At 68.5% G+C, this 53,990-nt stretch carries 58 protein-coding genes, 1 rRNA gene and 3 pseudogenes (1 of these 62 running past the window's edge); 44 read left to right on the top strand and 18 right to left on the bottom strand.

Annotation, left to right across the window (positions count from 1 at the left end):
• Positions 1 to 391, bottom strand: partial view of a 5-methyltetrahydropteroyltriglutamate--homocysteine S-methyltransferase gene (locus Q0599_RS25820; RefSeq protein WP_298835628.1) — the 5' portion only. 728 nt of this gene lie to the left of the window's left edge; 391 of the gene's 1,119 nt are visible here — the first part of the coding sequence; it begins with the start codon at positions 389 to 391; the stop codon falls past the left edge of the window.
• Between the two features lie 265 nt (positions 392 to 656).
• Between Q0599_RS25820 and Q0599_RS25815 the strand changes: the two genes are divergently transcribed.
• Genes Q0599_RS25815 through Q0599_RS25795 form a run of 5 tightly spaced genes read left to right on the top strand, consistent with a single transcriptional unit; the run spans position 657 to position 5,140 of the window.
• Positions 657 to 1,835: an ABC transporter substrate-binding protein gene (locus tag Q0599_RS25815; RefSeq protein WP_298835626.1), complete on the top strand. Its 1,179-nt coding sequence runs from the start codon at positions 657 to 659 to the stop codon at positions 1,833 to 1,835.
• 39 nt (positions 1,836 to 1,874) lie between these two features.
• Positions 1,875 to 2,735, top strand: coding sequence for a branched-chain amino acid ABC transporter permease (locus tag Q0599_RS25810; protein ID WP_298835624.1), 861 nt, complete (start codon positions 1,875 to 1,877; stop codon positions 2,733 to 2,735).
• On the top strand, positions 2,732 to 3,688 hold the full coding sequence (locus Q0599_RS25805; RefSeq protein ID WP_298835620.1) for a branched-chain amino acid ABC transporter permease: 957 nt from the start codon (positions 2,732 to 2,734) through the stop codon (positions 3,686 to 3,688). The genes Q0599_RS25810 and Q0599_RS25805 overlap by 4 nt, the downstream gene beginning before the upstream one ends.
• Positions 3,685 to 4,440, top strand: coding sequence for an ABC transporter ATP-binding protein (locus Q0599_RS25800; protein ID WP_298835618.1), 756 nt, complete (start codon positions 3,685 to 3,687; stop codon positions 4,438 to 4,440). The genes Q0599_RS25805 and Q0599_RS25800 overlap by 4 nt, the downstream gene beginning before the upstream one ends.
• On the top strand, positions 4,433 to 5,140 hold the full coding sequence (locus Q0599_RS25795) for an ABC transporter ATP-binding protein (protein WP_298835616.1): 708 nt from the start codon (positions 4,433 to 4,435) through the stop codon (positions 5,138 to 5,140). Before Q0599_RS25800 ends, Q0599_RS25795 begins: the two co-directional genes overlap by 8 nt.
• A gap of 7 nt (positions 5,141 to 5,147) precedes the next feature.
• On the opposite strand, the gene pobA is transcribed toward Q0599_RS25795, so the two are convergent.
• The 3 genes from pobA to Q0599_RS25780 form a co-directional block, all read right to left on the bottom strand.
• On the bottom strand, positions 5,148 to 6,320 hold the full coding sequence (gene pobA, locus Q0599_RS25790) for a 4-hydroxybenzoate 3-monooxygenase (RefSeq protein WP_298835614.1): 1,173 nt from the start codon (positions 6,318 to 6,320) through the stop codon (positions 5,148 to 5,150).
• 24 nt (positions 6,321 to 6,344) lie between these two features.
• A complete protein-coding gene (locus Q0599_RS25785) occupies positions 6,345 to 7,142 on the bottom strand; it encodes an IclR family transcriptional regulator C-terminal domain-containing protein (RefSeq protein WP_298835613.1) in 798 nt (265 codons plus the stop codon).
• 91 nt (positions 7,143 to 7,233) lie between these two features.
• Complete coding sequence (locus tag Q0599_RS25780) at positions 7,234 to 7,707, bottom strand: Lrp/AsnC family transcriptional regulator (RefSeq protein ID WP_298835729.1); 474 nt, start codon at positions 7,705 to 7,707, stop codon at positions 7,234 to 7,236.
• A gap of 125 nt (positions 7,708 to 7,832) precedes the next feature.
• Between Q0599_RS25780 and rocD the strand changes: the two genes are divergently transcribed.
• Positions 7,833 to 9,113, top strand: coding sequence for an ornithine--oxo-acid transaminase (gene rocD, locus Q0599_RS25775; RefSeq protein WP_298835611.1), 1,281 nt, complete (start codon positions 7,833 to 7,835; stop codon positions 9,111 to 9,113).
• A 170-nt stretch (positions 9,114 to 9,283) separates the two neighbouring features.
• Here rocD and Q0599_RS25770 read toward each other — a convergent pair whose 3' ends face one another.
• Genes Q0599_RS25770 through Q0599_RS25755 form a run of 4 tightly spaced genes read right to left on the bottom strand, consistent with a single transcriptional unit; the run spans position 9,284 to position 12,734 of the window.
• A complete protein-coding gene (locus tag Q0599_RS25770) occupies positions 9,284 to 10,219 on the bottom strand; it encodes a threonine/serine dehydratase (protein WP_298835609.1) in 936 nt (311 codons plus the stop codon).
• Complete coding sequence (gene pcaF, locus Q0599_RS25765) at positions 10,216 to 11,418, bottom strand: 3-oxoadipyl-CoA thiolase (RefSeq protein ID WP_298835607.1); 1,203 nt, start codon at positions 11,416 to 11,418, stop codon at positions 10,216 to 10,218. The genes Q0599_RS25770 and pcaF overlap by 4 nt, the downstream gene beginning before the upstream one ends.
• 18 nt (positions 11,419 to 11,436) lie before the next feature.
• Entirely contained in the window at positions 11,437 to 12,072 is a 636-nt protein-coding gene (locus Q0599_RS25760) for a 3-oxoacid CoA-transferase subunit B (RefSeq protein WP_298835605.1), read from the bottom strand.
• Positions 12,069 to 12,734 (bottom strand): 3-oxoacid CoA-transferase subunit A, encoded by a 666-nt coding sequence (locus tag Q0599_RS25755; RefSeq protein ID WP_298835603.1) that lies wholly within the window; start codon positions 12,732 to 12,734, stop codon positions 12,069 to 12,071. Before Q0599_RS25755 ends, Q0599_RS25760 begins: the two co-directional genes overlap by 4 nt.
• A gap of 168 nt (positions 12,735 to 12,902) precedes the next feature.
• On the opposite strand from Q0599_RS25755, the gene Q0599_RS25750 reads away from it, so the two are divergent.
• The 16 genes and pseudogenes from Q0599_RS25750 (at position 12,903) to Q0599_RS25680 (ending at position 26,152) form a co-directional block, all read left to right on the top strand.
• Positions 12,903 to 14,204 (top strand): HD domain-containing phosphohydrolase, encoded by a 1,302-nt coding sequence (locus Q0599_RS25750; RefSeq protein ID WP_298835601.1) that lies wholly within the window; start codon positions 12,903 to 12,905, stop codon positions 14,202 to 14,204.
• Positions 14,201 to 14,329: pseudogene (locus tag Q0599_RS26245) on the top strand (PAS domain-containing protein); the annotation flags it as partial. The gene Q0599_RS25750 and the pseudogene Q0599_RS26245, both read left to right, overlap by 4 nt.
• Before the next feature lie 199 nt (positions 14,330 to 14,528).
• On the top strand, positions 14,529 to 14,867 hold the full coding sequence (locus Q0599_RS25745) for an EAL domain-containing protein (protein WP_367180992.1): 339 nt from the start codon (positions 14,529 to 14,531) through the stop codon (positions 14,865 to 14,867).
• Positions 14,868 to 14,927: 60 nt separating this feature from the next.
• Positions 14,928 to 16,196 (top strand): class I SAM-dependent methyltransferase, encoded by a 1,269-nt coding sequence (locus Q0599_RS25740; RefSeq protein ID WP_298835599.1) that lies wholly within the window; start codon positions 14,928 to 14,930, stop codon positions 16,194 to 16,196.
• Positions 16,193 to 16,516, top strand: a complete 324-nt coding sequence (locus tag Q0599_RS25735) for a DUF1840 domain-containing protein (RefSeq protein ID WP_298835597.1) — start codon at positions 16,193 to 16,195, stop codon at positions 16,514 to 16,516. Before Q0599_RS25740 ends, Q0599_RS25735 begins: the two co-directional genes overlap by 4 nt.
• Before the next feature lie 15 nt (positions 16,517 to 16,531).
• The gene (locus tag Q0599_RS25730) at positions 16,532 to 17,158 is read left to right on the top strand and encodes a YbhB/YbcL family Raf kinase inhibitor-like protein (protein ID WP_298835595.1); all 627 of its coding nucleotides are present in this window, start codon (positions 16,532 to 16,534) and stop codon (positions 17,156 to 17,158) included.
• 8 nt (positions 17,159 to 17,166) lie between these two features.
• Complete coding sequence (locus tag Q0599_RS25725; RefSeq protein WP_298835593.1) at positions 17,167 to 17,859, top strand: histidine phosphatase family protein; 693 nt, start codon at positions 17,167 to 17,169, stop codon at positions 17,857 to 17,859.
• Entirely contained in the window at positions 17,856 to 18,974 is a 1,119-nt protein-coding gene (locus Q0599_RS25720; RefSeq protein WP_298835591.1) for a DSD1 family PLP-dependent enzyme, read from the top strand. The genes Q0599_RS25725 and Q0599_RS25720 overlap by 4 nt, the downstream gene beginning before the upstream one ends.
• Positions 18,975 to 19,059: 85 nt before the next feature.
• Positions 19,060 to 20,061 (top strand): annotated as a pseudogene (locus Q0599_RS25715) (sterol desaturase family protein); the annotation flags it as partial.
• Between the two features lie 200 nt (positions 20,062 to 20,261).
• On the top strand, positions 20,262 to 21,074 hold the full coding sequence (locus Q0599_RS25710) for an IclR family transcriptional regulator (protein ID WP_298835589.1): 813 nt from the start codon (positions 20,262 to 20,264) through the stop codon (positions 21,072 to 21,074).
• A gap of 2 nt (positions 21,075 to 21,076) precedes the next feature.
• Positions 21,077 to 21,850 carry an ABC transporter ATP-binding protein gene (locus Q0599_RS25705; RefSeq protein WP_298835587.1) on the top strand — a complete coding sequence of 258 codons (774 nt, stop codon included), beginning with the start codon at positions 21,077 to 21,079 and terminating at the stop codon, positions 21,848 to 21,850.
• A gap of 1 nt (position 21,851) precedes the next feature.
• Positions 21,852 to 22,556 carry an ABC transporter ATP-binding protein gene (locus Q0599_RS25700; RefSeq protein WP_298835585.1) on the top strand — a complete coding sequence of 235 codons (705 nt, stop codon included), beginning with the start codon at positions 21,852 to 21,854 and terminating at the stop codon, positions 22,554 to 22,556.
• Positions 22,557 to 22,603: 47 nt separating this feature from the next.
• Positions 22,604 to 23,806 (top strand): annotated as a pseudogene (locus Q0599_RS25695) (ABC transporter substrate-binding protein).
• A gap of 29 nt (positions 23,807 to 23,835) precedes the next feature.
• A complete protein-coding gene (locus Q0599_RS25690; protein WP_298835583.1) occupies positions 23,836 to 24,720 on the top strand; it encodes a branched-chain amino acid ABC transporter permease in 885 nt (294 codons plus the stop codon).
• Positions 24,720 to 25,664 (top strand): branched-chain amino acid ABC transporter permease, encoded by a 945-nt coding sequence (locus tag Q0599_RS25685; RefSeq protein WP_298835581.1) that lies wholly within the window; start codon positions 24,720 to 24,722, stop codon positions 25,662 to 25,664. The genes Q0599_RS25690 and Q0599_RS25685 overlap by 1 nt, the downstream gene beginning before the upstream one ends.
• Positions 25,665 to 25,747: 83 nt before the next feature.
• On the top strand, positions 25,748 to 26,152 hold the full coding sequence (locus tag Q0599_RS25680; protein WP_298835579.1) for a hypothetical protein: 405 nt from the start codon (positions 25,748 to 25,750) through the stop codon (positions 26,150 to 26,152).
• 12 nt (positions 26,153 to 26,164) lie between these two features.
• Here Q0599_RS25680 and ruvB read toward each other — a convergent pair whose 3' ends face one another.
• Positions 26,165 to 27,226 carry a Holliday junction branch migration DNA helicase RuvB gene (gene ruvB / locus Q0599_RS25675; RefSeq protein ID WP_298835577.1) on the bottom strand — a complete coding sequence of 354 codons (1,062 nt, stop codon included), beginning with the start codon at positions 27,224 to 27,226 and terminating at the stop codon, positions 26,165 to 26,167.
• Positions 27,227 to 27,266: 40 nt separating this feature from the next.
• Between ruvB and Q0599_RS25670 the strand changes: the two genes are divergently transcribed.
• Together Q0599_RS25670 and Q0599_RS25665 are read left to right on the top strand one after the other, a co-directional pair.
• On the top strand, positions 27,267 to 27,623 hold the full coding sequence (locus Q0599_RS25670; RefSeq protein WP_298835575.1) for a DUF2946 family protein: 357 nt from the start codon (positions 27,267 to 27,269) through the stop codon (positions 27,621 to 27,623).
• A 90-nt stretch (positions 27,624 to 27,713) separates the two neighbouring features.
• On the top strand, positions 27,714 to 28,166 hold the full coding sequence (locus Q0599_RS25665; RefSeq protein ID WP_298835573.1) for a copper chaperone PCu(A)C: 453 nt from the start codon (positions 27,714 to 27,716) through the stop codon (positions 28,164 to 28,166).
• A 6-nt stretch (positions 28,167 to 28,172) separates the two neighbouring features.
• On the opposite strand, the gene ruvA is transcribed toward Q0599_RS25665, so the two are convergent.
• The 3 genes from ruvA to Q0599_RS25650 are packed head-to-tail and all read right to left on the bottom strand — an operon-like array spanning position 28,173 to position 31,355.
• Positions 28,173 to 28,745: a Holliday junction branch migration protein RuvA gene (gene ruvA, locus Q0599_RS25660; RefSeq protein WP_298835571.1), complete on the bottom strand. Its 573-nt coding sequence runs from the start codon at positions 28,743 to 28,745 to the stop codon at positions 28,173 to 28,175.
• A gap of 26 nt (positions 28,746 to 28,771) precedes the next feature.
• Complete coding sequence (locus tag Q0599_RS25655; protein WP_298835569.1) at positions 28,772 to 29,425, bottom strand: response regulator transcription factor; 654 nt, start codon at positions 29,423 to 29,425, stop codon at positions 28,772 to 28,774.
• A 46-nt stretch (positions 29,426 to 29,471) separates the two neighbouring features.
• The gene (locus tag Q0599_RS25650; protein WP_298835567.1) at positions 29,472 to 31,355 is read right to left on the bottom strand and encodes an ATP-binding protein; all 1,884 of its coding nucleotides are present in this window, start codon (positions 31,353 to 31,355) and stop codon (positions 29,472 to 29,474) included.
• Between the two features lie 104 nt (positions 31,356 to 31,459).
• On the opposite strand from Q0599_RS25650, the gene Q0599_RS25645 reads away from it, so the two are divergent.
• Both Q0599_RS25645 and ybeY read left to right on the top strand, forming a co-directional pair.
• Positions 31,460 to 32,443, top strand: coding sequence for a PhoH family protein (locus tag Q0599_RS25645; RefSeq protein WP_298835566.1), 984 nt, complete (start codon positions 31,460 to 31,462; stop codon positions 32,441 to 32,443).
• Complete coding sequence (gene ybeY, locus Q0599_RS25640; protein WP_298835564.1) at positions 32,433 to 32,891, top strand: rRNA maturation RNase YbeY; 459 nt, start codon at positions 32,433 to 32,435, stop codon at positions 32,889 to 32,891. The genes Q0599_RS25645 and ybeY overlap by 11 nt, the downstream gene beginning before the upstream one ends.
• Here ybeY and Q0599_RS25635 read toward each other — a convergent pair.
• Genes Q0599_RS25635 through hemB form a run of 3 tightly spaced genes read right to left on the bottom strand, consistent with a single transcriptional unit; the run spans position 32,879 to position 35,900 of the window.
• Positions 32,879 to 33,781, bottom strand: coding sequence for a DMT family transporter (locus Q0599_RS25635; RefSeq protein WP_298835562.1), 903 nt, complete (start codon positions 33,779 to 33,781; stop codon positions 32,879 to 32,881). The two genes, ybeY and Q0599_RS25635, sit on opposite strands and share 13 nt — an antisense overlap.
• Positions 33,778 to 34,875, bottom strand: coding sequence for a magnesium transporter CorA family protein (locus Q0599_RS25630; protein WP_298835560.1), 1,098 nt, complete (start codon positions 34,873 to 34,875; stop codon positions 33,778 to 33,780). The genes Q0599_RS25635 and Q0599_RS25630 overlap by 4 nt, the downstream gene beginning before the upstream one ends.
• Positions 34,876 to 34,895: 20 nt before the next feature.
• Complete coding sequence (gene hemB / locus Q0599_RS25625; protein WP_298835558.1) at positions 34,896 to 35,900, bottom strand: porphobilinogen synthase; 1,005 nt, start codon at positions 35,898 to 35,900, stop codon at positions 34,896 to 34,898.
• 236 nt (positions 35,901 to 36,136) lie between these two features.
• On the opposite strand from hemB, the gene Q0599_RS25620 reads away from it, so the two are divergent.
• The 10 genes from Q0599_RS25620 to Q0599_RS25575 all read left to right on the top strand — a co-directional run bounded on the left by Q0599_RS25620 (position 36,137) and on the right by Q0599_RS25575 (position 43,795).
• Positions 36,137 to 36,565 (top strand): CopD family protein, encoded by a 429-nt coding sequence (locus Q0599_RS25620; RefSeq protein WP_298835556.1) that lies wholly within the window; start codon positions 36,137 to 36,139, stop codon positions 36,563 to 36,565.
• A gap of 20 nt (positions 36,566 to 36,585) precedes the next feature.
• Entirely contained in the window at positions 36,586 to 37,695 is a 1,110-nt protein-coding gene (locus Q0599_RS25615; RefSeq protein ID WP_298835554.1) for a VanZ family protein, read from the top strand.
• Positions 37,696 to 37,714: 19 nt separating this feature from the next.
• Complete coding sequence (locus Q0599_RS25610) at positions 37,715 to 38,041, top strand: (2Fe-2S) ferredoxin domain-containing protein (RefSeq protein WP_298835552.1); 327 nt, start codon at positions 37,715 to 37,717, stop codon at positions 38,039 to 38,041.
• On the top strand, positions 38,038 to 38,661 hold the full coding sequence (locus Q0599_RS25605; RefSeq protein WP_298835550.1) for an alpha/beta fold hydrolase: 624 nt from the start codon (positions 38,038 to 38,040) through the stop codon (positions 38,659 to 38,661). Before Q0599_RS25610 ends, Q0599_RS25605 begins: the two co-directional genes overlap by 4 nt.
• Before the next feature lie 70 nt (positions 38,662 to 38,731).
• A complete protein-coding gene (locus Q0599_RS25600; RefSeq protein WP_298835548.1) occupies positions 38,732 to 39,895 on the top strand; it encodes a D-alanyl-D-alanine carboxypeptidase family protein in 1,164 nt (387 codons plus the stop codon).
• A gap of 25 nt (positions 39,896 to 39,920) precedes the next feature.
• Entirely contained in the window at positions 39,921 to 40,808 is an 888-nt protein-coding gene (locus Q0599_RS25595) for a D-amino acid aminotransferase (protein ID WP_298835546.1), read from the top strand.
• Positions 40,809 to 40,855: 47 nt separating this feature from the next.
• Entirely contained in the window at positions 40,856 to 41,131 is a 276-nt protein-coding gene (locus tag Q0599_RS25590) for a DUF493 family protein (RefSeq protein ID WP_298835544.1), read from the top strand.
• 2 nt (positions 41,132 to 41,133) lie between these two features.
• Positions 41,134 to 41,799: a lipoyl(octanoyl) transferase LipB gene (gene lipB / locus Q0599_RS25585; protein WP_298835542.1), complete on the top strand. Its 666-nt coding sequence runs from the start codon at positions 41,134 to 41,136 to the stop codon at positions 41,797 to 41,799.
• A 15-nt stretch (positions 41,800 to 41,814) separates the two neighbouring features.
• Positions 41,815 to 42,798 carry a lipoyl synthase gene (gene lipA, locus Q0599_RS25580; RefSeq protein ID WP_298835540.1) on the top strand — a complete coding sequence of 328 codons (984 nt, stop codon included), beginning with the start codon at positions 41,815 to 41,817 and terminating at the stop codon, positions 42,796 to 42,798.
• 7 nt (positions 42,799 to 42,805) lie between these two features.
• Positions 42,806 to 43,795 carry a hypothetical protein gene (locus tag Q0599_RS25575; RefSeq protein WP_298835538.1) on the top strand — a complete coding sequence of 330 codons (990 nt, stop codon included), beginning with the start codon at positions 42,806 to 42,808 and terminating at the stop codon, positions 43,793 to 43,795.
• A gap of 22 nt (positions 43,796 to 43,817) precedes the next feature.
• Here Q0599_RS25575 and Q0599_RS25570 read toward each other — a convergent pair whose 3' ends face one another.
• Entirely contained in the window at positions 43,818 to 44,330 is a 513-nt protein-coding gene (locus tag Q0599_RS25570; RefSeq protein ID WP_298835536.1) for a TlpA disulfide reductase family protein, read from the bottom strand.
• A gap of 16 nt (positions 44,331 to 44,346) precedes the next feature.
• Here Q0599_RS25570 and Q0599_RS25565 point away from each other — a divergent pair, with 16 nt between their 5' ends.
• Together Q0599_RS25565 and Q0599_RS25560 are read left to right on the top strand one after the other, a co-directional pair.
• The gene (locus Q0599_RS25565; protein ID WP_298835534.1) at positions 44,347 to 45,036 is read left to right on the top strand and encodes a DUF4197 domain-containing protein; all 690 of its coding nucleotides are present in this window, start codon (positions 44,347 to 44,349) and stop codon (positions 45,034 to 45,036) included.
• The gene (locus Q0599_RS25560; protein ID WP_298835531.1) at positions 45,033 to 46,310 is read left to right on the top strand and encodes an ATP-grasp domain-containing protein; all 1,278 of its coding nucleotides are present in this window, start codon (positions 45,033 to 45,035) and stop codon (positions 46,308 to 46,310) included. The genes Q0599_RS25565 and Q0599_RS25560 overlap by 4 nt, the downstream gene beginning before the upstream one ends.
• A 10-nt stretch (positions 46,311 to 46,320) precedes the next feature.
• Here the strand turns inward: Q0599_RS25560 and Q0599_RS25555 are convergent, their stop codons facing one another.
• Both Q0599_RS25555 and Q0599_RS25550 read right to left on the bottom strand, forming a co-directional pair.
• Positions 46,321 to 47,346 carry a hypothetical protein gene (locus tag Q0599_RS25555; RefSeq protein WP_298835529.1) on the bottom strand — a complete coding sequence of 342 codons (1,026 nt, stop codon included), beginning with the start codon at positions 47,344 to 47,346 and terminating at the stop codon, positions 46,321 to 46,323.
• Between the two features lie 354 nt (positions 47,347 to 47,700).
• On the bottom strand, positions 47,701 to 48,966 hold the full coding sequence (locus tag Q0599_RS25550) for a CaiB/BaiF CoA-transferase family protein (RefSeq protein ID WP_298835527.1): 1,266 nt from the start codon (positions 48,964 to 48,966) through the stop codon (positions 47,701 to 47,703).
• A gap of 40 nt (positions 48,967 to 49,006) precedes the next feature.
• Between Q0599_RS25550 and Q0599_RS25545 the strand changes: the two genes are divergently transcribed.
• The 6 genes from Q0599_RS25545 to Q0599_RS25520 all read left to right on the top strand — a co-directional run.
• Positions 49,007 to 49,531 (top strand): hypothetical protein, encoded by a 525-nt coding sequence (locus tag Q0599_RS25545; protein ID WP_298835525.1) that lies wholly within the window; start codon positions 49,007 to 49,009, stop codon positions 49,529 to 49,531.
• A complete protein-coding gene (locus Q0599_RS25540) occupies positions 49,528 to 50,784 on the top strand; it encodes an MFS transporter (protein WP_298835523.1) in 1,257 nt (418 codons plus the stop codon). The genes Q0599_RS25545 and Q0599_RS25540 overlap by 4 nt, the downstream gene beginning before the upstream one ends.
• A 28-nt stretch (positions 50,785 to 50,812) precedes the next feature.
• The gene (locus Q0599_RS25535) at positions 50,813 to 51,262 is read left to right on the top strand and encodes a PTS sugar transporter subunit IIA (RefSeq protein WP_298835521.1); all 450 of its coding nucleotides are present in this window, start codon (positions 50,813 to 50,815) and stop codon (positions 51,260 to 51,262) included.
• A complete protein-coding gene (locus Q0599_RS25530) occupies positions 51,231 to 51,500 on the top strand; it encodes an HPr family phosphocarrier protein (RefSeq protein WP_298835519.1) in 270 nt (89 codons plus the stop codon). Before Q0599_RS25535 ends, Q0599_RS25530 begins: the two co-directional genes overlap by 32 nt.
• Positions 51,501 to 51,561: 61 nt before the next feature.
• Positions 51,562 to 53,343: a phosphoenolpyruvate--protein phosphotransferase gene (ptsP, locus tag Q0599_RS25525; RefSeq protein ID WP_298835517.1), complete on the top strand. Its 1,782-nt coding sequence runs from the start codon at positions 51,562 to 51,564 to the stop codon at positions 53,341 to 53,343.
• Positions 53,344 to 53,656: 313 nt separating this feature from the next.
• Positions 53,657 to 53,990 (top strand): 16S ribosomal RNA (locus tag Q0599_RS25520); the annotation flags it as partial.

Below are 53,990 nucleotides of genomic sequence, written 5' to 3'. Positions count from 1 at the left end.
CCTGGCGCTTCAGGTATTCGAAGTCGGCCTTCTGGATGTCCTTGACGTGGCGCACCTTGTCGATCACGCGGATCACCGGCGGCGCCAGCTCCTCGGTGCCGTCGGGCTTCTTCACCGTGACCGGAATGTCGGTCTTCACGCCCCCGAGCTGCTCGAGGAAGTCGATGTGGAAGTAGGTGCGCCGGAACTCACCGTCGGTGATCGACTGCAGGCCGACATCCTGCTGGAACCTGACGATTTCCGTGATCGCCCTGTCCTCCACCGCGCGCAGCTGCTCGGCGTTGATCTCCTTCTTGACGAAGAACTGCTCGCGGGCGTCGAGCAGGAACTTCGGACGCAGGAAGCTGCCGACATGGTCGGCGCGGAAGGGCGGCGTGGTGCGTACGGTCATGGCGATCTCCCGGGACTGGACGCGTCGATGATAGGTTCGCGCCGCGACCGGCGGCCACGCACGGCGGCATGCCTGCCATGCCCGATTGCGATAGCTGCTAGTCGGTGGCGCCCGTTGTGCGCGCACGGGCCCCGCAGCACCATCCCCCCGGCAAAATGCTGCCCCAGCGCGGAGTTGCCTCAGGGTTCTCCCGCGGTAGGTGAACCCCACGATATGTCTGGAACGGCCCGGCGCGAGAATCGGGCCCTTCTTCGGAGACCGTCTCATGCAAAAGCGCACCACCCTGCGCGGCATTGCCGCCGCGACCCTGACGTTGGGCCTCGGCCTGGCGGGCTCGCAGGCCCTCGCTGCCGACCCGATCAAGATCGGCCTGATCCTGCCCATGACCGGCCAGCAGGCCACCACCGGCCGGCAGATCGACGCGGCGGTGAAGCTCTACCTGGCTCAGAACGGCAACACGATCGCTGGGCGAAAGGTCGAGGTGATCGTCAAGGACGATGCCACCGTGCCCGACACGACGCGCCGACTCGCGCAGGAACTGGTGGTGCAGGAGAAGGTGGTCGCGCTGGCCGGCTTCGGGATCACGCCGGCGGCCATGGCCACGGCGCCGATCGCCACGCAGAGCAAGACACCGATGGTCGTGATGGCCGCGGCCACGTCGGCGATCACCGAGGCCTCGCCCTTCGTCGTGCGCACCAGCTTCACGCTGCCGCAGGCGGCCGTCGCGATGGCCGAGTGGGCGAACAAGAACAAGATCAAGAAGGTCGTCACGCTGGTCAGCGACTACGCGCCCGGCATCGACGCCGAGCGCTACTTCGCGGACCGCATGGTGCTCAACGGTGGCACCGTGGTCGACAAGCTGCGCACCCCGCTGCGCAGCCCGGACTTCGCGCCGGTGCTGCAGAAGGTGCGTGACGCGGCGCCCGAGGCGCTGTACGTGTTCCTGCCTTCGGGCCAGGGCGCGGCGTTCATGAAGCAGTTCGCCGAGCGCGGTCTGGACAAGGCCGGCATCCGGCTGATCGGGACCGGCGACATCACCGACGACGACCAGCTCAACGACATGGGCGACGTGGCGCTGGGCGTGGTGACTGCCCACCACTACTCAGCGAATCACAAGTCCGCCGCCAACCAGAAGTTCGTCGACGCCTTCAAGAAGGCCAACAACGGCATGCGCCCCAACTTCATGGCCGTGGGCGGCTACGATGGTATGCGCGTCATCATGGAGGCGCTGAAGGTCACCAAGGGCGCTGGCGGCGAGGCGCTGCTCAACGCGATGAAGGGGCAGGTCTTCGAGAGCCCTCGCGGCCAGGTTCTGATCGACGCGCAGACGCGCGACATCGTGCACGACATGTACTTCCGCAAGGTCGAGCGCGTCGGCGGCGAATTGCACAACGTCGAATTCGATGCGATCAAGGCGATGAAGGACCCGGGCAAGCAGAAGTGACCGCGACGCCCCGGGGCTGACGGCGGGGGCGGCCTTTCGATGCTGACTCTCCTTTTCGACGGCATCGCCTACGGCATGCTGCTCTTCGTGCTCGCGGTCGGGCTGGCCGTGACGCTCGGGTTGATGAACTTCGTCAACCTGGCGCACGGCGCCTTCGCGATGGCCGGTGGCTATGTCACGGTGCTGCTGATGGAGCGCGCCGGCGTGCCCTTCCTGGCCACGCTGCCGCTGGCCTTCCTTATCCCGGCGGCGATCGGCGCGGTGGCCGAGCGCACGCTGTACCGCCCGATGTACAAGCGGCCGCACCTCGACCACGTGCTGTTCTCCATCGGCATCGTCTTCATGACGGTGGCGGCGGTCGACTATGTCGTCGGCTCGCAGCAGCAGATCATCAAGCTCCCGGAGTTCCTGCAGGGCCGCTTCGAGGTCGCCGGGGTCGGCATCGGTCGCTACCGGCTCTTCATCATCGCCGTCTGCCTCGTGCTGACCGCGATCCTGCAGCTGATCCTCGCGCGCACCCGCTTTGGCAGCCGGCTGCGCGCCGCGGTGGACGACGCGCGCGTCGCTGCCGGCCTGGGCATCAACGTCAACCAGGTGTTCAGCATCACCTTCGCGGTGGGTTCGGGCCTGGCCGGCCTGGGCGGCGCGCTCGGCGCCGAGGTGCTGGGCCTGGACCCGAGCTTCCCGCTCAAGTTCATGATCTATTTTCTCATCGTCGTCTCGGTGGGCGGGACGACCACCATCACCGGTCCGCTGCTCGCCGCGCTGCTGCTGGGCATTGCCGATGTGATGGGCAAGTACTACGTGCCGCAGCTCGGCGCCTTCGTCGTCTACACCCTGATGGTGGCGATTTTGTTCTGGCGCCCGCAGGGACTGTTCGGACGGGCGGCGACGAAATGAGTTCCGCCCCTTCGCTTGCAGCGCTGCGACGGTGGAAGCCCTGGGAGCTGGCCATTCTTGTCGCGCTGCCCCTGACGTGGTTCGCCGTCGGCGAGCAGCATTCGCTGCTGGCCAACGAAATCGCCATCATCGCGCTGTTCGCCGTCTCGCTGGACCTGATCCTCGGCTATGCCGGCATCGTGTCGCTCGGTCACACCGCCTTCTTCGGCACCGGGGCCTATGCGGCGGCGTTGTTCGCCAAGCATGTGATGCCCGAGCCGCTGGTGGGCCTGGCGGTGGCGATCGCCATCACCGCGCTGCTCGGGGCGGCCAGCAGCGTGCTGGTCATGCGCGGCTCCGACCTGGCGCGCCTGATGATCACGCTGGGCGTTGCCGCCATCCTCTACGAGCTGGCGAACAAGCTCGATTTCACTGGCGGTGCCGACGGATTGCAGGGCGTGACCATCGGTGCGCTCGCCGGCCGCTTCGAGTTCGACCTCTACGGCCGCACCGCCTACGCCTACTCGCTGGTGGTGCTGCTGATCGGACTGCTGGTCGCACGGCGCATCGTCAAGTCGCCGTTCGGCTGGTCCCTGCAGGCGATCCGCGACAACCGGCTGCGCGCCGCGGCGATCGGTCTGAACGTCGACGCTCGCCTCGGCGTGATCTACACCATCTCGGCGGCGATGGCGGGAGCGGCTGGCGCGCTGCTGGCGCAGACCACCGGCTTCGCCTCGCTCGACGGCCTGGACTTCCACCGCAGCGCCGACGCCATGCTGATCGTGGTGATCGGCGGCGCCGGCTGGCTGTGGGGGGGGCTGTTCGGCGCGATCGCCTTCAAGCTGCTTCACGACCTCCTGTCGGCCTGGACGCCGCAGTACTGGACCTTCTGGCTGGGGCTGTTCCTCGTCGTGCTCGTCATGGTCGGCCGTGAGCGATTCTTCAAGCCATGGACGTGGTGGAAGAAGTCATGACCGTCGTCCTCGAAACCCGGAACCTGGTCAAGCGATTCGGCGCCTTCGCCGCCACCAACGACGTCTCGCTGAAGGTCGAGAAGGGCGCGCGCCAGGCGCTGATCGGCCCGAACGGCGCGGGCAAGACGACGCTGATCAACCTGCTCACCGGCGTGCTCGAGCCGACCTCGGGCAGCGTGATCCTCGAAGGCGAGGACATCACCTCGATCCCCTCGCACCAGCGCGTGCACCGCGGCATCGTGCGCACGTTCCAGATCAACCAGCTCTTCAACGAGCTGACCCCGCTGGAGTCTCTGGCACTGACAGTCTCGAATCAGCTCGGCATCGGGGGCCGCCTCTGGCAGGCGCTGGGCGGAGACGATCGCGTCGCGCAACGCTGCGACGAGCTGCTGAGGCAGTTCCACCTCGACGACGTGCAGGACCAGAAGGTCGCGCTGCTGGCCTACGGCAAGCGGCGGCAGCTGGAGATCGCCACGGCGCTGGCCTGCCGGCCCCGCGTGCTCTTGCTCGACGAGCCGGTGGCCGGCGTGCCCGAGGGGGAGCGCCAGGAGATCTTCGACATCGTCAACGCGCTGCCCGCCGAGGTGACGGTGCTGCTGATCGAGCACGACATGGACCTCGTCTTCAATTTTGCGCGCACGGTGTCGGTGCTGGTCAACGGCTCGCTGTTCGCCGAGGGCGACGTGCAAAGCATCGCCAGCGACCCGCGCGTCAAGTCGGTCTACCTCGGCGAGGGCACGCCCCATGGCTGAGCTGCTGCGCGTCGAGGGCCTGAAGTCCGGCTACGGCGAGGCCGTGGTGGTGCAGGGGGTGGACCTCGTGCTGGAGAAGGGCGCCTCGCTCGCCCTGCTCGGCCGCAACGGAACGGGCAAGACGACGCTGCTGAACACGCTGGTCGGCGCGACGCGCCACCATGCCGGTCGCATCGTGCTCGACGGGCGGGACATCACCCCCTTGCCCTCGTTCAAGCGCGCCGCCGCCGGCATTGGCTGGGTGCCGCAGGAGCGCAACATCTTCAAGTCGCTGAGCGTCGACGAGAATCTCACCGCGGTGGCGCGACCGGGGCCGTGGACGGTGGCGCGTGCCTACGAGATGTTCCCGCGCCTGGCCGAGCGGCGCGGCAACCTCGGCAACCAGCTCTCCGGCGGCGAGCAGCAGATGCTCGCGGTGGCGCGGGCTCTGGTGCTCAACCCCAAGCTGTTGCTGCTCGACGAGCCGCTGGAAGGCCTCGCGCCCATCATCGTCGAGGAGCTGCTGCGATCGATCGCGCGCGTGGTGCGCGACGAAGGCATGTCGGCGATCATCGTCGAGCAGAACCCGAAAATGATCCTGCCGATCACCCGTCACGCGGTGGTACTGGATCGAGGCGCCGTGGTGCACGAAGGCCAGAGCGACGCGCTCCTCTTGGATCCCGGGACCCTGGACAAGTGGCTGGCCGTGGCCAGCCACTGAGCGCAAGCTACAGGGGGAGGCCGACGTAGTTCTCGGCCATCGTCGTCGAGGCGGCCACCGAGTTCACCAGGTAGTCCAGCTCCGCGGCCTGCATCTTCTGGCCGAAGGCGCCGGTGTCCGGGAACTTGTGCATCAGGCTGGTGAACCACCAGGAGAAGCGCTCGGCGCGCCAGATGCGACGCAGGCAGCGCTGCGAGTAGCTGTCGATGCCGGCGCTGGACTTGACGTTGTAGAACTCGGCCAGTGCCGCGCCGAGGTAGCCGACATCGGTGGCGGCGAGGTTCAGGCCCTTGGCGCCGGTGGGCGGCACGATGTGCGCGGCGTCGCCGGCGAGGAAGAGGCGGCCGAAGCGCATCGGCTCGGCGACGAAGCTGCGCAGCGGCGCGATGCTCTTCTCGATCGACGGGCCCGTCACCAGCGACTCGGCCGCCTCGGGGTCGAGGCGACGGCGCAGTTCGTCCCAGAAGGCGTCGTCCGACCAGTCCTCCACCCTGTCGTCCAGCGAGCACTGCACGTAGTGGCGGCTGCGCGTCAGCGAGCGCATGCTGCACAGCGCGAAGCCACGTTCGTGATTGGAGTAGATCAGCTCGTGCGCGACCGGCGGCGTGTCCGACAGGACCCCCAGCCAGCCGAACGGATAGACCCGCTCGAAGCTCTGGATTGCCGAGGACGGCACGCTGGCGCGGCTGACGCCGTGGTAGCCGTCGCAACCGGCGATGAACTCGCACTCGATCTCGTGCGTGGCGCCGTCCTTCCGGTAGCGCACCTTCGGCCTGCTGCCGTCGAAGTCGTGCAGGCTGACGTCCGCGGCCTCGTAGACGGTGGTCAGGCCCTTCGCAGCACGGTCGTCCATCAGGTCGCGCGTCACCTCGGTCTGGCCGTAGACCATCACCTGCTTGCCGCCCGTGAGCCCCTTCATGTCGATGCGGTGGCGGGCGCCGCCGAAGGCGAGCTCGAAGCCGCCGTGCACCAGGCCCTCGCGGTGCATGCGCGCACCGACGCCCACGCTGTCCAGCAGGTCGACGCAGACCTGCTCGAGCACGCCGGCGCGGATGCGGCCGAGCACATAGTCCGGGCTCTTTGCCTCGAGGATCACGGCATCGATGCCGGCCTTGGCCAGCAGCGCGCCGAGCAGCAGGCCGGAGGGGCCGGCGCCGATGATGGCGACCTGGGTCTTCATGGTCAGTCTCCTGGTGCGGGTGGGTCAGAGTTGCCGGCGCAGCGTCGCCTGGGTCTGGCGCAGCGCGGGCAGGCATTCGTCGACGAGTTGTTCGGCGGAGCGGCGTGCCGCATGTGCGCTCACGTTGATCGCGGCGAGCACCTGGCCGTCGCTGCTTTCCAGCGGCACGGAGATCGTGCGCAGGCCGATCTCCAGTTCCTGGTCGACCAGCGCGTAGCCCTGGGCGCGCACGCGCGCCAGCTCGGCGCCCAGGCGCTGTGGATCGGTAACGGTGTACGGCGTGCGCGGCGCGAAGGAGCGGCTGGCCAGCCAGGCATCTCGGTGCGCAGTGGACAGCGCGGCGAGCAGCACGCGGCCGTTGGCGGTGCACCAGGCCGGCACGCGCGTGCCCGGCTGAAGTGTGCTCGACACCAGGTGGCCCGCCGTCAGTGCAGCGATGCAGATCACATCGTCGCCGTCGAGCACACCAGCCGAGGAGGCCTCCTTCAGCGCGGAGACGAGCCGGTGCAGTTCGGGCTGCACCACGCGCGGCAGGCGGCCGGAATGCATATAGCTCTGCGCCAAGCGCAGCACCTTGGCGGAGAGCGACCAGCGCCCGCGCTCGCTGCGCACATAGCCCAGGTGCTCCAGCGTGATCAGGTAGCGGCGAGCGGCGGCGCGCGTCAGGCCGCAGCGCTCGGCCACCTCGGTGACGGACAGCAGCGGGCGTTCCTGGTCGAAGGCGCAGATCACCGCCAGGCCCTTCTCCAGCCCGGCGACCAGGTCGCGGCGCTGCGGCGCATGGTGCGCGGTCGAGTCGTCGAGGGGGAGCGGGGCCAGCATGCGAAGGGTCTCGTGAGCCAGGTCAATTTACCGGCAAAGCCTTCGCGAATGTTCAAAAAGCAAACTTGCGCGCGCTCATCGCGCAAATGTTTCAGTCGCCGACGGGCATCGGTGACGGGGCCTTGATCTCTTCCAGGCAGATCATCGAGCGCACGTCATCCACGCCCGGCACCTGCATGAGCCCGTCGGTGAGGAACTGCGACAGGCTCTTCAGGTCGCGCGCCACCACCTTGAGCAAGTAATCACTGTCGCCGGAGACCGTATGGCATTCAAGGATCTGCGGAAAGCTGCGGATGCTGGCCTCGATCTCGCGCACGCGGCCGAACTGCTGGCCGGCGATGTTCAGGCTGACATAGGCCATCACACCCAAGCCGACAGCCTCGGGCTGCACCTGCGCGGCGTAGCGGCGGATCACGCCCCGCTCCTCCAGCGCGCGCACGCGGCGGAAACATTGCGGGGCGGAGAGATGCACGCGTGCCGCCAGATCCACGTTGGTGGCGCGCCCCTCGGCCTGCAGCGTCGCCAGGATCTTGCGGTCTATGGCGTCAAGATCGAGTTCATTCATGGAGTGTGACTTGATCAGTGCACGAAGCTTGCATTCTTTGGTGCAACCGTGCAAGCAGTCGAAAGCACATTTCCTGCCTTGCGGCCTACAGTGCGTCTACCGACAGACTGCAGGACCGATCCGCCATGAGCACCACCGCCCGCGCCGCCGCACTGCGCACGCGCAGCGCTTTTCCCGACCCCATCGAACTCGAAACGCGCCACGGCGCCCGCAACTACCACCCACTGCCGGTCGTGCTGACGCGTGGCGAGGGCGTCTGGCTGTTCGATACCGAAGGCCGCCGCTACCTGGACATGATGTCGGCCTACTCGGCGGTGAGCTTCGGCCATGGGCACCCGGCGCTGCTCGCGGCGCTCAACGAACAGGCGCAGCGTCTTGCGGTGACCTCGCGCGCCTTCCACACCGACCGGCTCGGCGCCTTCCTGCAGGCGCTGACACAAGCCACCGGCATGGACCGCGCGCTGCCGATGAATTCCGGCGCCGAGGCGGTGGAGACCGCGATCAAGGCCGCACGCAAGTGGGCCTACAAGGTCAAGGGCGTGCCCGAGGGGCGCGCGCGCATCCTCGTGGCCGAGGGCAATTTCGCCGGCCGCACCACCACCATCGTCGGCTTCTCCAGCGAGGCGCAATATCGCGACGGATTCGGCCCCTTCGCACCGGGATTCGCGCGCGTGCCATACGGCGACGCGGCGGCGCTGGAAGCGGCGATCACGCCCGACACCGCGGCTTTCATCGTCGAGCCGATCCAGGGCGAGGCCGGCATCGTCGTGCCGCCGGCCGGCTACCTGAGCGCCGTGCGCGAGATCTGCACGCGGCACGGCGTGCTGATGATCTGTGACGAGGTGCAGACCGGCCTGGGCCGCACCGGCACGATGCTCGCCTGCGACCACGAAGGCGTGAAGCCCGACGGACTCACACTGGGCAAGGCGCTGGGCGGAGGGCTGTTGCCGGTGAGCGCCTTCCTCGCACGTGAGGACGTGATGGCGCAGTTCGGCCCCGGCGACCACGGCAGCACCTTTGGCGGCAACCCGTTGGCCGCCGCGGTGGGCCTGGCGGCGCTGCAGACGCTGGCGCACGAGCGCCTCGCCGAGCGCGCGCGGGAGCAGGGTGAGCATCTGACGGTCGCACTGCAGGCGCTGCGCCATCCGGCGATCCTCGACATCCGGGGCAGAGGCCTGCTCGTCGGCGTGCAGATCGACCCGGCCTTCGCCAGCGCCCGTGCTGTCTGCGAGGCGCTGATGGACGAAGGCGTGCTGACCAAGGACACCCACCACACCGTGGTGCGCCTTGCGCCGCCGCTGGTCATCGAGCGCGCGCAGGTCGAGGAGGCGGTGGCCGCGCTCGGCCGCGTGCTGTCACGCGTGGCACCACGCACGAAGCCGCGCGCCGCTTTGGCGCCGGTCTGACCGAGGCGGGCGCTGTCGAAGCGCCGATGGGTCCCCTTGAACCCCATCGTTTGGCAGTGCGGAAGGCAGCCAGCGATGCCGTCAACGAGGCATCGGCCGGCATGGCGGCGCCCCCCCACCAGCACCGCCGATGGCCAGCGCTGCCGTCGCGGCATCGGTTGCGCGAGCGATCAGGTCAGCGTTGCCGGATCCACGTTCGCGCCGCACAGCACGAGGCAGACGCGCTGCCCCTCGCGCGGTCGCCAGGCGCCGCCACGCAGCGCGGCGAGCGGCAAGGCCGCGGCCGGCTCCACCGCGAGCTTGAACGACTGCCAGAGCCAGCGCTGTGCGTCGAGGATGGCGTCATCGCTCAGCAGCAGTGACTCCATGGCATGGCGCTGCGCCACCGCCCAAGCGAGCGAACCGATGCGCTTTGCGCCAAGCGCGTCGGCGGCGAGGCCGCTGATCTCGACATCGACGGGTGCGCCGGCGGCCAGTGCGGCGTGCAACGTCGGCGCACCTTCGGGTTCCAGCGCGACGATGCGCGTGCGACCGCCGAACCAGGAGGCGATGCCTCCCGCCAGCCCACCGCCGCCGACGCTGACGAGCAACGCATCGGGCAGACCCGCCTGCTGCTCGATCTCGCGCGCCAGCGTGCCGGCACCTGCCAGTACTTCGGGCTGGTCGTAGGCATGCGTCATCAGCGCGCCGCTTTCGCGTTGGCGTTGCTCGCAGGCGGCCAGAGCGTCGGCATAGACCGATCCGGTGACCACCACGCGCGCGCCCAGCCCTTCCAAGCGCTTGCGCTTGGCCGGCGAGATCACGGTGGGCACGAAGATCTCTGCCGGCGCACCCAGCGCCCGTGCCGCGGTGGCGGTGGCGATGCCGGCGTTGCCGCCCGAGGCGGCGATCACGCCGGCAGTCGGGAGGGGGTTGGCGAGGAGGCGATTGAACATGCCGCGCGCCTTGAAGCTTCCCGAAACCTGCAGCTGCTCGAGCTTGAGCCAGACCTCGAAGGGCGGACCGGTCAGGCCCAGCGCCACGCTGGGCAGCGTCCACAGCGGCGTGCGACGCACGTGCGGCGCGATTCGCGCCGCCGCAGCTTCGATCTCGGCCGTGGCGATCACACCCGCTCGACGATCAGTGCGATGCCCTGGCCGACGCCGATACACATGGTGCACAGCGCGTAGCGGCCCTGGATGCGGTGCAGCTGGTTGACCGCAGTGGTGACGAGGCGGGCACCGCTGGCGCCCAGCGGATGGCCGAGTGCGATCGCGCCGCCGTTCGGGTTGACGCGCGGATCGTCGTCGGCGAGACCGAGATCGCGCAGCACCGCCAGGCCCTGCGCGGCGAAGGCCTCGTTCAGTTCGATGACGTCCATCTGCGCCAGTGTCAGGCCGGTCTGCGCCAGCAGCTTGCGCGTGGCCGGTGCAGGGCCGAAGCCCATGATGCGCGGCGGCACGCCGGCGGTGGCCATGCCGACGACGCGGGCACGCGGCGACAGGCCGTGGCGCGAGGCGCCCGCCTCGCCGGCGAGCAGCAACGCGCAGGCACCGTCGTTCACGCCCGAGGCATTGCCCGCCGTCACGGTGCCGTCGGGACGCACCACCCCCTTGAGCTTGGCCAGCGACTCCAGGCTGGTCTCGCGCGGATGCTCGTCCTTGCCGACGACGATCGGGTCGCCCTTCTTCTGTGTGACCGTCACCGGCGTGATCTCGGCGTCGAAGAAGCCGGCCTTCTGCGCCGCCACCGCCTTCAGCTGCGAGGCCAGCGCCATGCGGTCCTGCGCCTCTCGCTCGATCCCGAAGTCGGCGGCCACGTTCTCGGCCGTCTCCGGCATCGAGTCGACGCCGTGCATCTGCTTCATCAGCCTGTTGACGAAGCGCCACCCGATGGTGGTGTCGTAGACCGCGTTGGCACGGCTGAAGGCGCTTTCCGCCTTCGGCATCACGAAGGGTGCGCGGCTCATGCTCTCCACGCCGCCGGCGATCATCAGTTCGGCCTCGCCGCTCTTGATGGCGCGCGCGGCGGTCCCCACCGCGTCCATGCCCGAGCCGCACAAGCGGTTGATGGTCGCGCCCGGCAGTTCGACCGGCATGCCGGCGAGCAGGCTGGCCATGTGCGCGACATTGCGGTTGTCCTCGCCGGCCTGGTTGGCGCAACCGAAGATCACGTCGGTCACCGCCTGCCAGTCGAGGTTCGGGTGGCGCGCCATCAGCGCCCTCAGCGGCACGGCGGCAAGGTCGTCGGTTCGCACCGACGAGAGGGCGCCGCCGTAGCGGCCGATGGGCGTGCGCAGGGCGTCGCAGATGAAGGCGTGGGTCATGGTGTCTCCGGTTCGGATTCAGGCATTCAGCGGCACGCCGGTGAGACGCTGCAGTTCGGCGTGGGTCAGTCCGTCGATGATCTCGATCACCGTCAGCCCCTGCGGCGTCACGTCGATCACGGCGAGGTCGGTGTAGATTCGGCTCACGCAGGCGATGCCGGTGAGCGGGTAGCTGCACTGCGCGACGATCTTGCTCTGCCCGGACTTGGTGAGGTGTTCCATCATCACCCAGGTCTTCTTCGCGCCGATGGCCAGGTCCATCGCGCCGCCAACCGCGGGGATCGCGTCGGGCGCGCCGGTGTGCCAGTTGGCCAGGTCGCCCCTCACCGACACCTGGAACGCGCCGAGCACGCACAGATCGAGGTGGCCGCCGCGCATCATCGCGAAGGAGTCGGCATGGTGGAAGAAGGCGCCGCCGGGCCGCAGCGTCACCGGCTGCTTGCCGGCGTTGATCAGGTCGGGATCTTCCTCCCCGGGCGCCGGTGCCGGGCCCATGCCGAGCACGCCGTTCTCGCTGTGCAGGATCACCTCCCGATCGGGCGGAAGGTGGTTGGCCACCCGCGTGGGCAGTCCGATGCCCAGGTTCACATAGGCGCCTTCGGGGATGTCGCGCGCCACGCGCTCGGCCAGTTGGTCGCGGTTCCGACGTTTCATCGCGGCACCTTCACGATCCGCTGCACGAAGATCCCCGGTGTGACGATGTGCTCGGGGTCGAGCCCGCCCAGGGGCACGACCTCGTGCACTGCGGCGATGGTCAGCGTGGCGGCGGTGGCCATGATCGGTCCGAAATTGCGCGCCGTCTTGCGGTAGACGAGGTTGCCCCAGCGGTCGCCTCGCTCGGCCTGGATCAGCGCGACGTCGGCGTGCAGCGGCGACTCGAGCACGTGCATGCGGCCGCCGATCTCGCGCGTCTCCTTGCCGCGCGCGAGATCCGTGCCGTAGCCGGTCGGCGTGAAGAAGCCGCCGATGCCGGCACCCGCGGCGCGGATGCGCTCGGCCAAGTTGCCCTGCGGCACCAGTTCCAGCTCGATCCTGCCGGCGCGGTAGAGCGCGTCGAACACCTGCGAGTCGGCCTGGCGCGGGAAGGAGCAGACGATCTTGCGCACCCGCCCGGCCTTGAGCAGCGCGGCCAGCCCGGTCTCGCCGTTGCCCGCGTTGTTGTTGACGATGGTGAGCTCGCGCGCGCCCTGGGCGATCAGCGCCTCGATCAGCGCGGCCGGCTGACCGGCACCGCCGAAGCCGCCGATCATCACCGTCGCGCCGTCCGGCACGTCCGCGAGGGCGGCGACGGGGTCGCTGACGCACTTGTCGATCATGAACTGGATGCGGTGGCTAGGAGCAGAAAGTTCGCCAGTAGAACTCAAGTTCTACTATGGAACAGTATAGGGCCATCCGGCGCGAATGTGCAAGCGGCCGCTCAAGTCGGTCGGCTCGGCTGCCGAAACCCTGGCAAGTCCCGCTGGGGCTGCTGTACCGGTCTCACCATGTCCACTGCCACCGCCCACGAAACCATCGACGTCGCGTCCCTGCGTGTAGGCATGTTCGTTCACCTGGACCTCGGCTGGCTGGCTCACCCCGTTCCACTGAGCAGCTTTCGCATCGTCTCCGAGGAGCAGATCGGGACGCTCCGTGCGCTCGGGCTGAAGCGGGTGCGCTGGAGCAGCCAGCACAGCGACCTCGCACGCGAGGACGAGCGCGCGGCGGAACCGGTCGCGGCGACCAAGTCCGGCCTGGCAGCGCGGCCGGTCTCGGCCGCGACCCGCGAGGATTCGCCGGAGGCGAAGGCCAGCCACGAACTGAAGCGAAGGCTCGCCGCACAACGTGCCGCGTTGCAGCTGTGCGAACGCCAGTTCGCCGAGGCGACGCGCGAGCTCAAGCAGGCCTTTGACCTCGTGCCCATCCGGCCGGCGGACGCAGGCGTGCAGGTTGGAGCGCTGGCCAGGGCATTGGCCGAGAAGATGCTCGGCGAAGACGAACTGTGCATCCGGCTGCTGTCCGAGGCGGCGGGCGAGAAGACGTCGGCCCATGCGTTGAACGTCACGCTGATCTCGATGTTGATGGGTCGTACCTTCGGCCTCGCCGATGCCGACATGCACGACCTCGCCGTCGGCGCGCTGATGCACGACGTCGGCAAGCTCGAACTGCCCGACCGAGTGCGACACCGCGAAGATCATTTCAGCGCTGCCGAGCTGCGCCTGTACGAGGAGCACGTCGCCTTCGGCATCGCTCAGGCGCGCAATATGGGCCTGAGCCCCGGCGCGAAGCTGGTCATCGCACAGCACCACGAGCACGCCGACGGCAGCGGCTTTCCGCTCAACCTCAACACCGACCGCATGAGTGCGCTGTCGCGCATCGTCGCCTTGGTCAATCGGTACGACAACCTGTGCAATCCGCACATCGTCGCCAGGGCGTTGACGCCGCACGAGTCGCTGTCGATGCTGTTCGCGCAGAGCAAGGCCAAGTTCGACACCGCGATCCTCGGCGCCTTCATCAAGATGATGGGTGTCTACCCGCCGGGTTCGGCGGTGCAGCTCACCGACGACCGCTACGCGCTGGTGGTGGCGGTGAACTCCAGCCGCCCGCTGAAGCCGCGCGTGATGGTGCACGAGCCCAAGGTGCCGCGCGACGAGGCGCTGATCCTCGACCTGGAGAAGACCGAGGGACTGGGCATCCGCCGCAGCCTGCGCCCGCAGCAATTGCCGCCCACCACGCTCGCCTACCTGTCGCCCCGCCCGCGCGTCGCCTACTTCTTCGAACCGGCCCGCGGCGCCGACGATCCGGCGTGAGCGCGGCGCCTGATTGGCAGGCGCTGATCGAGGCGTTGCCGAACGCCGTGTGGGTGGTCGAGGCCGAATCGCAGCGCGTGATCGCCGCCAACGCGGTTGCCGCGAGACTGCTGGGCTGCGACCCACCGCAGCTGGTCAGCCACACCGCGCTGGCGCTGGCTGCCACCCCCGAGGACCTGTGCTTCTGGGAAGAAGCCTCCGCCGGCGCACGCGCGCCGCTCGCTTCAGTCAGTCTGGTGCGCCGCTTCGATAGCACGACCGTACCGGTGACGCGCCACATCTCGCCATCGACGACTTCGGCACGGCTACTCCAGCCTCGGCTACCTGCAGCGGCTGCCGATCGGCCGGCTGAAGATCGACCGCAGCTTCATCACCGACCTGCTGGGCGACGCCAGAGACGCGTGCATCGTCAATGCCGTCGTCAACCTCGGCCGGGCGCTGGGCCTGCAGGTGATTGCCGAGTGCGTGGAGACCGAGGCGCAGCGCCAGTTCCTGCTGCGTTCCGGCTGCCACGACTTCCAGGAATTTCTGTTCGCGCCCGCCCTGGTGGCCACTGACTTCGGAGCGCTGCTCCCGCCTCCCGCGGACCATCGCGCGGTGGCGCTGCACAGGCACCGCGCGGGCGAGGGCCACGACTTCCCCGCCGCCGCCTCGGGGGATTGAGCCGACGCACTGTCGCGAACAGGCTCCCGCCGCTAGAGTCCCGGCGCAAGGAGGTCTCGCATGGGTGCTCTCGACGCCGTCCTGGAACGCCGGCTCGCCGGCCTGTCGCTACCCCTCGCCCTGCAACTGCCCGGCGGTCAGCGCTTCGGCCCCGAGTCGGCCGTGGTGACGCTGAGGCTGCAGCAGTGGTCCACGCTGGCGCATCTCGCCAGTGGTCATATCGGCCGCATCGGCGAGGATTACGTCGAAGGTCGGCTCGACTTCGACGGTACGCTGCGCGACCTGATGGCAATCGCGGCGCAGATCGTGGGCACCGACCCGCGCGAGTTGGCCACACCCCTGCCGGCGCTGAGTTGGTGGCGCCAGCTGTGGCGCCAGGTGCGCTCGCGCCAGCGCCACCACCCGGAGACCGACGCGAAGCAGGTGCAGTTCCACTACGACGTGTCGGACGACTTCTATGCGCTCTGGCTGGACCCGCGGCGGGTCTACTCCTGCGCCTACTACCGCGAGCGCGCGATGACGCTGGCGCAGGCGCAGGAGGCCAAGCTCGACCACATCTGCCGCAAGCTGATGCTGCGCGAGGGTGAACGCTTCCTGGACATCGGCGCGGGCTGGGGCGGCCTGCTTCTCTGGGCCGCCGAGCAGTACGGGGTGCGTGCCGAGGGCATCACGCTGTCGCGTCACCAGCATGCGCACGTCAACGCGCTGATCGAGCAGCGCGGCCTTCGTGGGCGGGTGACGATGCAGTTGCAAGACTATCGCGATCTGCCAGAGGACGAGCCTTTCGACAAGATCGCTTCAGTGGGCATGTTCGAGCATGTCGGCCTGGCGCAGCTGCCAGCCTACTTCGCGAAGATCCAGCGCCTGCTGCGGCCCGGCGGTCTGCTGATGAACCATGGCATCACCGCCGGCGGCACGCGCAACGACCAGCTCGGCGCCGGCATGGGAGACTTCATCGACCGCTACATCTTCCCCGGTGGCGAATTGCTGCACGTCTCGCAGGTGATGCGCACGTTGGCCGAGCAGGGCCTCGAGCCGCTGGACGTGGAGAACCTGCGTCCGCATTACGCGCGCACGCTGTGGGCCTGGAGCGACGGCCTGGAGGCGCAGATGGAGGCGGCACGCCGCATCGCGGGCGAGCGTGTCGCGCGTGCCTTTCGCATGTACCTCGCCGGCAGCGCGATGAGCTTCGAGCAGGGCTGGATCGCGCTCTACCAGATGCTCGCGTCGAGGCCCGACGGCAACGTGGCGGGCGGTGCGCTGAGGGGGGCACAATCGGCTTATCCGTTCAACCGCGGCTACATGTACGCATCCGCACGCGAGCCATGATCTACAAGTTCAAGTCCAAGGCTGCCGGCGATCTCATCATGATGGGCCCCTCGGGCGACCAGGTGCTGCGCATCATCGGCAAGGAGCCGGCGACCCAGGGCATCATCGAACCGGCGGCGATGCCCGCGGCGATGGCCGCGATCGAGCGCGCCGTGGCCGACGAAGAAGCCGCTCGGGCTCGGGCCGAGCGCGAGGCCGAGGCCGAAGGTCGCACCTTGCCGCCGCGCGAGGGCGTATCGCTGCGCCAGCGCGCCTGGCCGATGATCGAGATGATGAAGCGCGCGCACACTGCCGGGAAGGACATTGTCTGGGGTGTCTGATCTGAGGAGGAACTCATGAAGCTCTGCAGCGACAGCTGGGTCGACGGCGACCGCATCCCCGCGCGCTACGCCGCGGGCCAGCTCGCCGACGGCGGTGTCGGCTTCTCCGACAACCTCAACCCGCACCTGTCGTGGAGCGAGGTGCCGGCGGGGACGAAGTCTTTCGCGCTGATCTGCCACGATTTCGACGTGCCCAGCAAGGGCGACGACGTCAACAAGCCCGACCGCGAGGTGCCCGAGGATCTGCCACGCGTCGACTTCTTTCACTGGGTGATGGTCGACCTGCCGCCGACGCTGCAGGCGATTGCCGAGGGCGAGTTCAGCCGCGGCTTCACGGCGCGCGGCAAGAGCGGCCCGGCCACGCTGCATGGCGCGCGCCACGGCCTGAACGACTACACCGGCTGGTTCGCCGGCGACGCCGAGATGGGCGGCAACTACTTCGGCTACGACGGCCCGTTCCCGCCCTTCAACGATTCGCTGGTGCATCACTACGTGTTCACGCTGTATGCGCTGGACGTGGCGCGCGCGCCGATCGAGGGCACGTTCACCGGCCCTCAGGTGCGCCAGGCCATCTATCCGCATGTTCTTGCCGAGGCCACCTACTCCGGCACCTACACGCTCAATCGCCGCCTCGCGACGTGAGCCAGGCCATGCCCGACCCGCTGGATGGGGAGATCACCCGCATCGTCGCCATCCGGCACGGCGAGACGGCCTGGAACGTCGACACCCGCATCCAGGGCCAGCTCGACGTGCCGCTCAACGACAAGGGGCAGTGGCAGGCGCAGCGCCTGGCTGCGGCGCTGGCCGATGAAGGCGTGACCCGCATCTACGCCAGCGACCTGCAGCGCGCCTGGCAGACCGCGCAGCCGCTGGCCGCGGTCACCGGCGTCGCGCCCCAGCCCGAGCCGGGACTGCGCGAGCGCGCCTTCGGCGTCTTCGAGGGCCTGACCTGGGCCGAGATCGAGCGCGACCATCCGGTGCAGAGCGAGCGCTGGCGCCGCCGCGAGCCGGGGTTCGGGCCCGAGGGCGGCGAGACCCTGTCCGCGTTCTACGACCGCTGCGTGGCCTGCGTCACCGCGCTGGCCGAGCGGCATCCGGGCGAGGTGCTCGCCCTCGTCGCGCATGGCGGCGTGCTCGACTGCCTCTACCGCGCCGCCACCCGCGTCGACCTGCGCGCGCCGCGTTCCTGGCAACTCGGCAACGCGAGCATCAACCGCCTGCTGCATACCCCGCAGGGCCTGACGCTGGTCGGCTGGGCCGACACCGGGCATCTCGATGCGCAGGTGCACGACGAATTCAGCGATGCCGGGGTCAATCGCGCCGCGCTGGGGAAGGCGGCATGAGCGTCGGCGCCGCGGCCCGGACGGGTGATCCTGTCGCGGCGATCGCCACACCGGCGCTGGTGATCGATCTTGACGCGCTGGAGCGCAACGTCCAGCGCATGGCCGGCTATGCGCGCGAGCACGGCATGCGGCTTCGGCCGCACGCCAAGACGCACAAGAGCGCGGCGATCGCGCAGCTGCAGATGGCCGCCGGCGCGGTGGGCGTGTGCGTGCAGAAGCTCTCCGAGGCGCAGGCACTGGCCGCGGCAGGTGTGGCCGACATCTACATCAGCAACGAGGTCATCGACGCGGCCAAGCTCGCCGAGCTCGCCGCGCTGGCCGGTCGCGCGAGGCTCTCGCTCGCCGTCGATTCGGCGCTCGGCATCGACCGCCTGGCGGCGGCGCTGAAGGCCGCGGGCACGATGGCCGACGTGTTCGTCGAGGTCGACGTCGGCCACGGCCGCTGCGGCGTCGCGCCGGCGGCCGCGGTGGCGCTGGCGCACCAGGTGGTCTCGCACGGCCTGCGCTTCGCCGGTCTGCAGGCGTATCACGGCCGGGCGCAGCATCTGCGCACGCCGGCCGAGCGCGAGACGGCGATCCGTCACGCGGTCGGCCAGGCCAGGGCGGCGCAGGCGGGTGTCACCTCCGCCGGCATCGCCTGCCCGCTGGTCACCGGCGCAGGCACCGGCACCTTCGTGCTAGAGGCAGCCAGCGGCCTGTACGGCGAACTGCAGGTGGGCAGCTACGTCTTCATGGACCGCGACTACGCCGACAACCACGCTGCGCCGCACGCGCCGGCCTTCGAGCATGCGCTGTTCGTCAAGGCCCAGGTGATGAGCGCCGGCACCTCGCATGCGGTGGTCGACGCCGGCCACAAGTCGCATGCGATCGACTCGGGGCCGCCGCGCGTGCGCGGTCTCGATCTCGAGTTCATCAACGGCGGTGACGAGCACGGCATCCTGCGCCGCCGCGGCAGCGACGCGCTGCCCGCGCTGGGCGAGACCGTCTGGCTGATCCCGGGCCATTGCGACCCAACGGTCAACCTGCACGACCACTACGTCGTCGTGCGCGGCGGGCTGGAGTCGGGTCGCGTCGAGGCGATCTGGCCGGTGGACGCGCGCGGCTGCATCCGCTGAGATGAAGCCCCCCGGCACACTTCGCCCGACGCCTCCCGAAGGGGCGCTGCGTGGCTTCGGAACGGCCGGGCGCCACTGACCTGCGATGGCGCTGACCGGGCCGCAGGTCATCGTGCTGGCCACGCCGGTGTTCCTGGCGCTGATCGGCATCGAGGTCCTCGTCGGCCGGGCACGCGGGCGCGACACCTACCGGCTGAGCGACGCACTGAACAGCATCGGCCTGGGGATCATGAGCCAGCTCACCGGGCTGTTCGTCACCGCGCTGACGGTGGGCATCTACGGCGCGGTGCACGCCCATCTCGCGATCGCTTCGCTGCCTGCCGATTCGCCCTGGGTCTGGCTGGGTGCGCTGGTCGCCTACGACTTCTTCTACTACTGGCACCATCGCGCCGGCCATCGCATCGCGCTGTTCTGGGCGCCGCATGCGGTGCACCATCAGAGCGAGGACTACAACCTGTCCACGGCGCTGCGCCAGACCAGCGGCGGTTGGCTGGCCGGCTGGATCTTCTACCTGCCGATGGCGCTGGCGGGCGTGCCGCCGCTGGTGTTCGCGGTCGTCGCGCTGATCGACCTGCTCTACCAGTACTGGGTGCACACGCAGCAGATCGGCCGCCTGGGCTGGTTCGACCGCTGGTTCTGCGCGCCGAGCAACCACCGCGTGCACCACGCGGTGAACGACTGCTACCTCGACCGCAACTACGGCGGCATCCTGATCGTCTGGGACCGTCTGTTCGGCACCTACGCCGAAGAGGACGACCGCGAGCCGTGCATTTATGGCACGCGCTCGCCGTTGCGCAGCTGGAACCCGCTGTGGGCCAACCTGCAGGTCTATGCGGAGCTGGCGAAGGACTCCTGGCACGCCGCCTCCTGGGCCGACAAGCTTCGCGTGTGGTTCGCGCCGCCAGGCTGGCGGCCGGCCGACGTCGAGGCGCGCTGGCCCAAGCCGGCGTTCGACATCGCCGCAGTGACTCGCTACGACCCGCCGATCGCACCGGCCGCGGCCCGTCAGGCCGGCGTGCTCTTCGCTGCATTGCTCGCTGCCACGGCCTGGCTGCTGTGGCATTCCCATCGTCTCGGCCCGCTGTCGCTGGCGGGTGGCTCGGCGGCCGTGGTGGCGGCGTTGTGGTGGGTGGGCCGGATCTGCACGCCGCGCGTCGCCAACACCGCGGGCAATCCCTCAGAGCGATAACCCGCGAAGAGGGCGACACGGCGCGGCGCGCTCCCTGCACTGGGGTCGTTCGATTGGCTGAAAGTCGTTCAGCCCATTGAACAACGCCATTGCCCCCCATGCGCCTGCGCAGCCACGATTCCGTCTCCCCAGCCCGCGCCGCCCCGGCGCTGGTGCCGGCGGTGTCGCGCGCGCTGGCCTTGCTCGATCGGCTGGCGCAGCGGCGAGAGCCGATGAGCCTGGCGCGGCTGGCCAGCGAGCTTGAACTGCCGAAAAGCAGCGTTCACGGGCTGTGCAGCACGCTGCTGCGCTTCGGCTACCTGCAACGGCAGGACGACGGAGCTTTCCGCATCGGACCTGGCGTGATGCCGCTGGCCGAGGCCTTCGTGGCGGGCACCGGCATCACGCAGGAGTTCAATGCGCTGTGGATGGACGCCGAGCCGGAGGAAACCATCATCCTGTCCGTGCTCAACGGGCGCGACGTGGTCTACATCGCCGCGCGCAACGGCCGGCGGCCGCTGGGGCTGGCCTTCAACGTCGGCATGCGCCTGCCCGCCCACTTGGCGGCCACCGGCAAGGCCATGCTCGCCTTCCAGCCGCCAGAGACGGTCCGCCAGCGCCTCGGCATTGCCGAGCTCGCGCCGATGAACCGGCGCGGGCCGGCGAGCGTGGACGAATTGCTCGGCGAACTCGAACTCACCCGCCGGCGAGGCTACAGCATCGATGACGAGGGCGTGCGCGCCGGCGTCTACTGCATCGGCGCGCCGGTGTTCGACGCTGCTGCGCATCCGGTAGCCGGCATCGGCGTGTGCCTGAACAAGACCACGCTCGGCGACGAGGCCGTCGCGGCCCACCGCGAGACCGTGCTGCGTGCCGCGAGCACGCTGACGCAGCGTCTCGGCGGCCGGCAGCCGCAGGGGCAAGAGAGTTGAGCATGGCCGACGACATCATCCTCGAGACGCACGACCTGACGAAGGAGTTCAAGGGCTTCGTGGCCGTCAACCAGGTCAACCTCAAGGTCAAGCGCGGCAGCATCCACGCGCTGATCGGGCCGAACGGGGCGGGCAAGACCACCTGCTTCAATCTGCTGACCAAGTTTCTCGTGCCGACGACGGGGCGCATCGTCTTCGACGGCACCGACATCACGCGCGAGAGCTCGGCGCACATCGCGCGCCGCGGCGTGATCCGCTCGTTCCAGATCTCGGCAGTGTTCCCGCACCTGACGGTGCTGGAGAACGTGCGCGTGGCCCTGCAGCGAAAGCTCGGCACCTCGCTCCACTTCTGGCGCGCCGAGCGAACGCTCGACTTGCTCAACGGCCGCGCGATGGAACTGCTCGAAGCGGTGGACCTCGGCAAGTACGCCGGCCTGACCGCCGTCGAGCTGAGCTACGGCCGCAAGCGCGCGCTGGAAATCGCCACCACGCTGGCGATGGAGCCCAAGCTGATGCTGCTCGACGAGCCGACGCAGGGCATGGGCCTCGAAGACGTCGACCGCATCAAGCAGCTGATCCGCAAGGTCGCCGCCGACCGCACCGTGCTGATGGTCGAGCACAACATGAGCGTGGTGGCGAGCCTGGCCGACACCATCACCGTGCTGGCCCGCGGTGCCACGCTGGCCGAAGGGCCCTACGAGCAGCTGGCCAAGAACCCGGCGGTGATCGAGGCCTACATGGGCAGCGCCAACGTGGAACTGAAGGGAGCCCACTGACATGGCCACCCGGTTCCTCGAAGTGAAAGACCTGCACGCCTGGTACGGCGAGTCGCACGTGCTGAACGGCGTGAATTTCCACGTCGACGAGGGCGAGGTGGTGACGCTGCTCGGCCGCAACGGCGCCGGGCGCACCAGCACGCTGCGCGCGATCATGGGCCTGACCGGCAGCCGCAAGGGCTCGATCAAGGTGCACGGCGCCGAGGCGATCGCCCTGGCCACGCACCGCATCGCGCGGCTGGGCATCGGCTACTGCCCCGAGGAGCGTGGCATCTTCTCCAGCCTCTCGGCGCAGGAGAACCTGCTGCTGCCGCCCAGGCTCGCCGAAGGCGGCATGAGCGTCGAGCAGATCTACACGATGTTCCCCAACCTGCAGGAGCGGGCCTCCAGCCAGGGCACGCGCCTGTCCGGCGGCGAGCAGCAGATGCTGGCGGTGGCGCGCATCCTGCGCACCGGCGCGCGCCTGATGCTGCTCGACGAGATCTCCGAGGGCCTGGCCCCGGTGATCGTGCAGAAGCTCGCCGAGATGGTCGTCGCGCTGCGCCAGCAGGGCTACACCATCGTGATGGTCGAGCAGAACTTCCGCTTCGCTGCACCGCTGGCCGACCGCTTCCTGGTCATGGAGCACGGCCAGGTGATCCAGGAGTTCACCCAGTCCGAACTGCCGGCGCGCCTGGAGCGCCTCCACGAGTACCTCGGCGTCTGACGCCAAGAGGTCGATTCCCCGCCCGCTCAACCCACGGAGAGAACACCATGAAGCTCAAGAAGATCGCTGCCGCCTGCGCCCTCTCGTTCGCGGCCCTGTCGGGCGCCCAGGCACAGGTCTCGGGCGACGTGATCAAGGTCGGCCTCATCACCGACATGTCCAGCGTCTATGCCGACATCGACGGCCAGGGCGGCGTGGAGGCCATCAAGATGGCCATCGCCGACATGGGCGGCGCGGTCGCCGGCAAGAAGATCGAGGTGCTGTTTGCCGACCACCAGAACAAGGCCGACATCGCCGCGGCCAAGGCGCGCGAATGGTTCGACACCCAGGGCCTGGACATGCTGATTGGTGGCACCAACTCCGGCACCGCGCTGGCCATGTCCAAGGTGGCGGCGGAGAAGAACAAGCCCTTCCTGGTCGTCGGCGCGGCCACCTCGGCGCTGACCAACGACCAGTGCACGCCGTACACGGTGCACTGGGCCTACGACACCGTCGCGCTGTCCAAGGGCACCGGCAACGCGGTCGTCAAGGCCGGCGGCAAGAGCTGGTTCTTCCTGACGGCGGACTACGCCTTCGGCGCGGCGCTGCAGAACGACACCAGCAAGGTCGTCACCGCGGCCGGCGGCACCATCGTCGGCCAGGTCAAGCACCCGCTGAACGCGAGCGATTTCTCCTCCTTGCTGCCGCAGGCGCAGTCGAGCAAGGCGCAGATCCTCGGCATGGCCAACGCCGGCGGCGACACGGTCAACACCATCAAGGCGGCCAACGAGTTCGGCGTCACCAAGACGATGAAGCTGGCCGGCCTGCTGATCTTCATCAACGACATCCACTCGCTCGGCCTGAAGACCACGCAGGGCATGTACCTGACCGACAGCTGGTACTGGAACCGCGATCCCGAGGCGCGCGCCTGGAGCCGCAAGTTCTTCGACAAGATGAAGCGCATGCCTTCGTCGATCCAGGCGGGCGACTACTCGGCCACGCTGCAGTACCTCAACGCGGTGACGGCCACCGGCAGCGACGACGGCGACAAGGTGCTGGCGCAGATGCGCAAGACCAAGATCAACGACGTCTTCGCCAAGGGCGGTTAGATCCGCGAGGACGGCCGCATGGTGCACGACATGTACCTGATGCAGGTGAAGTCGCCGGACAAGTCGACCGAGCCCTGGGACTACTACAACGTCGCCGAGACGATCAAGGGCGAGGCCGCCTGGACGACCAAGGCCGAGTCCAAGTGCGCGCTGTGGAAGTGATCGGCTGATCTGACGACGCTCCGCACGTCATGGAGATCTTCGGCATCCCGCTGCAGGCCTTTCTCGGCCAGCTGCTGCTCGGGCTGGTCAACGGCTCGTTCTATGCGCTGCTCAGCCTCGGACTGGCGGTGATCTTCGGGCCGCTGGGCATCGTCAACTTCGCCCACGGCGCGCTCTACATGATGGGCGCCTACGTGGCCTGGATCGGGCTCGAGCACTTCGGCATGAACTACTGGCTCGCGCTGGTGGTCTCGCCGATCGTCGTCGGTGCGCTCGGACTGGTGATCGAGCGCACGTTGCTCAAGCAGCTCTACAAGACCGACCCGATCTACGGCCTGCTGCTGACCTTCGGCCTGTCGCTGATCGCCGAGGGCATCTTCCGCGACCAGTTCGGCGTGTCGGGCCAGCAGTACGCCGTGCCCGAACTGCTGCAGGGCGCCACCAACCTCGGCTTCATGATCCTGCCGAACTACCGCGCCTGGGTGGTGCTGGCCTCGCTGCTCGTCTGCTTCGGCACCTGGTTCCTGATCGAGCGTACGCGGCTGGGCTCGTACCTCCGTGCCGGCACCGAGAACCCGGCGCTGGTGCAGGCCTTCGGCGTCAACGTGCCGCTGATGGTGATGCTCACCTACGCGGCCGGCGCCGGGCTGGCGGCGATCGCCGGCGTGCTCGCCGCGCCGGTCATCCAGATCACGCCGCTGATGGGCAGCAACCTGATCATCGTCGTCTTCGCAGTGGTGGTGATCGGCGGCATGGGCTCGATTCTCGGCTCCATCCTCACCGGCCTGGCGCTGGGCATCATCGAGGGCCTGACCAAGGTGTTCTATCCCGAGGCTTCGAACATCGTGGTGTTCGTGATCATGGCGATCGTGCTGATCATCCGGCCGGCCGGCCTGTTCGGGAAGGAGAAGTGATGACGACCGAACGCCTCGGCCGCATCGCCTGGGGGGTCGGTCTGGCGATCCTGATCGCCGCGCCCTTCGTCGGCCTGTACCCGATCTTCATGATGAAGGCGCTGTGCTTCGCGATCTTCGCCTGCGCCTTCAACCTGCTGCTCGGCTACACCGGGCTGCTGTACTTCGGCCACGCCGCCTACCTGGGGGCCGCGGCCTACGGCACCGGCTGGCTGATCAAGAGTGCCGGCTGGACCCCCGAACTGGGCGTGATCGGCGGCACGCTGTTCGGCGCGGCGATCGGGCTGGTGGTGGGGCTGATCGCCATCCGCCGCCAGGGCATCTACTTCGCGATGATCACGCTGGCGATGGCGCAGATGGTCTACTTCGTCTGGCTGCAGGCGCCCTTCACCGGCGGCGAGGACGGCTTGCAGGGCGTGCCGCGCGGCAAGCTGTTCGGCCTGATCGACCTGGCCAACGACACGGTGCTGTACTTCGTCGTGCTGGCGGTGTTCGTCGCGGTGTTCCTGTTCATCGTGCGCATCGTGCATTCGCCCTACGGCCAGGTGCTCAAGGCGATCCGCGAGAACGAGCCGCGCGCCGTTTCGCTCGGCTACGACGTCGACAAGTACAAGCTGCTCGCCTTCGTGCTGTCCACCGGCCTGGCCGGGCTGGCGGGCTCGTTGAAGACCGTGGTGCTCGGCTTCGCGACGCTGTCCGACGCGCACTGGTCGCTGTCCGGCGAGGTGGTGCTGATGACGCTGCTTGGCGGCATGGGCACATTCGCCGGACCGGTGATCGGCGCCTTCACCATCATCGGGCTGCAGAATTTCCTGGCCGACCGTGTCGGCTCCTGGGTGACGGTGATCATCGGCGCGATTTTCGTGGTCTGCGTGGTCGCCTTCCGGCGCGGCTTCGTCGGCGAACTGCTGGCCTGGCAGAAGAAGCGCAGCGGCCCGCGCTGAGCGCCCTGGGGCCCGACCGGCGGCCTTGACGCCACTCAAGCGCGGCGTACAGTGATTGCACACCCTTCAAGGAGGTGACGATCATGGCCCTCAAGCGCATGACCAAGGCGGATCATCCCCAGTCGCTCGGCGCCTTCAAGCCGGTCGGCCACGTGGTCCTGGCGATGCCCGACGACACCCGCGCCGCACGCACCGTGCAGGCGCTGCAGGCACAGGGTTTCGAGCGCGACGACATCCTCGAATACACCGCGGCCGAGGAGAACGACGAGATGGACCGCATGCTGCAGTACACCAGCGACTTCGCCGGCTTCGGCTACGAGGTCACGCTGATGCGCCGCTACAAGGAACTCGCCGGGCAGGGCGCCAGCTGGCTGATCGTCTTCGCGCCCGAGGACGAGCAGGCCGAGCGGGTGGCCGCCGCCGCGCGCGAGCACGGCGCGCTGCTGGCCGAGAAATACCACCGGCTGGTGATCGAAGACCTGATCTGAGCCTGCGTTCGATCACTCGCCGAACAGGTCGGCCGCGGCGGCTTGGTTCTTCGGCGGCGTGACACCCAGGTGCCGGTAGGCCGCCAGCGTGGCGATGCGGCCGCGCGGCGTGCGCTGCAGGAAGCCCTGCTGGATCAGGTAGGGCTCGATCACGTCCTCGATGGTGTCGCGCTCCTCGCCGATCGCCGCGGCGATGTTGTCCAGGCCGACCGGCCCGCCGTCGAAGCGGTGGATCACGGCTTCCAGCAGCTTGCGGTCCATCAGGTCGAAGCCGAGCGGATCGACGTCGAGCATCTGCAGCGCCATCTCGGCTTGCGCCTTGACGATGCGGCCGTCGCCCTTGACCTCGACGTAGTCACGCACGCGGCGCAGCAGCCGGTTGGCGATGCGCGGCGTGCCGCGCGAACGGCGCGCGATCTCGAAGGCGCCCTCCGCGTCGGTGGCGACGTTGAGCAGCCCTGCCGAGCGGTGCACGATGCGCGCCAGTTCCTCGGCGGTGTAGAACTCCAGCCGCGCGACGATGCCGAAGCGGTCGCGCAGCGGGTTGGTCAGCATGCCGGCGCGCGTGGTCGCGCCGACCAGCGTGAACGGCTGCAGGTCGAGCTTGATCGAGCGCGCCGCCGGGCCTTCGCCGATCATGATGTCGATCTGGTAGTCCTCCAGCGCGGGGTAGAGGATCTCCTCGACGACCGGGCTGAGCCGGTGGATCTCGTCGATGAAGAGCACGTCGTTGCGCTCGAGGTTGGTCAGGATCGCGGCCAGGTCCTTGGGCTTCTCAAGCACCGGGCCGGAGGTCTGGCGCAGGTTGACGCCGAGTTCGTTGGCGATGATGTGCGACAGCGTGGTCTTGCCCAGGCCGGGCGGGCCGAACAGCAGCACGTGGTCCATCGCCTCGGCGCGTTTCCTGGCCGCGCCGATGAAGATCTCCAGCTGCTCGCGCACCTTGGCCTGGCCGACGTAATCCGCCAGGCCCTTGGGGCGCAGCGCACGCTCGATCGCTTCCTCGTTGGGCGAGGCGGGCGCCGCGCTGACCACCCGCCTCGCGGGGGCGAAATCGTCGGTCTGGATGCTCATGCGCAATTATGGGCACGGCCCTGGTGGTTAAGATGCCGGCGTGCACCGCATCCGCCGCTGCTTCCATCATGCCGCTTGGGTCGCGCTCGTCGCGATGCTCGGGCTCGCGCTCGCGCCGACGCTGTCGCATGCGCTGGCGGCCAGCGCTCCGGCGACGCCCTGGACGGAGGTGTGCTCGGTCGAGGGCGGCAAGGCAGCCGGCGCAACCCTCGCGCATTGCCCGCTTTGCGCGCCGGCCGGCCAGGTTGCCGTGCCGCCTGTCCCTGCCGCGACCTGCCGGTGCGTGGCGCCGGGCCCCGATCCCCTGCCGCTGGCGCGGAATGCGACGCCGGCTGCCACCACCACCGCCTGGGCCGCGCCACCCTCGCGCGCGCCGCCGCTCGCTGCACGGCTCTGAGCGACAGCGGCCGGCCGAATGCCGGTCCTCCTCGATTGATTCTGCGCGGCGGCGACCGCCGTGCCGCGCCTGCGCTTCCTGAACACGACCATGGACAAGACTCTTCTCAAGCTCACGTTCACTGCCTGCCTGCTCGCCAGCGCGACCGCCTACGCACAGACCACCGTCAAGGACGCCTGGGTGCGTGGCATGGTGGCGCCCCAGCGCGCCACCGGGGCGTTCATGAAGATCACCTCGCCACAGGGCGCGAAGCTGGTAGCCGTGAGCACGCCGGTGGCCCGGGTTGCAGAGGTGCACGAGATGGTGATGCAGGGCGACGTGATGGCGATGCGCGCGATCGAGTCGCTCGAACTGCCGCCCGGCAAGACTGTCGAGTTCAAGCCCGGGGGCCATCACCTGATGCTGATGGGCATTGAGCAGCCGCTCAAGGCGGGCGAGACCGTTCCGGTGACGCTGACTTTCGAGGCCCGGGACGGCAAGCGCGAGACGTTGCAGCTGAACCTGCCGGTCAGGGCGCTGGCCACGCCAGCGCCCAAGCACTGACGGCGCTCAGCGCGCGAGGGCCTTGAGCGCGAGCTTGATGCCTTCGCTGACGCCCACGTCGGCGGGCAGCGCCTTCAGCGCGGCGGCGGCTTCACGATCGCTGTAGCCCAGGGCGACGAGCGCCTGCAGGATATCGCCCTGCGCATCGCCCTTCACGGCCGCGGGCGCGGCGAGCGCATCGCCGAGCTTGCCCTTGAGCTCCAGCAGCAGCCGCTCGGCGGTCTTCTTGCCGATGCCCGGCACCTTCACCAGCCGGCCGCTCTCCTGCAGGCTCACCGCCTGCGCGAGTTCGGCCACGCTCAGGCCGGAGAGGATGGACAGCGCGGTGCGCGGCCCCACGCCGGAAATCTTCACCAGCAGGCGGAAAGTGCTGCGCTCCTCGTGCGTGAGGAAGCCGAACAGCACCTGGGCGTCCTCGCGCACCACGAAGTGCGTCAATAGCACGACACGCTCGCCGAGCCCGGGCAGGTTGTAGAAGGTGCTCATCGGCACGTCGACTTCATAGCCGACGCCGTTGACGTCGATGAGCAGTTGCGGCGGCGTCTTCTCCGCCAGCGTTCCGGTGAGGCGTCCGATCATGGGCGGGGATTATCCCGCCCGTGCCGTCATCTGCCGCGGCCGAACAGGCCGAGACGCTGCGCTTCCAGCGCCGCTTCCGCGCGCGAGCTCACGTTGAGCTTGCGGTAGATCTGCTTGACGTAGTCGGCGATGGTGTGGCGCGACAGGTTCAGCTGCACGCCGATTTCCGGCAGCGTGAAGCCCTTGGCCACGCGCAGCAGCACTTCGTTCTCACGGTCGGTGAGCTGCACGTGCGGAATGGTGTCCTTCTGCGGCTTGGCCTGCGCGGCGAAGTAGGCGATGACGCGGCGCGCGATCGACGGCGACAGCGGCGGCTCGCCCTGGCTCATGCGGCTGAGCTGCTCGGCGATCAGCTCGCGCGCCTGCTCCTTCAGCACGTAGCCGAAGGCGCCGGCCTGCAGCGCCGGAAACAGGTGCTCGTCGTCGTCGTGGATGGTCACCACCACCGACTGCGCCTCGGGCTGCTGCTCGCGCAGCGCCGCCACCACGTCCACCCCCGAACCGTCGGGCAGGCCGAGGTCGATCAGCGCGAGGTCGAACTTGACCGCGCTGACCATGCCCAGCGCGTCGTGCACGCGGGCGGATTCGGAGATCTGCGCGTCCGGGAAGACCTGGTGGATCAGCACCTTCAGCCAGGCACGGATCTCGGGCAGGTCCTCGAGAAGCAGGATGTTCTTCATGGTGAGCCCTCACTCGGGGCGCAAGAGCCCCTGAGCAAAGATGCTATCAGTGGGAGGGGGCAGCCGGGACTTCCGGACCCAGCGGCAGCGTGAGCCTTATCACGGTGCCGTAGCCCGGGCCGGACTCCACGAGGCACTGGCCCTGCATCTGCTTGGCGCGGTGCTTCATGCTCGACATGCCGTGGCCGCGGTCGAGCTTGCCGTCGAGCTCCATCGGGATGCCCTTGCCGTTGTCCTGGATGTTGATGCCGAACTGTCCGTCGGCAATCGCGCAGCGCACCTTCACGTGGGACGCACCGCTGTGCTTGATGATGTTGCTCACCGCCTCGCGCAGGATGCGCGTGGTCTGCACGTAGCCGCGTGCCGGCAACACCTGCTCGGTGTCCTCGGCGAGGCTCTTCCAGTCGATCTCGATGTTCGCCTGGCCGAGCCGCATCACCGTCTCGGCGCGCCAGTCGGCCAGCGCGTCCGACAGTCGTACCGGCTTGCCGGTCAGCCCGCGCACGGACAGGCGCATCTCCTCCAGCGCCTCGCGGGCCAGCGTGGAGATGCGCTCGCTCTCGCTGGTGTGCACGATGGTCAGCAGCTTGGCACCCAGGTCGTCGTGCAGGTCGGCGGCGATGCGCTTGCGTTCCTTCGCGGTGACCTGCTCGATGCGCATCTCGGCCAGCTGCGCGTGGCTGCGCTCGATCTCCCCGGTGATCTCGCGAACCCGCACGTCGAGGGCGTGCCGGGCGACCTCCGGAGTCGCCTGCACCCCGGCGCGCCGCACCAGCAGGCGCAGCCCGAAGGCGATGAGGATCAGCGGCACAAGCACCTGCATGCGCGGCGCCGGCGGCAGCGGAAGCCAGCCGCGCTGCACCGCCAATTCGTAAAGCAGCACCGCCGAGGTGGCGGCCAGCGTCACCGCCATCGGCCAGAACTCGCCGCTGCGGTCGCGCCAGCTCAGGCGCAGGTGCAGCAACATCGTGCCCAGCGTCTCCAGTGCGAGCACCAGGTACCAAGCGCTGGTCATCGCGAACAACCGGGTTGGCCCGGCGAGCAGCAGGCTCATGGGCAGCACCACGCATTGCGCCAGCAGGGCCGCCTCGATCATGCGTGAGCGCACGCCCGCATAGCTGAGCAGGAACTGCACCGCCAGCGCGAGAACCGGCGCGAACGACAGGCAGACGAGGAACTCGACGGTGGCGTTGTCCAGCGGTACGCTGCGCCACCAAGCGCGTGCGGAGAGCAGCGCCATGCCGACGGCCATCAGCCCGAAGTAGCCCAGCGGCGCATCGCGGCGGTTCACCCACGCCAGCGCCACCATCACGATGCCCAGCATGGCCAGCGAGAGGTTGACGATCTTCACCATCGTCACGTTCGAGAGCAGCGCGCTGGCGTGCAGCTCCGCCATGTCGTCGTAGGCGCCGATGCGCAGCGCCGACATGCCCCCGGCGCGCTCGCGCGAGGCGACGTTCTGCAGCGCGTGGCCTCGTACATGCAGGTCCAGCACATTGCCCTGCGACAGCACCAGTCCGCCGGGGACCGAGGCGAGCTGCGGGTAGTGGCAGTCGCGCGCGGCCGGATCGGACGCGCGGCCGCTGCTGTGGATGCGCTGTCCGTTCAGGTACACGTCGAGGTGGCTGCAGGCGCGCTCGATGAACAGGCCGAGCAGGTCGGTGCGGTCCAGCGACAGGCCCGGATCGAAGTGGACGCGATACCAGACCGCGCCGTCATGGCGCGGGTGCGTTTCCGACCAGTCGTCGGGCAGCGCGACGGTGATCGCCGACGGGTCGCCTTCCGGAAAGCGATCGGCGTTGCTCGCCACCGCAAGGGCCTGGGTGATCAACTGGTTCGGCGGCGGGGCCGCACGGGCGACCGCGGCAAAGGCCAGCACCACGACGAAGACGAAGTGCGCGGCGGTGCGGAGCGGGTCAGCGGGCAACATCGCCGGCGATTGTGCAGGATGGTCGCACCGAGCGAGCGATCGGACGGCACGCCGGAGCCCGGCTTGGGGCGACAATCCCGCCTTTGTCGACCTCACACCACGCCGTGATCCTGCGCCACGCCTTCATCCCCTCCGACAATGCGCGGCTGGCGCACCTGTGCGGCAGCCTCGACGAGCACCTGCGCAGCATCGAGGCGGCGCTTGACGTGACCATCTCGCGGCGCAACGAGTCATTCCGTGTCGAGGGTGGCAAGCGCCAGGCCGAACGCGCCGTGGCGCTGCTGCAGTCACTCTACGACCGGGCCAGACGCGTCATCCCCGCCGAGCAGGTGCAGCTCGCCATCGTCGAGGCGATGGCCGACCTGAACGCGCCGCCGCTGCGCGCTGCCGGAACGGCCGATGCGGCGCCGGCCGAGGATGCCGAGATCGTGCTGCACACGCGGCGCAGCGACCTCGCCGGACGCACACCCAACCAGGTGACCTACCTGCGCAACATCCTCGCGCACGACATCACCTTCGGCATCGGGCCGGCCGGCACCGGCAAGACCTTCCTCGCGGTGGCCTGCGCGGTCGACGCGCTGGAGCGCAGCCAGGTGCAGCGCGTCATCCTCACGCGCCCGGCAGTCGAGGCCGGCGAGCGCCTCGGCTTCCTGCCGGGCGACCTGGCGCAGAAGGTCGACCCCTACCTTCGCCCGCTGTACGACGCGCTGTACGACCTGATGGGCTTCGACCGCGTCACGAAGGCCTTCGAGAAGGGCACGCTGGAGATCGCGCCGCTGGCCTTCATGCGGGGGCGCACGCTGAACCATGCCTTCGTCATCCTCGACGAGGCGCAGAACACCACACCCGAGCAGATGAAGATGTTCCTCACGCGCATAGGCTTCGGGGCCAAGGCGGTGGTCACCGGGGACGTCAGCCAGATCGACCTGCCCAAGGGCATGCCGAGCGGCCTGATCGACGCCGAGCGCGTGCTCAGGCGCGTGCGCGGCATCGCGACGACGCGCTTCACCGCCGCCGACGTGGTGCGCCATCCGCTGGTGGCGCGCATCGTCGAGGCCTACGACGCCGCACGCGGCGATGAACGCTGACATGTCGTCACGGCCCGGGCTCGCATTGTCTCTGCAGTTCGCCGACGCGACGCACCGTGCGCTGCTGCCGCGGCACAGGGTGGCGCGCTGGATCCGCGCTGCACTCGACTCGCCGGCCGAGATGACCGTGCGCATCGTCGATGCCGAGGAGGGCCGGTCGCTGAACCGAGGCTACCGCGGCAAGGACTACGCCACCAACGTGCTGACCTTCGACTACGTGCGCGCTCCGGTGGTCCAGGCCGATCTGGTGCTTTGCGCGCCCGTCGTCGAACGCGAGGCGGCGGAGCAGGGCAAGTCGGTCGAGGCCCACTACGCCCACTTGCTGGTGCACGGCACGCTGCACGCGCAGGGCTACGAGCACGAGAAGGCGCGCGAGGCCAAACGCATGGAAGCGCGCGAGACGCAGATCCTCGCGGCGCTCGGTTTCGCGGATCCCTACGCCGGCTGAGCGCGCGGCGCGCGCGCAGGCCACAGCACCGAGGCGATCGCTGCGAGCATCAGCACGATGGCAGCCAGATCCTGCCAATGCAACTGCTCGTCCAGCCACCACGCGCCGGAGAGAGTGCCCAGCACCGGGATCATCATCACCGACAGCGTCGACGCCACCGGCGCCAAGCTGCGCGCGAGGTACAGCCAAACGGGCTGCGCGAAGCCGAAGATCATCACCGCGTTGAAGGCGATCGCCGCCCACACCACCGCGCCCGGCCTCTGCCAGTACGTTGTCTCGAAGGCCGTGGCCAGCAACGTCATGACGAGGGTGGTGATCACCGTCATCCAGAAGACGATGGCCAGCGTCGGCGCGTTCATGCGGGTGCGGCGCAGCTGCTGCGTGCCCAGCGCCCACACTGCCGCCGAGACCAGCATGCCGAGCGCCGCCCAGGGCTTGCCGGCCATGCGACCGAGTTCGTGCCACAGCAGCAGCGCGACTCCGATCGCTGCCGCGGTCACCCCTGCCACCTGCCGGGGGCTGAGCCGCTGGCCGAACATCGCCACGCCCCACAGCGCCGAAAACACCGGCATCGTGTAGCCGAGGATGGCGGCACGGCCCGACGACAGTGCCTGCACCGAGATGATCGCGAGCACGTGCCAGACGATCATGTTGGTGAAGGTCAGCTTGGCGAGTTCCGGCCACTGAGCACGCTCGATGCGCAGCGGCACCCTCATCGCACGCACAGCGAGGAACAGCACCGGCAGGCCCAGCCACATCGACATCGCGCGGAACGACAGCGGCGGGAAGTGCGTGACGCCGATCTTCATGATCGGCCAGTTCAGTCCCCAGACCAGCGTCAGCACGACCAGCAGCGCCAGCTGGCGCGCGCTGAAGTGGGCCGCACTCAATGCCGGCTGCCCAGATAGTTCTTGCGCCAGAAGAACAGGCTCAGGCCGATCCCCAGTGCGAGCATCATGCCCGCCGCGATCCAGAAGCCGGTGGCGCTGTGGATCAGCGGCAACGCATCGAAGTTCATGCCGAAGAAGCCGGTGACGAGGTTCAGCGGCAGGAAGATCGCCGTCAGCACGGTCAGCGTGCGCATGATCGAGTTGGTGCGATGGCTCTGCGCCGAAAAGTGCATCTGCACCGCGGTCTCGGCCGAAGACTCCAGCCGCCGCACGTGGGCGAGCACGCGCTCGATGTGCTCGACCACGTCGCGCGAGCGCAGCCGCAGCATCTCGCGCTCGCGGCGCGCGGCCGGCTCGCCCTCGTCGGGCCACTCCTCCAGCGCGTCGATCCACTCGACCAGCGCGCTGCGCTGGTCTTCGCAGGTGTCTTCCAGCAAGTGCAGCGCGTTGCGCGATTCGAGCAGCAGCTGCCAGTTGCGGAAGTTGCCGCCGGGCCGGAACAGCTGGCTCTGCAGGTGGCCGAACTGGCGCGTCAGCAGCCGGCGCAGCTCGAGGTAGCTGTCGACCATGTGATTGACCATGCGCAGCATCAGGTCGGCCGGACTCGATGGCAGCCGCGGGCCGCCGCGCGCCTCGGTCGGCTGCGCCTGCTGGGCCAACCGCGTGGCGAAGTAGTCGCGCACCAGGCAGTCGGCCGGGTGCACGGTGAACAGCACGCGGTCGAACACCGCGAAGCCGACCGGGCTGGTGTCGATCGCTTCCAGCGCCTGCCGCGCCGAGGCGATGTTGGGTTGGGATTCGTCGATGAAGCTGCCTGTCGTGCCCGCCCCGGCGGCCAACCGCCGGAACACCAGCAGGTCGTAGCCCGAGGTGTAGTCGAAGTGCGACGGCAGCTGGTTGTTGAGCAGGTCGGAGACGTGCAAGTCCACCAGCGTTCCGCCGGTCCACTGCGCAAGCCGGGACTGGAGCGGCGTGATTTGCGCCTCGAACTCGCGCCGCGCCGCGCCGACCCACAGGTAGCCGGAAGCTGGAAGTGACTCGGGCAGGCCGCCGAGCTCGCTGAACTGCTCGCCGCTGATGTGGAAGACGCGCATGCGTGGGGCGGGTCGCCGCCTCAGGCCGCCTTCAGCAGCCGCGCGGCATCGCGCGCGAAGTAGGTGAGCACGCCGTCGGCGCCGGCACGCTTGAAGCCGAGCAGGCTTTCCATCATCACTGCATCGTGGTCCAGCCAGCCATTGGCGGCGGCAGCCTTGAGCATCGCGTACTCGCCGCTGACCTGGTAGGCGAAGGTGGGTACGCGGAAGTGCTCCTTCACTCGGCGCACGATGTCGAGGTAGGGCATGCCGGGTTTGACCATCACCATGTCGGCGCCCTCGGCGATGTCCAGTGCGACCTCGCGCAGCGCCTCGTCGGTGTTGCCGGGGTCCATCTGGTAGACCTTCTTGTTGCTCTTGCCGAGGTTGGCCGCGGAGCCCACCGCGTCGCGGAAGGGACCGTAGAAGGCGCTGGCGTACTTGGCGCTGTAGGCCATGATGCGGGTGTGGATGCGGCCCTTGGCTTCCAGCGCCGCGCGAATGGCCCCGATCCGGCCGTCCATCATGTCGCTGGGTGCGACGATGTCCACGCCGGCCTCGGCCTGAACCAGGGCCTGCCGGGTGAGCACCGCGACGGTCTCGTCGTTCAGGATGTAGCCGGTGTCGTCGAGCAGGCCGTCCTGGCCGTGAGAGGTGAAGGGGTCGAGTGCCACGTCGGTCATCACGCCGAGCTGGGGAAATCGCTTCTTCAGTTCGCGCACGACGGTGGGCACCAGCCCTTCGGGATTGAGCGCTTCGCGGCCGTCCTCGAACTTGAGCTTCTGGTCGATCACCGGGAACAGCGCCATCACCGGAATTCCGAGGGTCGCGCAGTCCTCGGCGACCGGCAGCAAGCGGTCCAGGCTGAGGCGCTGCACGCCGGGCATGGAGGCGACGTCCTGCACCTGCCCTTGTCCAGCCAGCACGAACACCGGCAGGATCAAGTCGCTCGGATGGAGTCGGTGCTCACGTACCAGCTCGCGGGTGAAGGCATCGCGGCGCAGGCGGCGCGGACGACTGGACGGGTAGGGCGGCGGCGGCTGCATCGGTGTTTCATGCATCACGGGTCGCGCACCGGAATGTTCGCAAGTCCCAGTTGCATCTGCTAGAGTTACTTCTGAATGATAGCCGCAAGGGTATCGTTCCCTGCTTTTCCTCCCTGAGCAGGTGCCTTACCGTGATGACAGCGATAAGGCTTTCGAGCCCTGGCCCCGCGCCGGGGCTTTTTCTTGGGCCGCCTCCACCGTCCGGGCGGGCGCGCGCTTGTCGCCATAATCGGCCGATGCTCTGGGTCAAAGCCTTTCACATCGTCTTCGTCGCGAGCTGGTTCGCGGGGCTGTTCTACCTGCCGCGCATCTTCGTGAACCTCGCGACCGTGCCGGCCGACAGCCACGCCGAGCGCGAGCGGTTGCTGCTGATGGCGCGCCGCCTGTACCGCTTCGCCAGCCTGCTGATGGTCGTGGCGGTCAGTCTGGGCCTGTGGCTGTGGATCGGCTTCGGCGGCATCGGCCGCTTCGCCGGCGGCTGGATGCACGCCAAGCTGCTGCTGGTGGCCGGCGTGATCGGCTACCACCATGTCTGCCGGGCCATGCTGCGCCAGTTCGAGCAGTTCGCCAACCGCCGCAGCGAGCGCTGGTTTCGCGTCTTCAACGAAGTGTCCGTGCTGTTCTTCACCGCCATCGTGGTGCTGGCGGTGGTCAAACCGTTCTGAGCGGACGTCGGGGCTCGGCCGTGGCCCGCCAGCGCAGCTCCGCCGTACCGCTGGCTTGGCTCTTCGCCGGGCTGGTTGTCTACGCGAGCCTGTATCCGTTCGGCGACTGGCGCGTTCCGGGGCACTCGCCCCTGCAGTTCCTGACGCTGGCCTGGCCCCCCTACTGGACGACTTTCGACATGGTCGCCAACCTGGTCGGCTACCTGCCGCTGGGTGCGCTGGTCTTCGGCGCGCTGGTGCGCGTGGGGCAGGCGCCGCGGCGCAGCGCGCTGGCGGCCGTGGTCACCGGCGCGACGCTGTCCTTCGCCATGGAACTGCTGCAGAACTACCTGCCGCGGCGTGTGCCCTCCAACATCGATCTGGTGTTGAACACGGCCGGCACGGCCTGCGGCGCCGCCATCGGCATGGCCGTGCACACGCTCGGTGGCCTGGAGCGTTGGCAGTCGGTGCGCCAGCGCTGGTTCATCGCCGGCAGTGCCGGCGGGCTCGCGCTGTTGCTCCTGTGGCCGCTCGGGCTGCTGTTTCCTGCACCGGTGCCGCTTGGTCTTGGCCAGCTGTGGCCGCGCCTGCAGGAAGGCGTGCGCGCTGCGCTCGAAGGCAGCGCCGCGCAGGAACTGCTCGAACCCTGGCTGAACACTGAGGCCAGCCTGGAGCCGCTCACGGCCGGACAGGAACTCGCCACCGTGGCGCTGGGTCTGCTGGCACCGTGCATGATCGCGCTGACCATCGCGCAGCCCGGCTGGCGGCGCCTGGTCCTGGTGATCGGTGCGGTACTGATCGGCGCCGGTGCGACCACGTTGTCGACGGCGATGAACTTCGGCCCGGAGCATGCGCTGGCCTGGCGCACGCCGAACGCGGCGGCCGGCTTCGCGCTGGGCACGCTGCTGGGGGTGGGCATCGGGCTGCTGCCGCGGCGTGTGGCCGCCGGCGTCGGGCTCGTCGCGCTGTCGGCACTGGTCGCGTTGGTCGCGCATGCACCGGCCGATCCGTACTTCGCCCAGAGCCTGCAGGCCTGGGAGCAGGGGCGCTTCATCCGTTTCCACGGAGCGGCGCATTGGATCGGCCTGCTGTGGCCGTACGTGGCGCTTGTCTATCTGCTCGTGCGTGTGGCCGCCCGGGGCGACGACTGAGCGCTCCTAGAATCACGACATGAGCTATTACCAGCGCCATATCTTCTTCTGCCTGAACCAGCGCGAGAACGGCGAGAACGCCTGTGCGCAGCACGGCGCGCAGGCCGGCTTCGACCACTGCAAGTCGCGCGTCAAGGCCGCGGGCCTCGCCGGCGCGGGAGGCGTGCGCGTGAACAAGGCCGGCTGTCTCGACCGCTGTGCGGGCGGGCCGGTGGCGGTGGTCTACCCCGAGGCGGTCTGGTACACGTACGTGGACCAGCACGACATCGACGAAATCGTCGACTTGCACCTGAAGCAGGGCATGGTGGTGGAGCGCCTGCTGCTTCCGCCGACCGTCGGCCGGTGAACAGCCAGACTGTCCGTCAGCTCGTGCCGGGACCCGCCGGTGCGATCGAGTGCGCGATCGACGCGCCATCGCCGCCGCAGCGCGGCGTGGCGGTGATCTGCCATCCGCACCCGCAGCACGGCGGCACGATGGACAACAAGGTGGCGCAGACACTGGCACGTGCCGCGGTGGCGCTGGGTTGGCGCAGTGTGCGCTTCAACTTCCGCGGCGTCGGCGCATCACAAGGCGTCTGGGACGAGGGCCGCGGCGAGATCGACGACGCGCTGGCCGTGATCGCCGCCGTGCGCGTGCCGGGCGAGCCGCTGCTGCTGGCCGGGTTCTCCTTCGGCGCTTACGTCGCGTCACAGGCTGCGGCGCGGCTGCCCGATGATGCCAAGCCGCAGCGGCTGGTGCTGGTCGGTCCGTCGACGCAGAAACAGCAATTGCCCGCCGTGCCGCCCGACACGGTGGTGATCCACGGCGAGGCCGACGACGTCGTACCGCTGTCGGCCACGCTGGACTGGGCGCGACCGCAGGCGCTGCCCGTGATCGTCTTCCCCGGCGTGGGTCACTTCTTCCACGGTCAACTGGGCCTGCTCAAGCACACGCTGGTGCAGCAGCTGCGAACCGCGGCCGAATGATCCGCCGCCATTGAACCTTCGGGCCCGGGCACGCTCGGACCCATGATCCTTTCTCGAACCCCACCTCCCGATGAAGAGACTGACCGCATGGCTGGCCGCACTGGCCCTTGCCCTTCCCCTGGCATCGCGCGCCCAGGCGCCACAGCCGCCGGAAATCGCCGCCAAGAGTTACCTGCTGCTTGACCTGACGAGCAACCAGGTGCTCGCCGAGCGCAATGCCGACGCCCCGGCCGACCCTGCCTCGCTGACCAAGCTGATGACCGCCTACGTGGTGTTCAGCGCCATTCGAGACAAGAAGATCTCTGAGGACCAGGCGCTACCGGTGTCGCTGCGCGCCTGGGAAGAGCGCAAGCACGGCGGTTCGCTGATGTTCATCGAGCCGCGCAACACGCCCAAGGTGTCCGACCTGCTGCGCGGCATGATCGTCAACAGCGGCAACGACGCCTCGGTGGCGCTCGCCGAGGGTGTCGGCGGCAGCCTGCCGGCCTTCGTCGAGATGATGAACCGCCAGGCCCAGGCCTTCGGCCTGAAGAACACGGCGTTCAAGAACGTCACGGGCCTCACCGAACCCGGGCACCACAGCACGGCGCGCGACCTCGCGGTGGTCGCGTCGCACATCATCAAGGATTTCCCCGAGTTCTACCCGATCTACTCAACGAAGAAGTATCGCTACGAAGGCGCGCCGGCCAGCAACGAGAACAACCGCAACGTGCTGCTGTCGCGCGACCCGACGGTGGACGGCATGAAGACGGGCTACACCGAGGCGGCGGGCTATTGCCTGATCGCCAGCGCGCAGCGTGACTTCCCCAACGGCAAGCGCCGCCTGCTCAGCGTGGTGCTGAACACGGCGTCGATGGAGGCGCGCGCCACTGAAAGCCAGAAGCTGCTCAACTGGGGCTATGCCGCCTGGGATGCGGTGAGACTGTTCGAGCCGGGCAAGTCGATCGCCACGGCGCCGGTGTGGAAGGGCAAGTCCAACGAGGCGAAGCTCGGCGCCGATGCCGGCGTGTTCGTGACGGTTGCCAGAGGCGAGGGCAGCAAGCTCGTGACGAGGATCGAGCGCACCGACCCGCTCGTCGCCCCGCTGGCCAAGGGCCAGAGGGTGGGCGTGCTCAAGGTCAGCACGCCGGCCGGCGCGCCGGTGGCCGAGGTGCCGCTGCTCGTGCTCGAGCAGATCGACGAGGCCGGCATCTTCGGCCGCGCCTGGGACGCCATCCGCTTGTGGATCAAGTAAGCTGAACGCCTTGCCAGGAGCCGCCATGCAGACCCTGCCCGACACGCTGTGCTACCTCAACGGCGAGTACAGCTCGCTGCGCGACGCCAAGGTGTCGGTGCTCGACCGCGGCTTCATCTTCGGCGACGGCATTTACGAGGTCGTGCCCGTGTACGGTGGGCGCCTGTTCCGCTTCGACGAGCACCTGGCGCGGCTGGGCCGCAGCCTGGCCAAGTTGCGCATTGCCAGTCCTGCGACGCCCGAGCAGTGGCTCGAGCGCTCGCGCCGGCTGGTCGCTGCGCTGGCCGAGAAGACCGGAGTCCAGGACCAGCTGGTCTACATCCAGGTGACGCGCGGCGTGGCGCCGCGCGACCACGTCATGCCCACCGACATCGAGCCCACCGTCTTCATGATGGCCAGCCCGATGAAGCCGGCGACGCCCGAGCAGCGACACCACGGCGTGGCCTGCGTGACCGCGCGCGACTTCCGCTGGGAGCGCGGTGACATCAAGAGCACCTCGCTGCTCGGCAACGTGCTGGCGCGGCAGATGTCGGCGGACAAGGGCGCGGTGGAGACCATCATGTTCCGCGACGGCTACCTCACCGAGGCTTCGGCGAGCAATGTGTGGGTGGTGCACGAAGGCGCGGTGCTCGGGCCGCCGAAGAGTGAACACGTGCTCGAGGGCATCCGCTACGACCTGATCCGCGAGCTGTGCGAAGAGGAGGGCATCGCCTACAACCTGCGCCCCATCCCCGAGGCCGACGTGCTCTGCGCCGACGAGCTGGTGCTCAGCTCCGCCACGAAGGAAGTGCTGCCGGTCACGTCGCTGGACGGCCAGCCGGTCGGGCACGGGGCGTTGCGTGGCAAGCCCGGGCCAGTCTACGCCCGGCTGTTCGAGGCGTACCAGCGCGCCAAGCAGACGCAGTCGATCTAGTTGAATCGCGGCCCTTCGGACCCATCTGCGACTGCATGAACGCCGCCATGAGAGACATCCCGCCCGAGCAGTCGCTGATCGAGTATCCGTCGCAGTTCCCCATCAAGGTGATGGGCGCCAACGTGGCGGGCTTCGCCGAAGCCGTGGTGATGGTGGCGCAGCAGTTCGACCCGGGCTTCGACGCCAGCTCGATCGAGACGCGGCCGAGCAGGGCCGGCAACTATCTCGGCGTGACGATCACCGTCACGGCCACCAGCCGCGAGCAGCTCGACGAGCTGTACCGCACGCTGTCCACCCACCCGATGGTGAAGGTGGTGCTCTGAACATGCCGATCGTCCGCACGCTTGGCCGCGTCGACTACGCGGCGACGGTGGACGCGATGCGCGGCTTCTCCGAGCAGCGGAGCATGGAGACGCCCGACGAGATCTGGCTGTGCGAGCACGAACCGGTCTTCACGCAGGGCGTGGCCGGCCGCGCCGAGCATGTGCTGAACCCGCGTGGCATCCCAGTGGTGCAGACCAACCGCGGTGGCCAGGTGACCTACCACGGCCCTGGGCAAGTGGTGGCCTATCCGCTGATCGACCTCAAGCGGCTGGGCATCCATGTCAAGGAATACGTCTACCGGCTGGAGCATTGCGTCATCAAGACGCTGGAGGACTTCGGCATCACCGGCCACCGCGTGGCGGGCGCGCCCGGCATCTATGTGCGGCTGGATGATCCCAGCGGCCACGCCGCCCTGGCCGGCCCGCGCCGCGATCCCTTCGAGGGGCTGGGCAAGGTGGCCGCGCTGGGCATCAAGGTGACGCGGCACTGCACCTACCACGGTGTGGCGCTCAACGTGACGATGGACCTGAGCCCCTTCGAAGGCATCAACCCGTGCGGCTACGCCGGCCTGGCAACGGTCGACTTGGCTAGACTCGGGGTTTCCACCGACTGGGACACCGTCGCGCGGCGGCTTGGAGACAGGCTGGCGTCGCACCTGAGTCCCTGAACAGGGCGCACCAGCATGCCGACCGAGAACGTCACCCACGAAGCCAAGGGCGCTGCCGATTACGACGCCACGGCGAAGCAGAAGGCCCAGGCGAAGACGGCGCGCATCCCGATCAAGGTCGCCGCCGCCGAGACGCTCAAGAAGCCCGACTGGATCCGCGTGAAGGCCGGTTCGCCGACCACGCGCTTCTACGAAATCAAGCAGATCCTGCGCGATCACAAGCTGCACACGGTGTGCGAGGAGGCCTCCTGCCCGAACATCGGCGAGTGCTTCGGCCACGGCACGGCGACCTTCATGATCATGGGCGACAAGTGCACGCGGCGCTGCCCGTTCTGCGATGTCGGACACGGCCGGCCCGACCCGCTGGACGCCGACGAGCCCCTCAACCTGGCCACGACGATTGCCGCGCTGAAGCTGAAGTACGTGGTCATCACCAGCGTCGACCGCGACGACCTGCGCGACGGCGGCGCCGGCCACTTCGTCGAGTGCATCCGCCAGGTGCGCGAGCGGTCGCCCCAGACACGCATCGAGATCCTCACCCCCGACTTCCGCGGCCGCATGGACCGCGCGCTCGACATCCTCAAGGCCGTGCCGCCGGACGTGATGAACCACAACCTCGAGACGGTGCCGCGCCTGTACAAGGAAGCGCGCCCCGGCTCGGACTATGCCTTCAGCCTGAACCTGCTCAAGCGCTTCAAGGAATTCGCGCCCGGCGTTCCCACGAAGAGCGGCCTGATGGTCGGCCTCGGCGAGAGCGACGAGGAGATCCTGCAGGTGATGCGCGACATGCGCGAACACGGCATCGACATGCTGACCATCGGCCAGTACCTCGCGCCGAGTGGCCACCACCTGCCGGTGCGCCGATACGTGCATCCGGACACCTTCCGCATGTTCGAGGCCGAGGCGGCGAAGATGGGCTTCACCCATGCCGCCGTCGGCGCGCTGGTGCGCTCCAGCTACCACGCCGACCAGCAAGCGGCCTCGGCGGGCGTGGCCTGAGTACGGCGTGGTGATGGCCGTCGGCGCCGCGCCCGCGGCTTCCGAACCGGCGATCCGATGCGGCAACTGCCGCGAGCCGATGCGGCGACTGCTGCTGCCCGGCCACTACGGCCGCACGGTCGAAGTCGACCTGTGCAGACATTGCCACTTGGTCTGGTTCGACATGACCGAGACTGCGCGGCTGAGCGGCCCGGCTTTGCTGGAACTGGTCGGCACGATGGCCGGCACGCAGGCGTTGCCGCACCGCACCCTCGACCCGCAAGCCGGCTGCGCGCGTTGCGGCGCGTCGCTGAAGACGGTGCACAACCGCTCGCGCTGGGGTCAGTCGCTGCAACTCGAATGCCGTGCCGGGCACGGCGCCTACCAGACCTTCGCGCAGTTCCTGCAGGAGAAGGGCCTGCTGCGGCCGATGTCTCGCATCGACCGCGCGCGCCTGCTGCAGCGACAGGGCCGCGTCGACTGCGTGAACTGCGGAGCGGCGGTCGGCCAGAACGACGAGACCTGCCCCTACTGCGGCTCGGTGCCGAGCCTGCTCGACGTGGCCCGGCTGGCCCGAGCGCTGGATCCGGAAGGCGCGATCGTGTCGCAGCGGGTGCACCGAGATGCCGCGCGACAGCAGGCGCTGCAGTGCAGCGCCTGCGGCGCGGCACTGCCGCCAGGCCAGTCGGTCGACTGCGCGCAGTGCGGCGCCACCCTGGCCATCAGCCGTCTCGCCGAAGCCCACGAGCGTGTCGCGACGCTGGGCCCGGCGCTGCGCGCCCATGCAGCCAGGCCGGCGCCCGAAGTGGTGAAGCGCAGGCTGGAGGTGCTCGATGCCGACCTGCCGCGGCGGCGCGAGTTCGCCGCGAAGATGCAGGCCGAAGCGGCGCAACGCCGCGGTCACGGCAGTCTCGCCGACGGCGTTGACTGGGGTGACCTTCTCGGCTCGGGCACCAACCCGCTGCGCGCGGTGCTGATTGCCCTGCTGGTCTGGTTCGTCTGGTACTTCTGGGGTTGAGCGGGCCCGCCGCACAGCCCACTCAGATCTCGGCGATCAGCTGCTCGATCATTTCGTGCAGCGCAGCAAAATCGGGCTCGCCGACAAAGCGCCGCACGATGCGACCGCGCTTGTCGACCAGCAAGGAGGTTGGCGTGCCCTTGATGTCGCCGAAGCTCCTCGCGATCGTGCCGGTGTTGTCGATCGCCACGCCGAATGGCAGCCGGCGCGACTGCGCGTAATCGACCACCGCCGCAGGCGGGTCGTAGCTCATGGCCACCGCCAGCGTGTCGAAGCCGCGCGACCTGAAGCGCTCGTGCGTGTCGACCAGCTTCGGCATCTCCTTGATGCAGACGGCGCAGCTCGTCGCCCAGAAATTGACCAGCGTCACCCGGCCCTGCCACTGCGCGGTCGAGGATGTTTGGCCGTCGAGCAGCGTATACGGCACGATGGGCAACGGCTGGGGCGGCCCCGCACGGTCGAGGCTGAGATAGACGCCCGCCCCGATTGCCAGGGTGATCAGCAAGACGGCAAGATGGCGGGAAGCTTTCGTCATCGGGGAGGGGAAACGCATGCGGCGCAGGCAGTTTACGGCAGGGCTTCTCGTCGGCCCGAGCCTGTTCGCTTTCACCACGGGCGCCAGGGCGCTGGACCTCGGCGAGACCGACGCAGCCGCCGGGGTGCGCGCCGCGCTGCGGACGGGGGCGGTCTCGGCGGTCGGCCTGCTCGGCCGCACCGACGGCTTTCTCGGCAATCCGAAGGTGCGCATCCCGCTGCCAGGATTTCTGGAGGATGCGGCGCAGTTCCTCAGAGCGACCGGCCAGGGAAGACGTGTGGATGAGCTGGTCACGGCGATGAACCGCGCCGCGGAGGCGGCCGTGCCCGAGGCCAAACCCCTGCTCATCAACGCCGTCAAGTCGATGAGCGTCGAAGACGCGCGTGAGGTCATCACCGGCGGTGACGACTCCGTCACGCAGTTCTTCGCCGCCAAGACGCGCGCGCCGCTGTCGGAGAAGTTCCTGCCCATCGTGACTCGTGCCACCGAGAGGGTGTCGCTCGCAGCCAAGTACAACGCCGTCGCGGGTAAGGCGCTGAGTTTCGGCCTGGTGAGGAAGGAGGAAGCGAACGTGCAGCAGTACGTCACCGGCAAGGCGCTCGATGGCCTCTACCTGATGATCGGCGAGGAGGAACGCAAGATTCGCCAGAATCCGGCAGCGGCTGGCAGCGCGATCCTGAGGAAAGTCTTCGGGTCGCTGCAGTGAAGCGGTCGCCAGCCAGGGTGCTCGTGCTGTTCGGAGCCGACTGGGACGGCCGCCTGCTGCCGCGCTACGCGAGCGGCGGGCGATACCACTTCCACGAGCACGGTTTCGACCTCTTCAGCTTCCCCAGCAACGCGAGGTTGATGTGGTTCGACCTGTGGCGCTTCGTCGACCGCATGGTCGAGCGCTACCGCGGCCGCATCGACGCGGTGTTCAGCTCCAACGAGCAGTTCGGCGCGCTGGCCGCCGCGCTGGTAGCGCAGCGTCTGGGTCTGCCGGGCGCGCGGCCGGAGTCTCTGCTGCAGGTGCAGCACAAGTACGAGGCGCGGCTGCGCCTGCGCGAGGTGGCTCCCGAACTGTGCCCCGCGTTCGAGCTGATTGCCTACGACATCGACCTGGAGCGGGCGCGGTCGCTGCGCTATCCGCTCTTCGCCAAACCGGTGAAGGCCACGTTCTCGGTGCTGGCGCGGCGCTGCGAAACGCCCGAGCAGCTCATCGAGCACCTGCGTTTCGCGCCCTGGGAGAAGCACATCATCCGGCGGCTCATCGCGCCGCACAACCAGGCCATTGAGCGCTTCCCGCAGTTCCGCATAGGTTCCCACCACATGCTCGTCGAGGAAGTCCTCGAGGGCAGACAGATCAATGTCGACGGCTACGTGCATGGGGGGCAGGTTCATCTGCTCGGTGTGACCGACGAAGTCATGTACCCCGGCACGATGGCCTTCCTGCGCTTCGCCTTCCCGGCGCCGCTGGACGAGCGGCTGCGGCAGCGCATCCAGCAGGCCGCGGAGAAGGTGTTGCGCGGTTTCGGGCTGGGCCACGGCTTCTTCAACCTGGAGTTCTTCGTCGACGAGCGCACGGGCGAACTCAAGCTGATCGAAGTCAACCCGCGGCTGGCGTCGCAGCTTGCGCAGTTCTACGAGTGGGCCTGCGGCATCGACACCTACGAGCTCGGCTTCGCGATGGCGCTGGGCCGCCCGCTGCCCGCGCCGCACGCGCCACGCTTCGGTGCCGCGGCGAGTTTCGTCTGGCGCAGCTTCGACGGCAGCACGTGTCCGCGGCTGCCGACGCGGGCCGACCACGACTGGCTGGAGCGCGAGTACCCGGAAGCGCGACTCGAGATTTATCCGAAGCGCGGTGGGGCCTTGAAGCGAGACATGAAGTGGTTGGGCTCGCACCGGTGGGCCGTGCTCAATCTCCCCGGCCGCGATGCCGTCGATCTGCGCGACCGCTACGAACGCATCTGTGCGCGGCTGCAGTGGCCGGCACCTTGGTAGAGGGGTACGGTCAGAGGCCCTTCGACAGCTCGAACATCAGTGCCGACGGCAGTGAGCTGTCGATCAGGTCGCGGCCGACACGCGCGACGCTCGAACCGCCGAAGCCAGACATCTCGAAGGTGTTGCCCTCCTCGATGATCTCGATGAAGACGAAGTCTGGCACCTCGTGGCTGATCTCGTCGTGCAGATGGGCGAACTTCTCTCCGCGCTGGATCGACTCGATGATGATGGCGTGCGGCAATCCCTCGCGGCAGAACTCGGCGGCCTCGTCGACCGAGCCGACGAAGTCGATGATCAGGCCCATGCTGCGCAACGCGTCGCGAATCTGCACGCGCAGGTCACGCCGCGAGGCGATGACGAGTACGTGGCTGCCCGCCAGTGGCTTCGAATTCGACGAGGGTGCGAAGCCCTCGTCGATCTCCAGCGTGGTCACGCCTTCGATCTCGTCGGTCGCGGTGCGTGGGAACTCGATCGTCAGCGTCGTGTTCAGCGCGTCGTCGTGCCGGTCCAGCGGCAGGCCCATGGTCCAGGCTGTCTGCTCGAGCAGCCGCCAGCCGAGGCACTCGAGGGCAGCAGGCTCGGGCGTTCGATCGGCGGCATCGATCTGGTCGACCGGTCGATGCGCAAAGCGGCAGATGAGCTGAGCGTGCTGAGGCCAGGACTTCACGTCGATGCGGAAATCGATGTTCGACTGCGCATGGATCAGCGCCCAGTCGAGCACGGAGTTGAGCAGGCTGAACAGCAGTGAGGCATCGACGATCACCTCGACCGGCTTGAGCATCGGCTTGAGGACGATGCCGCGCGCATGCGTCTCGCGGTGACGGTGCGACAGCACGCTCCTGAGCGTGTCGGCCAGTTGCAGCCGCTCATGCGATTGGCGCAGGCGGCCGGAGGCGAAGCGCGCGATCTGCTGGCCGATCATGCCGGCCTGGCGCGCCTGGTTGACTTCGTCGCGCAGGGCGCGCAAGCCGGCGCGATCTATCTTGCCGGTGGCGATGAGGGCATGGATGCGCTCCAGCGCGGAACTCAGTCGCATTGCCGTGTCTGCTCCGATTTCTGTCACCAGCCGGTGCCAGCGCTGGGTCGCCTCGGAGTCATCGGCGGCAGGCGCCGGATGCGAGCGCGCAGCGGGCGCTGCGGGGGCGCCCCGTCGATCGAGATCTGACATGTCCACGTGCTTCTTGTCCTTCCCTACGGCGCGGCAAGGTGCATCCGTGGAATCCTCTGGCGGGACTGGGCGGATGACCGGAAGCGGGAGCAGGCGCGCCGCGATGTGTGGACTAGAGTGTCGCGCCGCAGGCCGCGAGATTCCAGGGTCCGGGCTGTCTTTCCCTCGGTCCCGGGGGGGCAGATGTCACGAACTGTGACCACCCCCCCACCCCAGGGTGGGTCAGATGACGCCTGCCTGCTTCAGCTCAGCAAGTTCGTCGGCGCTCAGGCCGACCTCGATCAGCACCTCGTCAGTGTGTTCGCCCAGCAGCGGCGGCGGTCGGCGGTACTGCACCGGCGTGGCGGAGAGTTTCATCGGGCTGGCGACCAACGTGACGCGCTCGGCGAGCGGATGCGGCAGTTCGACGGTCATGCCGCGCGCGCGAACCTGCGGGTCAGCAAACACCTCGGCGAGATCATTGATTGGCCCGCAGGGCACTTTGGCGGCCTCGAGCGCGCCGAGCCAATCTGACTTGCGCCGACTGCGCATCACCTCGGCCAGCAGGGGCACCAGCACACCGCGATGCCGCACGCGGTCGGCATTGCGGGCGAAGCGCGGGTCGGCGGCCAGTTCAGGCCGCCCCGCCACCTCGCAGAACTTGACGAACTGGCCGTCGTTGCCGACGGCGAGGATCATGTGGCCGTCGGCCACCTCAAACACCTGGTACGGCACGATGTTCTGGTGTGCGTTTCCGGCGCGCTGTGGCGGCACGCCGGTGACGAGGTAGTTGGCGCCCAGGTTGGCGAGCATCGCCACCTGCGTGTCGAGCAGTGCCATGTCGATGGCCTGGCCCTGGCCGGTGGCATCGCGGTGGCGCAGCGCAGCGAGGATGGCCGTGGTGGCGTACATGCCGGTGAACAGGTCGGCGACGGCGACGCCCACCTTCTGCGGCCCGCCGCCCGGGGCGTCGTCGGCAATCTCCTGGCGCGACGGCCCGGTCACGCTCATCAGCCCGCCCATGCCCTGCACGGCGTAGTCGTAGCCCGCGCGGTCGCGGTAGGGGCCGGTCTGTCCGAACCCGGTGATCGAGCAGTAGACGAGGCGCGGGTTCAGCGTGAGCAGACTGGCACTGTCCAGTCCGTAGCGGGCCATGTCGCCGACCTTGAAGTTCTCGACAAAGACGTCGCTGCCCTGGGCCAGTCGGCGGATCAGCGCCTGCCCCTGCCGCCGCGCAATGTCCACGGTGACTGAGCGCTTGTTGCGGTTGGTACCGAGGTAGTAGGCGGCCTCGGCGGTGTCGCGGCCGTCGCGATCGCGCAGGAAGGGCGGGCCCCAGCCGCGGGTATCGTCGCCGCCGACACCATTGCGCAGCGGTCGCTCGATCTTGATGACGTCGGCGCCAAGGTCGGCCAGCGTCTGGGTGCACCAGGGGCCGGCGAGCACGCGGGAGAGGTCGAGCACGCGCACGCCGGCCAGCGGCGCGCAGGGCGAGGAATCGGCGGTCATGTGGCCATTGTGGCTGCGTCCGGGCCGGGATAATCGGCCGATGCATCGCCTTGTCCTGTGGCTGCTGGCCGCCCTGAACGCCATTCTGGCGGCTTGTTCACCCGCGCTCGACTGGCGCGAGTTCCAGCCCGAGGGCAGCGGCATCGTCGCGGCCTTTCCCTGCAAGCCGGATCGGCATGCGCGCAGCGTCAAGCTGGAGGTGCAGACGGTGCGCATGGAGATGCTGGTGTGCAGCGTGGGCGAGGTCAGCTTCGCGCTCAGTTTTGCCGACCTGGACGATCCGGCGCGCGTCCCGGCCGCGCTGCAGGAGTTGCGAGCGCTGGCCGTGTCAAACCTCGCCAGCCCGGGCGGCGAGACCCTGCCACTGCAGGTGCCGGGCATGACGCCGAATCCGATGGCTGCCCGCATCCGGCTGGACGGCCGGCGCCCCGACGGCACGGCCATGCAGGAGCAGGCGGCCTTCTTCGTGAAGGGACTGCGCATCTACCAGGCGACCGTGCTCGGCAAGCGCGTGCCCATCGAGGCGGCCGACACGTTCCTGGGCAGCTTGCGTTTGCCGGCATGACCGCGTCGCAGGCCGGCGTCGACGCACAGACGCTGCCCAGGCGCGAGGCGGTGCTGGTCTTCCTCAGCTTCGCCTTCGCCTACTTCTTCTCCGCCTTGGTGCGCGCCGTCACGGCCACGCTGGCACCGAGCTTCAGCGCGGAGCTCGGGCTGACAGCCGGCGATCTGGGACTGCTTGCCGGGGCCTACTTTCTCGGTTTTGCCGCCACGCAATTGCCGCTGGGGCGCGCGCTCGACCGCTACGGGCCGCGGCGGGTGCTGCTCGCGCTGATGGCGGTGGCAGTGGTCGGCTGCGCGGCGTTCGCGATGGCACGGCACTTCGCCGCGCTGACCCTCGCGCGCGGGCTCATCGGTGTCGGCCTCAGCGCCTGTCTGATGGCCCCGTTGACCTTGTTCCGGCGTAGTTTCGCGCCGGTGGCGCAGTTGCGTGCCAACTCCTGGATGCTGATGACGGGCTCGCTCGGCATGGTGGCCTCGACACTGCCGGTGCAATGGTTGATGCCGATGCTCGGCTGGCGCGGGTTGTTCTGGCTGATCGGCGCGCTACTTGCAGTGTCGATGGTGGGCATCGTGCTGCTGGTGCCGGCCGACGGTGCGGTGCGCCGTGCCGGCAGTCAGATCGAGTCGGGCTACGCATCGATCTGGCGCCACCCGACATTCGTTCGCTTCGCGCCGCTGGGCTTCTTCCATTACGGCGGAATGATTGCGATCCAATCCCTCTGGGCGGGGCCTTGGCTGGTGCGCGTTTGCGGCTGGACGCCAGGCGAGGCCGCGGCGGGCCTGTTCGGAATCAACCTGTCGATGCTGCTGGCCTTCCTCGGCTGGGGCTTGGTCGTGCCGCGGCTGTATCGCGCGGGCTGGGGCGCGCCGCGATTGATCCGTTGGGGCGTTCCGTTCAATCTGGCCGTGCTCGTGCTCGCCATCGTGATGGGCGAGCGGGCAACGGCCTGGATCTGGGCCCTGTTCTGCGTGAGTTGCTCGGTGGTCTCCCTCTCCCAGCCGGCCATCGGCCAGGCCTTCCCAACCGAACTGGCCGGTCGCGCCCTGTCAGCCTACAACCTGGTTATCTTCGCGGGCATCTTCAGCCTGCAGTGGGGGCTGGGCTTGGCGATCGACTTCTTCGTTCACTCCGACGCCTCGATCCTGTCGGCCTACCGGGGGGCCATGACGTTGTTCGGCATATGTGCGCTTGCGGCCTATCTGTGGTTTTTGCGGCACGGCGAACGGCCTGCGGCCGGGAATGCGGGTGATTGAGCGCCAGAAGCCCATAATTTCGATCCCCATGCCCGGCTTGCTGATCATTGCCCATGCGCCGCTCGCGTCTTCGCTGAAGTCGGTGGCCAACCATGCCTATCCAGACCGTGCCTCGTGGCTGGAGGCGCTCGACGTGAGTCCCGACATGTCGCCGGAACAGATCGAAGCGCGGGCGCGAGAACTTCTCGCGCGCGTGCGTCGGCCTGAGGCGTTGATCTTCACCGACGTATTCGGCGCTACGCCGTGCAACGTCGCGCAGCGGCTTGCCGACGGGGTGCAGGTGAAGGTCGTCGCGGGCGTGAACGTGCCGATGCTTTGGCGTTCGCTGTGTTATGCCGACGAGTCGCTCGACGCGCTGGTGGCGCGGGCAGTGTCCGGCGCCACCCAAGGCGTGATGCAGGTCGCGACCTCAAGGCCGCAAAACCAGACCTTCAAACCGGGCGCAAATGATCAAGACCACCGTCACCATCAACAATAAGCTGGGGTTGCATGCACGAGCGTCGGCCAAGCTGACCAAACTGGCCGGGAGCTTCAAGAGTGACGTCTTCATGAGCCGAAATGGTCGACGCGTGAACGCCAAGAGCATCATGGGAGTGATGATGCTGGCGGCGGGCATAGGCAGCGAAGTGGAGATCGAGACCGCCGGACCCGACGAACAGCAAGCCATCGATGCCCTGACGGCGTTGATCAACGACAAGTTCGGTGAGGGCGAGTGAGAGTGCGCCGCCTGTAAGAAGTACCGATGGCGGGCCCGGGCCGAAGGAATAGCATTCCGACATGAGTTTCCAGGTGTTCGGATTGCCCGTCTCGCGCGGGGTCGCCATCGGCCGGGCGGTGCTGGTGGCTTCGAGCCGTGTGGACGTCGCGCACTACTTCATCGACGAATCCCGCGTCGAGGGCGAGGTCGCTCGGCTGCGGGTGGCGCGTGATGCAGTCGCCAGCGAACTCAGCCTGCTCAAGCGTGACATGCCGGTCGAGGCGCCGGCAGAGCTCGCGGCGCTGCTGGATGTGCACCTGATGTTGCTGCACGACGACTCGCTCACAGGCGCCACCAAACAATGGATCCACGAGCGGCACTACAACGCCGAGTGGGCGCTGTCAGCGCAGCTTGAAGTTCTGGCGCGGCAATTCGACGAGATGGAGGACGAGTACCTGCGTGAGCGCAAGGCCGACCTCGAACAGGTCGTCGAGCGACTGCTGCGCGCGCTGGCACGCGGCCCGGGCGCTTCCTTCACCGCCACTCCGGCGGTCGGGCCGCGCGACTTCGCCGGCGAGGACCCGCTGGTACTCGTCGCCAACGACATTGCGCCGGCCGACATGCTGCACTTCAAGGGCGGCGTGTTCACCGGCTTTGTCACGGATGTTGGCGGGCGCACCTCGCACACGGCGATCGTTGCGCGCAGCATGGACATTCCGGCTGTGGTCGGTGCCCGCGAGGCGAGCCGCATCATCCGGCAGGACGACTGGGTCATCATCGATGGTGACAACGGCATCGTCGTCGTCAACCCGTCGCCGATCGTGCTCGAAGAGTACCGATTCCGGCAGCGGCAGAGCGAGCTCGAGCGCGAGCGTCTCTCGCGCCTACGTCACACCCCGGCCGTGACGCTTGACGGCGAGCGCATCGAGCTGCTGGCGAATATCGAACTGCCGGCGGATGCCAAGGCGGCGTTGGAGGCAGGGGCGCTGGGTGTCGGCCTCTTCCGCAGCGAGTTCCTCTTCATGAACCGCGGAGGTGAACTGCCTGGCGAGGACGAGCAGTTCGAAGCCTACCGTGCCGCGGTCGAGGCGATGAACGGGTTGCCTGTGACGATTCGTACGGTCGACATAGGCGCAGACAAGCCACTCGATCGAATGTCGGTCAATGAGCTGCGGCACGAGCATGCGTTGAATCCCGCGCTGGGCCTGCGCGCCATCCGCTGGAGTCTGTCCGAGCCGGGCATGTTCCGGCAACAACTGCGGGCGATCCTGCGGGCAAGTGCCTACGGCAAGGTGCGACTGCTGATCCCAATGGTGGCGCATGTCAGCGAAGTCAAGTTGACCCTGGACGCGCTTTCTCGTGCGAAGCAGCAGCTGGCGGATGCGGGCAGGCCCTTCGTGGACGTGGAAATCGGCGCGATGATCGAGGTGCCGGCGGCTGCGCTGGTCCTGTCGAGGTTCCTGCGCTACTTCGACTTCGTTTCCATCGGCACCAACGACCTCATCCAGTACACGTTGGCCATCGACCGCGCCGACGAAACCGTGGCGCACCTCTACGATCCTTGGCATCCGGCCGTGCTGGGCCTGATCGCCAACACGATCCAGCAGGCGCGTCAGGCCGGGAAACACGTCAGCGTCTGCGGGGAAATGGCGGGCGACCCGGCGTTCACCGAGGTCCTTCTCGGCATGGGTCTGCGAAGCTTCTCGATGCACCCGGCGCAGATCGCATCCATCAAGCAGCGAGTGCTGCGCGCCGAGGCGCGAAGGTGCGCGGCAATGGTCCCAGAGTTGCTCAGTTCGGATGACCCGGAGCGGCATTCGCTCGGCGGGCTCGTTCAGGCTGGAAGCCTTGCCGCCAGTTGACGGCTTCGAATTGCATGCTATAGTCGCGGTCTTCGCTGAATGCAGCGCCACCTGAGCAGGTGACGCATCAAGCAGCGAATACGGAAAGCCGAGTGCTTGACAGGGTTTAAAAAAACATGTCAGAATCGCTTTCTTCGCTGAACACGGAAACGAATTCAGCGGCGCCGCAAGGCAAGCTCTTTAAAAACTAACAGCCGATAAGCGTGGGCGTTTGAAGGCGAGTGCCAAGAGCCGCAGGGCTCGAGGTCTCTTGGACCTTAAACGCTCACTGAAGTGAAGTTCACTTCAATTCTTTGAGCAAACATTCAAGATCGAACTGAAGAGTTTGATCCTGGCTCAGATTGAACGCTGGCGGCATGCCTTACACATGCAAGTCGAACGGCAGCACGGGAGCAATCCTGGTGGCGAGTGGCGAACGGGTGAGTAATATATCGGAACGTGCCCAGTAGTGGGGGATAGCCCGGCGAAAGCCGGATTAATACCGCATACGACCTACGGGTGAAAGCGGGGGATCGCAAGACCTCGCGCTATTGGAGCGGCCGATGTCAGATTAGCTAGTTGGTGGGGTAAAGGCCTACCAAGGCGACGATCTGTAGCTGGTCTGAGAGGACGACCAGCCACACTGGGACTGAGACACGGCCCAGACT

This window comes from uncultured Piscinibacter sp., assembly GCF_937952055.1.
In the GTDB taxonomy this organism is placed as follows: domain Bacteria; phylum Pseudomonadota; class Gammaproteobacteria; order Burkholderiales; family Burkholderiaceae_C; genus Piscinibacter.
The sequence above is the reverse complement of the archived record's forward strand: the minus strand, read 5'-3'. Positions and strand labels throughout refer to the sequence as shown.

Bases quoted from the DNA above. Each gene is read 5' to 3' on its own strand.
- Q0599_RS25815 (WP_298835626.1), top strand. From the start codon at position 657: ATGCAAAAGCGCACCACCCTGCGCGGCATTGCCGCCGCGACCCTGACG.
- Q0599_RS25810 (WP_298835624.1), top strand. From the start codon at position 1,875: ATGCTGACTCTCCTTTTCGACGGCATCGCCTACGGCATGCTGCTCTTC.
- Q0599_RS25805 (WP_298835620.1), top strand. From the start codon at position 2,732: ATGAGTTCCGCCCCTTCGCTTGCAGCGCTGCGACGGTGGAAGCCCTGG.
- Q0599_RS25800 (WP_298835618.1), top strand. From the start codon at position 3,685: ATGACCGTCGTCCTCGAAACCCGGAACCTGGTCAAGCGATTCGGCGCC.
- Q0599_RS25795 (WP_298835616.1), top strand. From the start codon at position 4,433: ATGGCTGAGCTGCTGCGCGTCGAGGGCCTGAAGTCCGGCTACGGCGAG.
- pobA (WP_298835614.1), bottom strand. From the start codon at position 6,320: ATGAAGACCCAGGTCGCCATCATCGGCGCCGGCCCCTCCGGCCTGCTG.
- Q0599_RS25785 (WP_298835613.1), bottom strand. From the start codon at position 7,142: ATGCTGGCCCCGCTCCCCCTCGACGACTCGACCGCGCACCATGCGCCG.
- Q0599_RS25780 (WP_298835729.1), bottom strand. From the start codon at position 7,707: ATGAATGAACTCGATCTTGACGCCATAGACCGCAAGATCCTGGCGACG.
- rocD (WP_298835611.1), top strand. From the start codon at position 7,833: ATGAGCACCACCGCCCGCGCCGCCGCACTGCGCACGCGCAGCGCTTTT.
- pcaF (WP_298835607.1), bottom strand. From the start codon at position 11,418: ATGACCCACGCCTTCATCTGCGACGCCCTGCGCACGCCCATCGGCCGC.
- Q0599_RS25760 (WP_298835605.1), bottom strand. From the start codon at position 12,072: ATGAAACGTCGGAACCGCGACCAACTGGCCGAGCGCGTGGCGCGCGAC.
- Q0599_RS25755 (WP_298835603.1), bottom strand. From the start codon at position 12,734: ATGATCGACAAGTGCGTCAGCGACCCCGTCGCCGCCCTCGCGGACGTG.
- Q0599_RS25750 (WP_298835601.1), top strand. From the start codon at position 12,903: ATGTCCACTGCCACCGCCCACGAAACCATCGACGTCGCGTCCCTGCGT.
- Q0599_RS25740 (WP_298835599.1), top strand. From the start codon at position 14,928: ATGGGTGCTCTCGACGCCGTCCTGGAACGCCGGCTCGCCGGCCTGTCG.
- Q0599_RS25735 (WP_298835597.1), top strand. From the start codon at position 16,193: ATGATCTACAAGTTCAAGTCCAAGGCTGCCGGCGATCTCATCATGATG.
- Q0599_RS25730 (WP_298835595.1), top strand. From the start codon at position 16,532: ATGAAGCTCTGCAGCGACAGCTGGGTCGACGGCGACCGCATCCCCGCG.
- Q0599_RS25725 (WP_298835593.1), top strand. From the start codon at position 17,167: ATGCCCGACCCGCTGGATGGGGAGATCACCCGCATCGTCGCCATCCGG.
- Q0599_RS25720 (WP_298835591.1), top strand. From the start codon at position 17,856: ATGAGCGTCGGCGCCGCGGCCCGGACGGGTGATCCTGTCGCGGCGATC.
- Q0599_RS25710 (WP_298835589.1), top strand. From the start codon at position 20,262: ATGCGCCTGCGCAGCCACGATTCCGTCTCCCCAGCCCGCGCCGCCCCG.
- Q0599_RS25705 (WP_298835587.1), top strand. From the start codon at position 21,077: ATGGCCGACGACATCATCCTCGAGACGCACGACCTGACGAAGGAGTTC.
- Q0599_RS25700 (WP_298835585.1), top strand. From the start codon at position 21,852: ATGGCCACCCGGTTCCTCGAAGTGAAAGACCTGCACGCCTGGTACGGC.
- Q0599_RS25690 (WP_298835583.1), top strand. From the start codon at position 23,836: ATGGAGATCTTCGGCATCCCGCTGCAGGCCTTTCTCGGCCAGCTGCTG.
- Q0599_RS25685 (WP_298835581.1), top strand. From the start codon at position 24,720: ATGACGACCGAACGCCTCGGCCGCATCGCCTGGGGGGTCGGTCTGGCG.
- Q0599_RS25680 (WP_298835579.1), top strand. From the start codon at position 25,748: ATGGCCCTCAAGCGCATGACCAAGGCGGATCATCCCCAGTCGCTCGGC.
- ruvB (WP_298835577.1), bottom strand. From the start codon at position 27,226: ATGAGCATCCAGACCGACGATTTCGCCCCCGCGAGGCGGGTGGTCAGC.
- Q0599_RS25665 (WP_298835573.1), top strand. From the start codon at position 27,714: ATGGACAAGACTCTTCTCAAGCTCACGTTCACTGCCTGCCTGCTCGCC.
- ruvA (WP_298835571.1), bottom strand. From the start codon at position 28,745: ATGATCGGACGCCTCACCGGAACGCTGGCGGAGAAGACGCCGCCGCAA.
- Q0599_RS25655 (WP_298835569.1), bottom strand. From the start codon at position 29,425: ATGAAGAACATCCTGCTTCTCGAGGACCTGCCCGAGATCCGTGCCTGG.
- Q0599_RS25650 (WP_298835567.1), bottom strand. From the start codon at position 31,355: ATGTTGCCCGCTGACCCGCTCCGCACCGCCGCGCACTTCGTCTTCGTC.
- ybeY (WP_298835564.1), top strand. From the start codon at position 32,433: ATGAACGCTGACATGTCGTCACGGCCCGGGCTCGCATTGTCTCTGCAG.
- Q0599_RS25630 (WP_298835560.1), bottom strand. From the start codon at position 34,875: ATGCGCGTCTTCCACATCAGCGGCGAGCAGTTCAGCGAGCTCGGCGGC.
- hemB (WP_298835558.1), bottom strand. From the start codon at position 35,900: ATGCAGCCGCCGCCGCCCTACCCGTCCAGTCGTCCGCGCCGCCTGCGC.
- Q0599_RS25620 (WP_298835556.1), top strand. From the start codon at position 36,137: ATGCTCTGGGTCAAAGCCTTTCACATCGTCTTCGTCGCGAGCTGGTTC.
- Q0599_RS25610 (WP_298835552.1), top strand. From the start codon at position 37,715: ATGAGCTATTACCAGCGCCATATCTTCTTCTGCCTGAACCAGCGCGAG.
- Q0599_RS25600 (WP_298835548.1), top strand. From the start codon at position 38,732: ATGAAGAGACTGACCGCATGGCTGGCCGCACTGGCCCTTGCCCTTCCC.
- Q0599_RS25595 (WP_298835546.1), top strand. From the start codon at position 39,921: ATGCAGACCCTGCCCGACACGCTGTGCTACCTCAACGGCGAGTACAGC.
- Q0599_RS25590 (WP_298835544.1), top strand. From the start codon at position 40,856: ATGAGAGACATCCCGCCCGAGCAGTCGCTGATCGAGTATCCGTCGCAG.
- lipB (WP_298835542.1), top strand. From the start codon at position 41,134: ATGCCGATCGTCCGCACGCTTGGCCGCGTCGACTACGCGGCGACGGTG.
- lipA (WP_298835540.1), top strand. From the start codon at position 41,815: ATGCCGACCGAGAACGTCACCCACGAAGCCAAGGGCGCTGCCGATTAC.
- Q0599_RS25570 (WP_298835536.1), bottom strand. From the start codon at position 44,330: ATGACGAAAGCTTCCCGCCATCTTGCCGTCTTGCTGATCACCCTGGCA.
- Q0599_RS25565 (WP_298835534.1), top strand. From the start codon at position 44,347: ATGCGGCGCAGGCAGTTTACGGCAGGGCTTCTCGTCGGCCCGAGCCTG.
- Q0599_RS25555 (WP_298835529.1), bottom strand. From the start codon at position 47,346: ATGCGACTGAGTTCCGCGCTGGAGCGCATCCATGCCCTCATCGCCACC.
- Q0599_RS25550 (WP_298835527.1), bottom strand. From the start codon at position 48,966: ATGACCGCCGATTCCTCGCCCTGCGCGCCGCTGGCCGGCGTGCGCGTG.
- Q0599_RS25545 (WP_298835525.1), top strand. From the start codon at position 49,007: ATGCATCGCCTTGTCCTGTGGCTGCTGGCCGCCCTGAACGCCATTCTG.
- Q0599_RS25540 (WP_298835523.1), top strand. From the start codon at position 49,528: ATGACCGCGTCGCAGGCCGGCGTCGACGCACAGACGCTGCCCAGGCGC.
- Q0599_RS25535 (WP_298835521.1), top strand. From the start codon at position 50,813: ATGCCCGGCTTGCTGATCATTGCCCATGCGCCGCTCGCGTCTTCGCTG.
- Q0599_RS25530 (WP_298835519.1), top strand. From the start codon at position 51,231: ATGATCAAGACCACCGTCACCATCAACAATAAGCTGGGGTTGCATGCA.
- ptsP (WP_298835517.1), top strand. From the start codon at position 51,562: ATGAGTTTCCAGGTGTTCGGATTGCCCGTCTCGCGCGGGGTCGCCATC.